This is a genomic window from Providencia sp. NPDC089933 (assembly GCF_049545585.1).
Lineage (GTDB): Bacteria > Pseudomonadota > Gammaproteobacteria > Enterobacterales > Enterobacteriaceae > Providencia > Providencia huashanensis.
Genome location: NZ_JBMWDT010000023.1, coordinates 1 through 45,627, shown reverse-complemented (window position 1 = coordinate 45,627; position 45,627 = coordinate 1). Strand labels below are relative to the sequence as shown.

At 40.3% G+C, this 45,627-nt stretch carries 48 protein-coding genes; 22 read left to right on the top strand and 26 right to left on the bottom strand.

Annotation, left to right across the window (positions count from 1 at the left end; translation table 11 throughout):
• The 9 genes from ACPEH5_RS21700 to ACPEH5_RS21660 all read left to right on the top strand — a co-directional run.
• A partial coding sequence (locus tag ACPEH5_RS21700) for a hypothetical protein (RefSeq protein WP_240133609.1) occupies positions 1–91 on the top strand: 91 nt, incomplete at its 5' end.
• A 30-nt stretch (positions 92–121) separates the two neighbouring features.
• Positions 122–946, top strand: coding sequence for a glycosyltransferase (locus ACPEH5_RS21695; protein ID WP_144140370.1), 825 nt, complete (start codon positions 122–124; stop codon positions 944–946).
• A 29-nt stretch (positions 947–975) separates the two neighbouring features.
• Positions 976–2,121 carry a polysaccharide export protein gene (locus ACPEH5_RS21690; RefSeq protein ID WP_144140368.1) on the top strand — a complete coding sequence of 382 codons (1,146 nt, stop codon included), beginning with the start codon at positions 976–978 and terminating at the stop codon, positions 2,119–2,121.
• 5 nt (positions 2,122–2,126) lie between these two features.
• Positions 2,127–2,555: a protein-tyrosine-phosphatase gene (locus ACPEH5_RS21685; RefSeq protein WP_048605720.1), complete on the top strand. Its 429-nt coding sequence runs from the start codon at positions 2,127–2,129 to the stop codon at positions 2,553–2,555.
• A gap of 35 nt (positions 2,556–2,590) precedes the next feature.
• A complete protein-coding gene (locus ACPEH5_RS21680) occupies positions 2,591–4,669 on the top strand; it encodes a polysaccharide biosynthesis tyrosine autokinase (RefSeq protein ID WP_240133608.1) in 2,079 nt (692 codons plus the stop codon).
• 52 nt (positions 4,670–4,721) lie between these two features.
• Positions 4,722–6,002 carry an oligosaccharide flippase family protein gene (locus ACPEH5_RS21675; RefSeq protein ID WP_240133607.1) on the top strand — a complete coding sequence of 427 codons (1,281 nt, stop codon included), beginning with the start codon at positions 4,722–4,724 and terminating at the stop codon, positions 6,000–6,002.
• A gap of 29 nt (positions 6,003–6,031) precedes the next feature.
• Positions 6,032–7,060 carry a UDP-glucose 4-epimerase GalE gene (gene galE, locus ACPEH5_RS21670; protein ID WP_240133606.1) on the top strand — a complete coding sequence of 343 codons (1,029 nt, stop codon included), beginning with the start codon at positions 6,032–6,034 and terminating at the stop codon, positions 7,058–7,060.
• 164 nt (positions 7,061–7,224) lie between these two features.
• Positions 7,225–7,728: a tRNA (uridine(34)/cytosine(34)/5-carboxymethylaminomethyluridine(34)-2'-O)-methyltransferase TrmL gene (trmL, locus tag ACPEH5_RS21665; protein ID WP_042846710.1), complete on the top strand. Its 504-nt coding sequence runs from the start codon at positions 7,225–7,227 to the stop codon at positions 7,726–7,728.
• A 119-nt stretch (positions 7,729–7,847) separates the two neighbouring features.
• Positions 7,848–8,018 carry a hypothetical protein gene (locus ACPEH5_RS21660; RefSeq protein ID WP_166686663.1) on the top strand — a complete coding sequence of 57 codons (171 nt, stop codon included), beginning with the start codon at positions 7,848–7,850 and terminating at the stop codon, positions 8,016–8,018.
• A 44-nt stretch (positions 8,019–8,062) separates the two neighbouring features.
• On the opposite strand, the gene cysE is transcribed toward ACPEH5_RS21660, so the two are convergent.
• The 4 genes from cysE to ACPEH5_RS21640 form a co-directional block, all read right to left on the bottom strand.
• Positions 8,063–8,884 (bottom strand): serine O-acetyltransferase, encoded by an 822-nt coding sequence (gene cysE, locus ACPEH5_RS21655; RefSeq protein WP_042846713.1) that lies wholly within the window; start codon positions 8,882–8,884, stop codon positions 8,063–8,065.
• A 65-nt stretch (positions 8,885–8,949) separates the two neighbouring features.
• Entirely contained in the window at positions 8,950–9,978 is a 1,029-nt protein-coding gene (gene gpsA, locus ACPEH5_RS21650; protein WP_042846714.1) for an NAD(P)H-dependent glycerol-3-phosphate dehydrogenase, read from the bottom strand.
• Complete coding sequence (gene secB, locus ACPEH5_RS21645; RefSeq protein WP_042846715.1) at positions 9,978–10,454, bottom strand: protein-export chaperone SecB; 477 nt, start codon at positions 10,452–10,454, stop codon at positions 9,978–9,980. Before secB ends, gpsA begins: the two co-directional genes overlap by 1 nt.
• A gap of 358 nt (positions 10,455–10,812) precedes the next feature.
• Positions 10,813–11,250 carry a rhodanese-like domain-containing protein gene (locus ACPEH5_RS21640; protein WP_042846716.1) on the bottom strand — a complete coding sequence of 146 codons (438 nt, stop codon included), beginning with the start codon at positions 11,248–11,250 and terminating at the stop codon, positions 10,813–10,815.
• A gap of 436 nt (positions 11,251–11,686) precedes the next feature.
• Between ACPEH5_RS21640 and envC the strand changes: the two genes are divergently transcribed.
• Positions 11,687–12,976: a murein hydrolase activator EnvC gene (envC, locus tag ACPEH5_RS21635; RefSeq protein ID WP_042846717.1), complete on the top strand. Its 1,290-nt coding sequence runs from the start codon at positions 11,687–11,689 to the stop codon at positions 12,974–12,976.
• An 82-nt stretch (positions 12,977–13,058) separates the two neighbouring features.
• The gene (locus ACPEH5_RS21630) at positions 13,059–14,024 is read left to right on the top strand and encodes a divergent polysaccharide deacetylase family protein (protein WP_281111347.1); all 966 of its coding nucleotides are present in this window, start codon (positions 13,059–13,061) and stop codon (positions 14,022–14,024) included.
• A gap of 92 nt (positions 14,025–14,116) precedes the next feature.
• Here ACPEH5_RS21630 and tdh read toward each other — a convergent pair whose 3' ends face one another.
• Positions 14,117–15,142 (bottom strand): L-threonine 3-dehydrogenase, encoded by a 1,026-nt coding sequence (tdh, locus tag ACPEH5_RS21625; RefSeq protein ID WP_281111346.1) that lies wholly within the window; start codon positions 15,140–15,142, stop codon positions 14,117–14,119.
• An 11-nt stretch (positions 15,143–15,153) separates the two neighbouring features.
• Positions 15,154–16,350, bottom strand: a complete 1,197-nt coding sequence (locus ACPEH5_RS21620; RefSeq protein WP_042846721.1) for a glycine C-acetyltransferase — start codon at positions 16,348–16,350, stop codon at positions 15,154–15,156.
• Between the two features lie 229 nt (positions 16,351–16,579).
• Between ACPEH5_RS21620 and rfaD the strand changes: the two genes are divergently transcribed.
• The 4 genes from rfaD to yibB all read left to right on the top strand — a co-directional run bounded on the left by rfaD (position 16,580) and on the right by yibB (position 20,493).
• Positions 16,580–17,518 (top strand): ADP-glyceromanno-heptose 6-epimerase, encoded by a 939-nt coding sequence (gene rfaD / locus ACPEH5_RS21615; RefSeq protein WP_042846722.1) that lies wholly within the window; start codon positions 16,580–16,582, stop codon positions 17,516–17,518.
• Positions 17,519–17,527: 9 nt separating this feature from the next.
• A complete protein-coding gene (gene rfaF, locus ACPEH5_RS21610) occupies positions 17,528–18,574 on the top strand; it encodes an ADP-heptose--LPS heptosyltransferase RfaF (RefSeq protein ID WP_166686666.1) in 1,047 nt (348 codons plus the stop codon).
• Positions 18,574–19,536: a lipopolysaccharide heptosyltransferase RfaC gene (rfaC, locus tag ACPEH5_RS21605; RefSeq protein ID WP_166686667.1), complete on the top strand. Its 963-nt coding sequence runs from the start codon at positions 18,574–18,576 to the stop codon at positions 19,534–19,536. Before rfaF ends, rfaC begins: the two co-directional genes overlap by 1 nt.
• Before the next feature lie 96 nt (positions 19,537–19,632).
• The gene (gene yibB / locus ACPEH5_RS21600) at positions 19,633–20,493 is read left to right on the top strand and encodes a protein YibB (protein WP_166686668.1); all 861 of its coding nucleotides are present in this window, start codon (positions 19,633–19,635) and stop codon (positions 20,491–20,493) included.
• Between the two features lie 50 nt (positions 20,494–20,543).
• On the opposite strand, the gene ACPEH5_RS21595 is transcribed toward yibB, so the two are convergent.
• The gene (locus ACPEH5_RS21595; RefSeq protein ID WP_129467275.1) at positions 20,544–22,004 is read right to left on the bottom strand and encodes a glycosyltransferase family 39 protein; all 1,461 of its coding nucleotides are present in this window, start codon (positions 22,002–22,004) and stop codon (positions 20,544–20,546) included.
• Positions 22,005–22,203: 199 nt separating this feature from the next.
• On the bottom strand, positions 22,204–23,484 hold the full coding sequence (gene waaA, locus ACPEH5_RS21590) for a lipid IV(A) 3-deoxy-D-manno-octulosonic acid transferase (protein ID WP_042846726.1): 1,281 nt from the start codon (positions 23,482–23,484) through the stop codon (positions 22,204–22,206).
• 202 nt (positions 23,485–23,686) lie between these two features.
• Here waaA and coaD point away from each other — a divergent pair, with 202 nt between their 5' ends.
• Complete coding sequence (gene coaD, locus ACPEH5_RS21585) at positions 23,687–24,172, top strand: pantetheine-phosphate adenylyltransferase (protein WP_042846826.1); 486 nt, start codon at positions 23,687–23,689, stop codon at positions 24,170–24,172.
• 10 nt (positions 24,173–24,182) lie between these two features.
• On the opposite strand, the gene mutM is transcribed toward coaD, so the two are convergent.
• The 11 genes from mutM to radC form a co-directional block, all read right to left on the bottom strand.
• On the bottom strand, positions 24,183–24,992 hold the full coding sequence (mutM, locus tag ACPEH5_RS21580; protein ID WP_042846728.1) for a bifunctional DNA-formamidopyrimidine glycosylase/DNA-(apurinic or apyrimidinic site) lyase: 810 nt from the start codon (positions 24,990–24,992) through the stop codon (positions 24,183–24,185).
• Positions 24,993–25,013: 21 nt separating this feature from the next.
• Complete coding sequence (locus ACPEH5_RS21575) at positions 25,014–26,159, bottom strand: glycosyltransferase (RefSeq protein ID WP_226619026.1); 1,146 nt, start codon at positions 26,157–26,159, stop codon at positions 25,014–25,016.
• Between the two features lies 1 nt (position 26,160).
• Positions 26,161–27,177, bottom strand: coding sequence for a glycosyltransferase family 8 protein (locus ACPEH5_RS21570; protein WP_166686670.1), 1,017 nt, complete (start codon positions 27,175–27,177; stop codon positions 26,161–26,163).
• Positions 27,170–28,408, bottom strand: coding sequence for an O-antigen ligase RfaL (gene rfaL / locus ACPEH5_RS21565; RefSeq protein ID WP_166686671.1), 1,239 nt, complete (start codon positions 28,406–28,408; stop codon positions 27,170–27,172). Before rfaL ends, ACPEH5_RS21570 begins: the two co-directional genes overlap by 8 nt.
• A gap of 14 nt (positions 28,409–28,422) precedes the next feature.
• Positions 28,423–29,436 carry a lipopolysaccharide 3-alpha-galactosyltransferase gene (gene waaO / locus ACPEH5_RS21560; RefSeq protein WP_166686672.1) on the bottom strand — a complete coding sequence of 338 codons (1,014 nt, stop codon included), beginning with the start codon at positions 29,434–29,436 and terminating at the stop codon, positions 28,423–28,425.
• A 29-nt stretch (positions 29,437–29,465) separates the two neighbouring features.
• A complete protein-coding gene (rfaP, locus tag ACPEH5_RS21555) occupies positions 29,466–30,263 on the bottom strand; it encodes a lipopolysaccharide core heptose(I) kinase RfaP (RefSeq protein ID WP_166685536.1) in 798 nt (265 codons plus the stop codon).
• The gene (locus ACPEH5_RS21550; RefSeq protein ID WP_042846736.1) at positions 30,256–31,380 is read right to left on the bottom strand and encodes a glycosyltransferase family 4 protein; all 1,125 of its coding nucleotides are present in this window, start codon (positions 31,378–31,380) and stop codon (positions 30,256–30,258) included. The genes rfaP and ACPEH5_RS21550 overlap by 8 nt, the downstream gene beginning before the upstream one ends.
• 1 nt (position 31,381) lies before the next feature.
• Positions 31,382–32,446: a lipopolysaccharide core heptosyltransferase RfaQ gene (rfaQ, locus tag ACPEH5_RS21545; RefSeq protein ID WP_042846737.1), complete on the bottom strand. Its 1,065-nt coding sequence runs from the start codon at positions 32,444–32,446 to the stop codon at positions 31,382–31,384.
• 203 nt (positions 32,447–32,649) lie between these two features.
• A complete protein-coding gene (gene rpmG, locus ACPEH5_RS21540) occupies positions 32,650–32,817 on the bottom strand; it encodes a 50S ribosomal protein L33 (protein ID WP_004924244.1) in 168 nt (55 codons plus the stop codon).
• Between the two features lie 11 nt (positions 32,818–32,828).
• Positions 32,829–33,065, bottom strand: a complete 237-nt coding sequence (rpmB, locus tag ACPEH5_RS21535; protein ID WP_042846738.1) for a 50S ribosomal protein L28 — start codon at positions 33,063–33,065, stop codon at positions 32,829–32,831.
• 252 nt (positions 33,066–33,317) lie between these two features.
• On the bottom strand, positions 33,318–33,983 hold the full coding sequence (radC, locus tag ACPEH5_RS21530) for a RadC family protein (protein WP_042846739.1): 666 nt from the start codon (positions 33,981–33,983) through the stop codon (positions 33,318–33,320).
• 188 nt (positions 33,984–34,171) lie between these two features.
• Between radC and coaBC the strand changes: the two genes are divergently transcribed.
• The 3 genes from coaBC to slmA all read left to right on the top strand — a co-directional run bounded on the left by coaBC (position 34,172) and on the right by slmA (position 36,641).
• A complete protein-coding gene (gene coaBC, locus ACPEH5_RS21525; RefSeq protein WP_048605688.1) occupies positions 34,172–35,383 on the top strand; it encodes a bifunctional phosphopantothenoylcysteine decarboxylase/phosphopantothenate--cysteine ligase CoaBC in 1,212 nt (403 codons plus the stop codon).
• Positions 35,370–35,825 carry a dUTP diphosphatase gene (gene dut, locus ACPEH5_RS21520; RefSeq protein ID WP_042846741.1) on the top strand — a complete coding sequence of 152 codons (456 nt, stop codon included), beginning with the start codon at positions 35,370–35,372 and terminating at the stop codon, positions 35,823–35,825. The genes coaBC and dut overlap by 14 nt, the downstream gene beginning before the upstream one ends.
• Positions 35,826–36,041: 216 nt before the next feature.
• Positions 36,042–36,641: a nucleoid occlusion factor SlmA gene (slmA, locus tag ACPEH5_RS21515; protein WP_042846742.1), complete on the top strand. Its 600-nt coding sequence runs from the start codon at positions 36,042–36,044 to the stop codon at positions 36,639–36,641.
• A 50-nt stretch (positions 36,642–36,691) separates the two neighbouring features.
• On the opposite strand, the gene pyrE is transcribed toward slmA, so the two are convergent.
• On the bottom strand, positions 36,692–37,336 hold the full coding sequence (pyrE, locus tag ACPEH5_RS21510; RefSeq protein WP_042846743.1) for an orotate phosphoribosyltransferase: 645 nt from the start codon (positions 37,334–37,336) through the stop codon (positions 36,692–36,694).
• 142 nt (positions 37,337–37,478) lie between these two features.
• Complete coding sequence (gene rph, locus ACPEH5_RS21505) at positions 37,479–38,192, bottom strand: ribonuclease PH (protein WP_042846744.1); 714 nt, start codon at positions 38,190–38,192, stop codon at positions 37,479–37,481.
• Between the two features lie 122 nt (positions 38,193–38,314).
• Here rph and ACPEH5_RS21500 point away from each other — a divergent pair, with 122 nt between their 5' ends.
• On the top strand, positions 38,315–39,178 hold the full coding sequence (locus tag ACPEH5_RS21500) for a YicC/YloC family endoribonuclease (RefSeq protein ID WP_042846745.1): 864 nt from the start codon (positions 38,315–38,317) through the stop codon (positions 39,176–39,178).
• A 115-nt stretch (positions 39,179–39,293) separates the two neighbouring features.
• Here the strand turns inward: ACPEH5_RS21500 and ACPEH5_RS21495 are convergent, their stop codons facing one another.
• The 3 genes from ACPEH5_RS21495 to ACPEH5_RS21485 form a co-directional block, all read right to left on the bottom strand.
• Entirely contained in the window at positions 39,294–40,550 is a 1,257-nt protein-coding gene (locus ACPEH5_RS21495; protein ID WP_048605687.1) for a nucleoside permease, read from the bottom strand.
• Positions 40,547–41,464: a DMT family transporter gene (locus ACPEH5_RS21490; protein WP_048605754.1), complete on the bottom strand. Its 918-nt coding sequence runs from the start codon at positions 41,462–41,464 to the stop codon at positions 40,547–40,549. The genes ACPEH5_RS21495 and ACPEH5_RS21490 overlap by 4 nt, the downstream gene beginning before the upstream one ends.
• 68 nt (positions 41,465–41,532) lie before the next feature.
• Positions 41,533–42,351 carry a purine-nucleoside phosphorylase gene (locus tag ACPEH5_RS21485; protein ID WP_048605686.1) on the bottom strand — a complete coding sequence of 273 codons (819 nt, stop codon included), beginning with the start codon at positions 42,349–42,351 and terminating at the stop codon, positions 41,533–41,535.
• Positions 42,352–42,541: 190 nt separating this feature from the next.
• Between ACPEH5_RS21485 and ACPEH5_RS21480 the strand changes: the two genes are divergently transcribed.
• Positions 42,542–43,747 carry an ROK family protein gene (locus ACPEH5_RS21480; RefSeq protein WP_048605685.1) on the top strand — a complete coding sequence of 402 codons (1,206 nt, stop codon included), beginning with the start codon at positions 42,542–42,544 and terminating at the stop codon, positions 43,745–43,747.
• Positions 43,748–43,820: 73 nt separating this feature from the next.
• On the top strand, positions 43,821–44,597 hold the full coding sequence (gene thiM / locus ACPEH5_RS21475) for a hydroxyethylthiazole kinase (protein WP_080972684.1): 777 nt from the start codon (positions 43,821–43,823) through the stop codon (positions 44,595–44,597).
• A 33-nt stretch (positions 44,598–44,630) separates the two neighbouring features.
• Here thiM and ACPEH5_RS21470 read toward each other — a convergent pair whose 3' ends face one another.
• Positions 44,631–45,335, bottom strand: a complete 705-nt coding sequence (locus ACPEH5_RS21470) for a lipopolysaccharide core heptose(II) kinase RfaY (RefSeq protein ID WP_129467284.1) — start codon at positions 45,333–45,335, stop codon at positions 44,631–44,633.
• A 201-nt stretch (positions 45,336–45,536) separates the two neighbouring features.
• On the bottom strand, positions 45,537–45,627 hold a 91-nt coding region (locus ACPEH5_RS21465), incomplete at its 5' end, for a hypothetical protein (protein WP_272663829.1).

Below are 45,627 nucleotides of genomic sequence, written 5' to 3'. Positions count from 1 at the left end.
ATGCGACATTATTTTAGCCAACCGTATGGTGCCTGAGCTGGAAGATGTCGCGAGTAAAGTCTATACCCGCGACTTGTTTGGTAATGATTAGATATTTTTAGATACCATAGAGTAAGAGTTTATGTCTTTAAACGATAATATCGCCATAATTATGAGCGTTTATAAAAACGATAAACTAGAGTATATTCAGGAAGCTATTGATAGTATTTCCGCACAGGAGGGTATTACTCCCCTAATACTAGTATATATAGATGGAGAAATCCCTCAGCAAGAATTTGATTATCTTCAGTCTCTATATAAACAAAACATTATAAATTTAACATATTCGGTTAATAATAAAGGATTATCGTTTGCTCTTAACTCCTTGATTGAAAAAACTCTTACTTATCCACATATTAAATATATAGCTCGTATGGATAGTGACGATATTTCATTACCCTCGCGCCTTAAAAAACAGAGGGATTTCATGGAGTCAAATCCTACAATAGATATTGTAGGTACTGCATGTGAGGAATTTGGCACAGCTTATGCCCTTACAGAAAAAAGGTTACCATCGCATCACTCTGAGTTAGAGAACTTTAGTATAACTCGTTGTCCATTCATTCACCCTTCTGTGATGTTTAGAAAAAAAATATTTGAACAAGGTAATCGCTACCCTACCCATACTTGCTTCACGGAAGACATGGCCTTCTGGCTAGAGCTACTTTATAAAAACTATAAATTTCATAATCTACCTGATGTTTTGTTACGCTATCGGCTTGAACAAAATACAATGAATCGACGTTCTGGTCTTTCTAAAGCTAAAAGTGAAGTTTCATTGCGGCTGGGTTATATGTTTCTTCTCAACAAGTTTAGTTTTAAAAATATGTTTTTAATATACAGTCGTTACTTCTTCCATCTACTCCCCCCAAAAATAATGGCATTAGCATATAAACATTTGAGATAATCACTTACGAAAAGGGATCTAAAAAATTTATGAAGCGCCTTTCTGTTACTGTACTGATGCTAACAGCATTAACGGGCTGCACCATCACCCCCGGTGCCTATATGTCGACCTCAGGCAAAAATGTGGTTGATACCGGTGACCGTGATATTACCAAATTGGTGGATATCTACCCCATTTCACCAAAACTCTTGGATGATATGTACACCGCTCCAATTATTGCTAAACCAAATTCTCAGTTAGAAAAGCAAATCACTAACTATGAATACCGTGTGGGAGCGGGTGATGTATTAACCATTACGGTTTGGGACCACCCTGAACTGACCATCCCTGCGGGTTCTTACCGTAGTGCGCAAGACTCGGGTAACTGGGTACATTCAGATGGCACCATCTACTACCCATATATTGGTAAAGTGAAGGTCATCGGTAAAACCGTAACAGAAATCCGTACCTTAATTAGTAGCCGTTTGGCCACCTATATTGAATCCCCACAAGTGGATGTCAGCATTGCTGCCTTCCGCTCGCAGAAAATGTATGTATCAGGCGAAGTGGCAAAACCAGGTACTTTGCCAATTACTAACGTACCGCTGACTATTTTAGAAGCCTTTAATAATGCGGGTGGTTTAACCGAAAAAGCCGATTGGGATAATGTAGTTTTAACGCGTAATGGCAAAGAAACTCGAATTTCACTTCAATCCCTTGTGCAATATGGGGATTTAACCCAAAACCATTTAATGTTATCAGGTGATGTACTGTATGTGCCGCGTAATGATAGCCAGAAAGTGTTTGTAATGGGTGAAGTCGGCCAACCAACTACCCTTACCATCGACCGCGCAGGTATGAGTATTACTGAAGCCTTAAGCAAAGCGAGTGGTATTGACCAAAATACCGCTAATGCAACAGGTGTATTTGTTATCCGCCCAATCAAAAAGCAGCCAGCAGAAGATAAAGAACTCGAAGCGTTATTACCGAAAAAAATGGCGGCGGTATATCAGTTAGATTTATCCGATGCCACCTCACTCGTAATGGGTACCGAATTTAAATTACAACCTTATGATTTAGTGTATGTCACTGCGGCACCTGTAGTACGTTGGAACCGTCTAATCACCCAGTTATTACCAACTATTGCCTCTTATAATCAATTAACAGAAGGCACTAAACGTATTCACGATTGGTAATAGCTATGTTTAACCATATCCTAGTTGTTTGTATGGGAAATATTTGTCGCTCTCCTACGGGAGAGCGTTTATTACAACAGTATTTTCCCGAAAAAACCGTCCATTCCGCGGGCATTATCGCTAAAAATGATAGACCCGCGTATGACAGTGCCATCCGCATTGCACAGCAACATAGCCTTTCTTTGGAAAACCATCAGTCCCGTCGTTTAACTAGCGAATTATGTAAAAAAACCGACTTAATCCTAGTGATGGAAAATGACCATATTGCTAAAATCCACCAACTGTTTCCTGAAACCCGTGGCAAAGTGATGTTGTTTGGCCAGTGGATTAATAAAACCGAGATCCCTGACCCCCATAAACGCAGTGATGAAATGTTTGAACATGTTTATCAGTTAATGGAAAAAGCCGCGATTGCTTGGCAAGGAAAAATTTAATTTTATTTATTGGATGACTAAACATTTAACCTATTATGAACACAACAAAAAATAGCTCACCTGCCTCAGATGAAATCGATCTGCTCGCTCTGTTTAAAGTTTTGAAATCCAATACCATTAAAATTGGGTTTTTTACTGTTATTTTTGCAGCCATTGCCATAGCCTATAGCCTACTAGCCACCCCGATATATCAGGCTAATGCTACGCTACAATACGATAAACTAGGCCAAGTATCATTACTTGACCAAATGAGTGATGTTATGCCATTTGGAAACAGCAACAACCAAGTGGATTCAGAGATTGAAGTGATTAAATCACGCATGGTGTTGGGTAAAACCGTTTCAGACCTAAACTTAGATACTCAAGCCGCCCCTGAAGGCTTCCTCAATAAGTTGCTGGGTGAAGTTGCACCTGTTGATATTGCCCTATTTCAGTTACCTGAAAACCTGATTGATCAGCCATTTACATTAACCTATTTGGGGGATGGCCAATACTCCTTAAATATTGATGGGCAAGTATTGCAAGGCAAAGTGGGGGAAGTGCTACAACAAGGTGAGATTAGCTTATTGATCTCAAGCTTTACTGCAGAAACTGGCGAGGAATTTACTTTAGTTAAAAATGCCCGCTACTCGACGATTGAAGACTTACGTAATACCTTAACCATTGCTGAAGTGGGAAAAGGGACAGGGATTATCAGCTTAGCGATTAAAGGGGCAGATAAAACCGAAAATGTTAAAATCCTCAATAGTGTTATCCAAAACTATGTCGACCAGAATACTGAACGTAAAAAAGAAGTCACTAATAACACCTTAGTGTTCTTAGAAGGCTACTTACCGACCATTAAAAAGAAATTAGATAACTACGAAAACCAGCTTAATACATTTCGCAAAAAGAATGAGTCTATTGACCTCTCCTTAGAGGCTAAATCTGCCCTAGATAGCGCATTGCAGGTAGAAGAAAAACTCAATGAACTAACCTTTAAAGAAGTTGAGATCCAGCAACTGTATACCCGTAACCACCCCGCTTATCAGTCATTACTTGATAAACGCCAACAACTGTTACGGGAAAAAGAAAAGATCAGTAAAAACATTCAAAAATTGCCGAATACCCAACAAGAAATAGTGCGTTTAACCCGTGATGTTGAGTCTGAGCAAGCTATTTACACTCAGTTGGTGGCTAAACAACAAGAACTCAGCGTATTAAACTCCGGTATCACTGCGGATGTGCGTATTATCGACTCCGCTGAATCACAACCAAAACCTATAGCTCCGAAAAAATCACTGATTGTTGCCCTAGCCACTATCCTTGGCTTTATTATCGGTTGTGCATATGTGATAGCCCGCGAGTTCTTTAATAACAAAATTAAAAGCACCGAAGATATCGATGCGCTTGGGATTAATGTCTATGCCACCATTCCTTTCTCTACTCATGAGAAAAAACTGATTGAGGCTGGCAACAAGAGCCCATTGGCAATAGAAAACCCAGCAGATACCGCAGTAGAAGCAATCCGTTCCTTACGCACCAGTGTGTATTTTTCGGTGATGAACCAAGGTAACAACCTAGTTATGGTCACCAGTGCCTCACCCGGTGTCGGGAAAAGTTTTGTTACCTCCAATATGGCGGTGGTACTGGCTAACGCAGGTAAGAAAGTGTTATTAATGGATACCGACTTACGCAAAGGCCGTTTACACAAAGCCTTTGGGTTAAATAATAAAGCCGGGTTATCTGAGTATTTATCTCAGTCAAACCTAGAGTCACCCACCATTCACTCTAATGTAATTGAAAATTTAGATGTAATTTGCCGTGGTAAAAACGTCACTCACTCCTCTGAGTTATTAATGGGCGAGCGCTTTAAACAGTTGCTCGATAAAGTAAAAAACCAATACGATATTGTGGTGATCGATACCGCCCCAATCTTGGCGATCACCGACTCTGCCATTATTGGTAAATATGTTGGCACCTCATTATTGATTGCTTTCTACGGGGTAAATACCGTAAAAGATGTTGATTTATCACTGAAACGCTTTAAGCAAAATGATATCGAAATCACCGGTGTGATCCTTAACGGTATTGATGCAAGGTCTGACGATTATAACTACCATTACGAATATTAATATAATAAAAAAACCAACGTATTAAACGTTGGTTTTTTATTGGATGATACCTTTGAATACTCAAATTTTAAAAAATGCAGCATGGATGATTTCAGAAAAGTCTATTGCTATCATTGGGTTATTTTTTGTCACATCATATGTCGCGAAGTATGTTGGACCATCCGTCTTTGGAATAATAGCTCTAGCTACTGCAACATTTCAGATCATACAAATTATAGCCCAGCTAGGTAACGATAATATAATCTTCAAACGAGTATCTAAGAAGGAAGAGTCTGGAATAAGATTAATTAAGTCCACATTTTTAATAAGAACTATAATTTACTTTTCAATATCTATACCAACATTATACTACTTCTATTCATATAAAAATAGCATAACACTTATATTTTCTATAGCCATTTGTATTGCTTGTTATTTTTCTTCCATTGATGTTTATTCAATCTATAACAATGCGATATTAAAATCAAAAATAAATACTATTGCAAATATAATTGGATTAAGTATAGGCCTCACACTTCAGTTTATTATTGCACATAATAAACTTGACCCAATATACTTAACTATCCCAATAATAGTTGTTACACTCATACCACTATCTATCCGATTTTATTTATTCCCTAAAATAGGTAAGGTAAAAAGAAAAGACAAATCAAAATATAATAAATATATTTTCCTATCAGGGATTAGTATTGTCTTTTCAACTTTATCTATTGCTATTTATACACGAATAAACCAATTTATGATTTCTTATCTTGAAAGTGACTATAGCCTAGGAGTCTACTCTGTTGCTGTGACTTTATCTACTGCCTGGGTTTTTATACTAACCGCAATAATTAACTCAACACTTCCATCTATATTTGGTGAAGAAAAAGAATCTAAAGCAGTGAATACTGCTGCTAACTTAAACGTTATAGTTTTGAGTATATCTATTACTGTTCTCATTTTTATTTACTTTTTTGGTAGCTATTTTATTCAATTTTTATTTGGTAATTCATATGCTATGGCTAGTGAACTTTTAGTGATTTTATGTTTTTCTACTATATTTGCAAATTTAGGGACTGTTTCCGCACGATTTATTGTTCGTCATTCAGGGTACTCATTTTTATCTAAAAAAATGTTTATTATGGTTTTACTAAGTGTTCCTATCTCATATACCATGATTAGCTTTTTTGGGTTAAAAGGTGCGTCCTATAGTGTATTAATTATTGAAATATTATCATTGACTATAATGAATTATTTTTTCAAAAAAGGCCTTATATTTAATTTACACAAAGAAACCTTAAGGCTTCCCACAAGATTCTTTGACATCATCTCTTACGTACGCTACAAATAGTCACAATAAATTATACTATGAATAATATTATGCTAAATAACATTGAAGTCCTAGTCACTGGTGGTCTTGGCTATATTGGTAGCCATACCTGTGTACAAATGATCCAGCAGGGAATGCAGCCGCTTATTTTAGATAACCTGCATAATGCTAACCTTGAAGTGCTTAACCGCATTGAAGCTATCACAGGTGTTAAACCAACCTTTTACCAAGGTGATGTGCGTGATAGCCAAGTATTAGATACCATTTTTGCTAATCACAAAATTCATTCTGTCATTCACTTTGCTGGGTTAAAAGCGGTTGGTGAGTCAGTACAGAAACCGATTGAATACTATGATGTTAACGTCAATGGCACATTGGTATTAGTGGAAAGCATGAAAAAAGCCGGTGTTAAAAGCCTGATTTTTAGTTCATCTGCAACCGTATATGGTGACCCTGAAGAAGTGCCATTAACAGAAAATTCCAAAGTCGGTGGCACCACCAACCCATATGGAACCAGTAAGTATATGGTTGAGCGTATCCTTTCGGATTTATATACTGCGGAAGATGATTGGTCACTGACATTACTGCGCTACTTTAACCCAGTAGGCGCACACCCATCCGGAACAATGGGTGAGGACCCGCAAGGCATTCCAAATAACTTAGCACCGTTTGTTTCCCAAGTCGCTGTAGGTCGCCGCCCACAAGTCATGGTATTTGGTAATGATTACCCAACGCCAGATGGTACTGGTGTACGTGACTATATTCATGTAATGGATTTGGCTGATGGCCATATTGCCGCACTGAATAAAGTTAGCCAGCAAGCAGGCTTACATGTCTACAATCTTGGTACAGGAACTGGCACAAGTGTGCTGGAGATTATTACTGCTTTTGAAAAAGCGGCTGGTAACCCCATTAAATATGAGATTGTAGCAAGGCGCCCCGGTGATATTGCGGAATGTTGGTCTAGCCCAGAAAAGGCATTCAAAGATTTAGGCTGGAAAGCACAATATTCTATTCAAGATATGGTGAATGATAGCTGGCGTTGGCAATCTATGAACCCTAACGGTTATAACAGCTAACCTCAACGAGTTAATTCAGAAACGAGCCTTTATGGCTCGTTTCTTGTTTTTAGAGTGTAAATAATTTTTAGCCCGCAAATAAAAGTTCCACATGAAAACAAACCCATTTGCGCGTAAACTCTACCCATCATTTATTTCATCATTACAAACATCAGCTTAACGTTATGCCACACATCGTCTTATTCGAACCAGAAATACCACCAAATACCGGCAACATCATTCGCCTTTGCGCTAATACCGGCTTTGATTTACACCTTATTCACCCATTAGGCTTTACTTGGGATGATAAGCGCCTACGCCGTGCAGGGTTGGATTACAGCGAGTTTGCTGATATCAAACATCACCATGATTATTACGCATTCTTAAAAAGTGAGGGGCTAAACCCCGATAATAACCAGTCAGAAAGTGGTGCTCGCGTCTTCGCCTTAACCACCAAAGGTAAACCCAGCCACAGTAATGTCAGTTACCAACAAAATGACTATTTGATGTTTGGCCCGGAAACACGCGGGTTGCCACCCTATGTTCTCGATAACATGCCAATGGAGCAAAAAATTCGTATTCCAATGCTAGCCGATAGCCGCAGTATGAATTTATCCAACTCCGTGGCGGTTGTGGTGTTTGAAGCATGGAGACAGCTGGGGTATGCAGGGGCGTTGCTAAAAGACTAGCCCCCCTAGCCATACTTCAAGCAGTATGGGTGTTGGCTTGACACCAATACCCAAGCAATGTACCGCTCGAATTATTTAGAGGGATAGGTGACTTTTCTGAACATAAGCGAGATATTTTAATGAAAGAGCCTTTTACTAAACAAACTGAGCAATCCACGAATACCCCATTAGGTCGTATCGATGAAACCACTTATTTATTACGTTCACCCGCTAATGTCGAACATTTAAATAAATCGATTACTCAGTTTAAAATGGGAAATGTATTTAAAAAATACACTGTTGAAGAATGACAACGATAGTGAGCAACTCACTACCTATTACGCCTTCCCGCAACTCAAATCCCATCACCATCTTCAAAACCATAAATACTGCCGTTAAAGTTTTGGTCCATTTCTAAGGACGGCATTTCGCTACTTGGCTTACCAACAACCTTCGCAGGGACCCCTGCAACGGTAGTATGTGGCGGAACAGGATGAAGAACAACCGAACCCGCACCAATTTTTGCGCCGCGACCAATTTCAATATTACCTAAAATTTTTGCCCCCGCGCCAATCATCACCCCTTCTCTGACTTTAGGATGACGGTCGCCACAGGTTTTCCCAGTACCGCCGAGGGTAACCGATTGCAAGATAGATACATCGTTTTCCACAATAGCCGTTTCACCAATTACAATGCCTGTTGCGTGGTCAAGCATAATACCGCAACCAATACGAGCTGCGGGATGAATATCGACACCAAATGAAACAGAAATTTGATTTTGCAGGTAAACCGCCAGCGCTTGGCGGCCTTCTTTCCACAACCAATTCCCGATGCGATAGGCTTGCAAGGCGTGGAAGCCTTTCAGGTACAATAATGGAGTGGAATATTTATCAACGGCAGGGTCACGTAGGCGAACCGCAGCTAAGTCCATTGCTGCGGAGAAAATCATGCCTTCGTCATTGCGATATGCTTCTTCAACGATTTCGCGGACTTCAAGAGCAGGCATGATAGGTGAACTGAGTTTATTCGCTAACATATAGCTAAGTGCGCTACCCAAGTTATCATGCTTTAATAATGTCGCGTTAAAAAAACTGGCTAAGAGTGGTTCGCAGTCAGCAAGCGACTTCGCTTCTTCTTTAATGAAGCCCCAAATTCTATCCAATTCTTCACGCGACATAATCACTCACCTATCTATTTTTATAATTACCCTATTATGTAACTTCTTAATGCGGTTAATTTTTATTAATCATGCAGTTTTGGCATATCAGCAATTTCATCTTTGGTCGCTCGCCCCAGTAATGCTTGCGCCGCCTCTAGTACATTTTTATGGCAATAGAGGATTTGATAGATTTGCTCTGTAATTGGCATTTCCACCCCTGCACGTTCAGCAAGAGCACGGACTTCTTTAGTATTCCGATAACCTTCAACCACTTGGCCAATCTCTTTTTCTGCCTGTTCAACCGTTATGCCATCGCCTAACATCATACCAAAACGGCGGTTACGAGACTGGTTATCAGTACAAGTTAACACTAAATCGCCAAGCCCTGCCATCCCCATAAAGGTTGAAGGGTCAGCACCGAGTGCTGCACCTAAGCGGCTCATTTCAGCAAGGCCACGGGTGATCAAAGCAGTCCGTGCATTGGCACCAAAGCCCATGCCATCTGAAATACCCGCCCCGATAGCAATCACATTTTTGACTGCGCCACCAAGTTGCACCCCAACCATATCTGGGTTTTTATAAACCCGAAAGCTTTTACCACAATGGAAAAGTTGTTGTAGGTCATCACCAAATTGGCTATCACTTGCCGCCACCGATATTGCTGTTGGCAAGCCTGCTGCTAGCTCTTTTGCAAAGGTAGGCCCAGACAAAACTGCTAGAGGAATTTCATTGCCTAATACCTCACGTGCCACATCTTGTAACAAACGACCGGTATCCCTTTCTAAGCCTTTCGTCGCCCAAATAATACGCGAATCTGCTCGTAAATAAGGTTGGATTTGTTTTAGTACATCACCAAAAACATGGCTAGGGACGACTATCAAGATATTCGAGCTCGCCTCAACGGCACGTTTTAAGTCCGTTTCGAGAGATAAACTATCAGGGAAAGAAACGCCAGGCAAAAAAGCCTGATTGCTACGATCTTGTTCTAATTGACGAATGTGTTTTGGGTCATGACCCCATAACACGACCTGATGTGCATTACGCGCCAACGTAATGGCTAAAGCGGTGCCGTACGAGCCGGCACCGATCACTGTCATTGAAGCAGTATCCATTAAGCGTCCTGTTGAGCTTCTGAGTTCTGCGCTTGTTCACCTTGTTGCTGCTGTAAGTAGTTCATGAACAGTGCATCAAAGTTAACTGGCGCTAAGTTCAATTGTGGGAATGTACCACGACCCACTAAGCTAGTAATCGCTTCACGTGCATATGGGAACAGGATATTCGGGCAGTATGCACCTAAGCAATGCGCCATTTGAGTCCCATCAATACCTTCGATAGAGAAAACGCCTGCTTGTTGAACTTCACACAGGAATGCGGTTTCTTCACCTAACGTTGCCGTGGTCGTGACACGTAAAACAACTTCATAAACGCCTTCTGACAGCTGATTTGAAGATGTATCTAAATCCAATTTAATTTCTGGCTGCCACTCTTGTTGAAAAATATGAGGCGCGTTAGGTGCTTCAAATGAAACGTCTTTTGCATAAATACGTTGAATTTGAAATACCATTTCTGAGTTGTTTTGTTCTGACATAGTTTAGTACCTTTTAACTTCCATATGAGTTTTCCCTGTTATTCTTCGAGTTACAGGGGTGTTCGCTGCATTGCGCTACCCAAGTCACATACTGATGTAGGCTGCTTGGATACCTTCATTTGCTGCCTGCCTGTAGCCCAAAATAACCCAAGGAAAGCCTTGTTTCTTAAGCCACAGAAGGTGTTCGCTGCATCGCGCTACCCAAGTCACATACTGATGTAGGCTCCTTGGATACCTTCACTTGCGCCTAACTGTAACCCAAATAATTGCATTTTGAGTTACAGAAGACTCTCTGCATTGCACTACCCAAGTTACATATTAATACATGCAACTCAAGATTAACTATTATATATGGTAACTACTTCTTACCACGAGCTAATGGAAGGTTTTCACCTGCCCAGCCAGCAATCCCTTCTTTTAGGACAAAAACTTTTTCAAAACCGTATTGCGCAAGTTGCTCAGCAGGTTTAGCTGATTCCATACCACTCGCAGAAACAATAATGACGGGTTTCTGTTTATGTTTTTCTAATTCGCCTAAATTGTTATCTTTAATTTCAGACGGTGTTAAGTTAATAGAATCAATTATATGCCCTTTGCGGAAATCGTCACGAGTACGCAAATCCACAACAACTGCCTCTTCTTTATTAATCAGTGTAATCGCCTGTGAACGAGCAATCACTTTCGTTTTAGAGAAAAGACCTTTAAAGGTCATTACGACCACAGCAACTAATAACGCTATCCAAACCAGACTCAATAACATGTTCCGGCTTACAAATTGCATGATTTCTTGGATCATGAGGGGCAATCACTCCCGTTAGTTAAAAACGAATATCAAAGGGTTCAGAGTATACCTTTGTGTTGAGCTAATTACAGCCAATTCATACAAACTACGGTGTTTTTTTTGCGGTAAAGCACGCAAAATTAATACCGAACCACTGGAAAATAACATTTGTATCGCGAAACTGTACGCTGACATTTTAACATAAACATGGCTAAACGGGTCTAAGTGATGGATTAAATAGGGGTTCAATAATAAAAAAATGATTGAATACTAGCTATACAAAATAAATCAGTGATAATAAAACTATATAATTTAACTTAATTAACCTTTATCTCAGGGCAAAAATCCGAATTTGTAAATGTTTTCAATACTATTTGTTAGAGAGTGCTGGAAACCATAACTTGCAGATGAAATAATCAGTTATCGTACTTAATTGAGGTGAACTATCACAATGGCCAATATACATCATCGAATGAAAGCATCATTTCTTCGTCAGGCTATTACTGCTCTATTGGGTTTAGGGCTGTTTACTCTCATCCCTACCCACACCGTATTTGCCAATCAGATCACCGAAAATAAAGGGCAATTACACGATTTACTGAAAAATATTGCCGAAAAAGAAAAAAGTGTTAAAGAACAGCAAGCTAAGCGCTCGGCACTGCTTAATCAACTCAAGCAGCAAGAACAAAGTATTTCGGCTGCTGGCCGTAGTTTGCATGAAACACAAAACCAATTAAAACAATTAGATAAAGAAATAGTTTCATTAAATAATAATATAAAACAACTCCAAATAAAGAAACAACAGCAAGAAAAACTGCTGGCGGACCAACTTGATGCAGCCTTTCGCTTAGGGAAGCATCAAGGGCTTACCTTAATGTTTAAAGGTGAAGAAGGTCAGCGTGAAGAGCGCATTTTAGCCTATTACAGTTATTTAAATCAGGCTCGTGAAAAAAACATTGCCGCACTGGAAGAAACAACTCAAACGCTACAAGAACAAAAGCAACTGGAACAGAAAAAACAAGCGGAACAAAAAACAACTCTTGCGCGTCAACAGCAAGAAAAGCGCAAACTCGATAATGCCCGAGCTTCGCGCCAAAAAACATTAAATGCGCTCGAAAGCACATTAAAAGAGGACCAAAAGAACCTTGCGGTCCTAAAACAAAACGAAGCAAGGCTACGAGACAAAATTGCACGTGCTGAGCGGGAAGCAAAAGCAAGAGCTGAGCGAGAAGCCCGTGAAGCTGCTCGTATCCGTGCACAAGTAGCAGAAAAAGAACGCCAAGCAAAACAAAAAGGTTCAACTTATAAACCGTCAGAAAGTGAACGCTCACTTATGTCTCGAACAGGTGGATTAGGGCGCCCTGCTGGGCAAGCAATTTGGCCAGTTCGCGGTTCATTACTGCATAACTATGGTGATGTTATCTCTAGTGAATTACGCTGGAAAGGTATGGTTATTGCTGCAAATGAAGGCACGCAAGTAAAAGCCATTGCAGATGGCAGAGTGTTACTGGCCGACTGGCTACAAGGTTATGGGCTGGTTGTGGTCGTTGAACATGGTAAAGGTGATATGAGCCTTTATGGATATAACCAAAGCGCATTAGTGAATGTTGGCCAAGAAGTTCGAGCGGGTCAGCCTATTGCCTTAGTCGGTAGTAGTGGTGGCCAAGAACGCCCTGCTTTGTACTTTGAAATCCGTAGACAAGGTAAAACCGTAAACCCTCGACCTTGGTTGGGCCGATAGCAAAACGTTAAATTTAAAAGATTAGGATAAAATTATGTTGAAGTACTTACCCTTTAGATTACTCATTGGATGTTCTTTGTTAATGGTGTGTCTACAGGTGAGTGCTGCAAAACTGGCTATCGTTATTGATGACTTTGGTTACCGAGTCAAAGAAGATAACCAAATTTTAGCGTTACCAGCCGCGGTCACTATTGCTATCTTACCAAGCTCTCCACACGGTCGTGAAGTGGCAGAAAAGGCCCATCAGCAAGGGCGGGATATTTTAATCCACATGCCAATGAAGCCATTGAGTAACCAGCCCTTAGAAAAAGATACATTATCCCCCTCAATGAGTGCAGAGGATATTGACCAACTCATTAAGAATGCGATTAAACGGGTACCCTATGCAAAAGGTATGAATAATCATATGGGTAGCGAGATGACATCGAGCTTACCGGGGATGCGTAATGTCATGCACAGCCTGTCACAATCGAATTTATTTTTCTTAGATAGTGTCACCATTGGTAATACACAAGTGAAACATGCGGCGAAAGAATACGGTGTGCCAACCTTACGCCGCCATATTTTTATCGATAACCACCAATCGGAAGAAGAAACCCGCAGTCAACTTAACAAAGCCGTTGCCTATGCACGTAAACATGGCAGTGCCGTTGCGATTGGCCACCCTCACCCATCCACAGTACGTGCTTTGCAAAAGTACCTTCCACAGCTCCCTGCGGATATTGAACTTGTTGCGGTTAGTTCGCTGCTTAGCCCACAACCAGCCGATAAACAACCTGCAAAATCACTCAGAATGCTATCGGAAGAAGCGAAGCAACCACAAAATAGTGAATCTTCCACTCCGCCATCCGCAACACCGGAAGAAGAAGTACAAGTACAACCCGAGCCCGAACAAGAGGTGACAACGGTTGAAGCTCCCCCCGCAGAATTAGGTCTTTGCGAGTTTGAAACACCAAAGAATAAACTACAAGGAATTGATTTTATTATGTTTGTAGTTGAAGGGATTTATCACGATAAGGCCTTACAACCTCTTTTATTAAAAGACTAAACAACCCAAGTCATAAGCTATTCAACAGGTGGTAGTCCCCTTCTGGCGTGGAAATAATGCAGAAGGGGAAAAGGGGCATTACGTTATAAAAGTTAATCCCAATTTAATATAACTTTACCAGACTGCCCTGAGCACATGATATCAAAGCCTTTTTGGAACTCATCAATCGGAAATTGGTGAGTAATAATCGGTGATAAGTCTAACCCTGATTGTACTAGGGTCACCATTTTGTACCATGTTTCGAACATTTCCCGGCCATAGATCCCTTTAATAAACAGCCCCTTGAATATGACTTGGCTCCAATCCGTCGCCATCGAAGCTGGGGGGATCCCTAATAATGCAATTCGCCCACCGTGGTTCATGGTATCTAACATGGTTTGAAAAGCGGCTGGGGCGCCTGAAACCTCTAATGCGACATCAAAGCCTTCTTTCATACCAAGTTCGTTCATTACATCTTTTAAATTTTCACGACTGACATTGACCGCTCGTGACACCCCCATTTTTTTCGCTAATTCAAGACGATAGTCATTAACATCTGTGATCACAACATGGCGGGCACCAACGTGTCGGCAAACTGCGGCAGCCATAATACCGATAGGGCCTGCGCCTGAAACCAGAACATCTTCCCCAACCAAATCAAAGGATAGTGCGGTATGAACTGCATTGCCAAAAGGGTCAAAAATAGCGGCAATTTCATCAGGGATATTATCGGGAATTTTAAAGGCATTGAATGCGGGGATGACTAGATATTCAGCAAAGCAGCCAGTACGGTTGACCCCCACGCCTATAGTATTACGGCAAAGATGGGTACGGCCACCACGACAGTTTCGGCAATGACCACAGGTAATATGCCCCTCACCAGAGACCCGGTCACCAATATTAAAACCTTTCACTTCCTGCCCAATGGCAACAATTTCCCCTATATATTCATGACCGACCACCATAGGGACAGGGATCGTTTTTTGCGACCATTCATCCCAGTTATAGATATGGACATCCGTACCACAAATAGCGGTTTTACGAATTTTTATCATCACATCATTGTGCCCGAGTTCCGGTTTAGGAACATCTGTCATCCATATACCTGGCTCTGCTTTTAATTTGGACAGTGCTTTCATAGACGGCCTTATTATTTGATTATGTTTAGTTTTTTACCTATGCGGGTGAATGCTTCAACGGCGTGTAAAATATCCTCCTTACTATGTGCTGCAGACATTTGGGTACGTATCCTAGCTTGGCCTTGCGGCACAACAGGATAGAAAAAGCCGGTAACATAAATACCTTCATTAAGAAGCTCTTTGGCGAATACTTGGGCTAACTTCGCATCCCCTAACATAACGGGGATAATTGCGTGATCAGCCCCCGCGAGCGTAAAACCAGCCAATGTCATTTTCTCCCTAAATAACATGGCGTTATTCCATAACTTCTCACGTAAATGTTGCCCTTCACTCATCATATCGATGACTTTAATGGATGCAGCAACAATGGCTGGCGCAAGGGAATTGGAAAATAAATACGGGCGAGAACGCTGACGTAACCATTCAACGACCTCTTTTCTCGCAGCGGTATACCCACCAGAGGCTCCCCCCAGTGCTTTTCCTAATGTTCCTGTAATAATATCGACGCGCCCCATGACATTGCAGTACTCATGGCTACCACGGCCATTTTCCCCCACAAAGCCGACTGCGTGAGAATCATCAACCATGACTAAAGCTTGATATTCATCAGCAAGGTCGCAAATTGACTGAAGGTCAGCGATGACACCGTCCATCGAAAATACGCCATCTGTGGCAATTAGAATATGCCGAGCCCCCGCGCTTTTCGCTTCTTCAAGACGTGTTTTTAACTCGGCCATGTTGTTATTACTATAACGGTAACGTTTTGCTTTACTTAGCCTGACACCATCAATAATTGAAGCATGATTTAATGCATCTGAAATAATTGCATCTTCAGGCCCTAGTAATGTTTCAAATAACCCACCGTTTGCGTCAAAACAAGAAGAATACAAAATAGCATCTTCCATACCAAGAAAGTCAGCGAGCTTGTGTTCGAGAACCTTATGGCTGTCTTGGGTACCACAAATAAACCGTACAGAAGCCATTCCAAAACCATGGCTATCCATTCCTTGCTTTGCCGCCTCAATCAATGCAGGATGGTTCGCCAGCCCAAGGTAGTTATTTGCGCAAAAGTTAATCACTCGCTGGCCGCCGATAATTTCAATGTCAGCATCTTGTGAAGTGGTAATGATGCGTTCATTTTTAAATAACCCATCCGCTTCAATTTGCACCAATTGGTCTTGGATCTGCTGGTAAAATTTATCTGACATGATTTGTTCCTGTATAATGACTATTAATAGAGTTTAATAATAGTCTCTGTTGGTAGCGACATTCACAGCACAAATAAGTGAAGTTTGTAGGCAAGATCACGATAATGGCCTTGTTCTGATTAACACATTAGTTCAAATCTCTATTAACAATACTGCTGTCGATGGAAAGAGGTGTTATTATAGTCACCCATTGTTATTCTATTTTTTTAACCCATTTGAGGTATATCCAATGATCATAGTCACTGGTGGAGCTGGCTTTATTGGCAGCAATATTATTAGAGCTCTAAACGCAATTGGCCGCACAGATATCCTAGTAGTCGATAATCTGAAAGATGGCACTAAATTTGCCAACCTTGTTGACCTTGATATTGCCGATTACGCAGACAAAGAAGATTTTATTGTTAGTATCATTGCCGGTGATGATTTCGGCGATGTGGACGCGGTATTCCATGAAGGTGCTTGCTCATCAACCACTGAGTGGGATGGCAAATATATGATGGATAATAACTATCAATATTCTAAAGAGTTACTACACTACTGTTTAGAGCGGGAAATTCCCTTCTTATACGCCTCATCAGCGGCGACATATGGCGGCCGTAGCGATAATTTTATCGAAGAGCGCCAATTTGAAAAACCGTTGAATGTATATGGCTATTCAAAATTCCAGTTTGACCAATACGTTCGCGAAATTTTGCCTGAAGCGGGTTCGCAAGTCTGTGGCTTCCGTTATTTCAACGTCTATGGGCCAAATGAAAACCATAAAGGCAGCATGGCAAGCGTTGCTTATCACCTAAATAAGCAAATTAATGAAGGGCAAAGTCCAAAACTGTTCGAAGGTAGCGATGGTTTCCGTCGTGACTTTATTTATGTCGGTGATGTAGCCGCGGTTAACTTGTGGTTCTGGGAAAATAATGTTTCAGGTATTTTTAACTGCGGTACAGGGCGAGCGGAATCTTTCCAAGCCGTTGCTGATGCAGTCACTGAATTCCACAAAGATAAAAATGTCGCTATCGAATATATTGAATTCCCTGAAAAATTAAAAGGCCGCTACCAAAGCTTCACACAAGCTGACCTCACTAAGCTACGTGCCGCCGGCTATACTGCACCATTTAAGACGGTTGCAGAAGGTGTTGCTGAATATATGCAATGGCTAAATAAAGACGCGTAATTATTATTTATGAAAATATTGGTGATCGGCCCTTCTTGGGTAGGGGATATGATGATGTCACAGAGCCTTTATCGCACAATAAAGGCGTTACAGCCCCATGCGCAGATTGATGTGATGGCGCCACAATGGTGTCGCCCTTTACTTGCCAAAATGCCCGAAGTCAGTAACGCAATTCCTATGCCGCTAGGCCATGGGGCACTTGAAATTGGTGAACGTCGTCGATTAGGCAAAAGTTTGCAAGCAAATGGCTATGATCAAGCTATTGTGTTACCCAATTCTTTGAAGTCTGCATTTGTGCCTTTCTTTGCAAGAATCCCCAAAAGAACCGGGTGGCGGGGAGAAATGCGCTATGGCCTACTCAATGATATTCGCCCACTAAATAAAGACGCTTTTCCTTTAATGGTGCAGCGATATGTTGCTCTAGCTTATGATAAGCAAACTATTCAATCAGCTTCCGATATTCCGGCACCAATTTTACCGCCTAAACTGGTGACTGTGCCGCAAGAAGTCACTGAAACCCTGCAAACTTTTGGGGTTGATGGTTCTCGCCCTATTATTGGTTTTTGCCCTGGTGCAGAGTTCGGGCCAGCCAAACGTTGGCCACACTATCACTACGCTTCTCTCGCTCAAACATTAATTAGCGAAAAAGGCTATCAGGTGCTGCTATTTGGTTCACAAAAAGACCACGAAGCCGGTGAAGCCATTCGTTTAGAGCTGACTGATGATGCGAAATTACATTGCCATAATTTTTCAGGAAAAACATCTTTAGAACAAGCTGTGAATCTGATCGATGCCTGTACTGCCGTTGTCAGTAATGACTCTGGTTTGATGCATGTCGCAGCAGCGCTAGGTAAACCTCTTGTCGCCTTATATGGCCCAAGTAGCCCTGATTTCACCCCGCCATTATCAGATAAAGCAGAAGTGATCCGCCTAATTACGGGGTATCACAAAGTGCGTAAAGGTGACGGTGAAAGTGGTTATCACCAAAGTTTGATTGATATCCAACCTCAATTAGTTATCGATGCGTTAGCTCGGTTAAATATAGGTATTGAATAATGAGAGTATTATTAGTCAAGACATCTTCAATGGGAGATGTTTTACACTCATTACCAGCACTGACCGATGCACAACAAGCCATACCCGGTATCCAATTTGATTGGGTCGTTGAGGAAGGCTTCGCGCAAATTCCGACATGGCACAGTGCCGTTAACCAAGTGATCCCTGTGGCCATTCGCCGCTGGCGAAAAAATTGGTTTTCTGCACCGATCAGGGCCGAACGCGCAGAATTTCGCAAGAAATTACAAGCAACACAGTATGACGCCATCATTGATGCTCAAGGGTTATTAAAGAGCGCTTTTCTTGTCACCCGTTTAGCAAAGGGTGACAAACATGGGTACGACCGCCATAGTATTCGCGAGCCGTTAGCCAGTTGGTTCTATGACCACCGTTATGCAATTAGTAAACAACAACATGCTGTCGAACGCATCCGCCAACTGTTTGCCAAAAGCCTTAATTATGATTGCCCAACACAGCAAGGGGATTACGCCATTGCACGCCATTTTTTACAATCATCTGAAGATGGGCAAAGCCCTTACGTCGTCTTTTTGCATTCAACAACCCGCGATGATAAACACTGGCCAGAAGAAAACTGGCGAGAACTCATTAGCTTAATGGCGAATAGTGGTATTCAAATTAAACTGCCGTGGGGTGCGCCTCATGAGCAACAACGTGCAGAGCGGTTAGCGAAAGGCTTTGATTTTGTCGAGGTATTGCCAAAACTGACTTTAGCTGAGGTTGCACAACAAATTGCTAATGCTAAAGCAGTGGTTTCTGTCGATACTGGGCTTAGCCATTTGACTGCTGCGCTTGATAAACCCAATTTCACCCTGTTTGGGCCCACTGACCCAGGGTTGATTGGGGGATATGGGCAAGGGCAGCATACGATTAAATCTCCGAATAACCATATTGAGGATATAAATGCTATCTACACTTATGAACAGTTGAAACATTTTCTATAGAAAGGTATCTTAGCTACTCAAGCCTTTTAATCTTTTTACCGCATCATTTACGTAGGCAATCTTTTTTCGTCTACTCAATACCAGACATTAATTATAATGAATAATTCAATTACAATCATAACGGCATTTTTTGACATCGGTAGAGGAAATTGGAATGCCAAGAGTGGTCGCTCCGATAGATTAGAAAGAACCGCAGATACTTACTTTGAACACTTTCAACGATTGGCTAAACTTGATAATAAAATCATTGTTTTTACCTCCCCAGATTTAAAAGATAAAGTCCTTAAACTTAGAGAGGGTAAACCTACTCATATAATTACTATTAATCTACATCAAAAATTTAAATATATAATAGAAAAAATATCTTCTATTCAGCACAGTTATTCATTTAAAAGTCTTATAAAGATAGAACAATTACAAAATCCTGAATATTGGTCTGCCGAATATGTATTAATTAACAATTTGAAACCTTATTTTATTCATAAAGCCATTAAGTCCGGACTCTCGGGCCAGGAACTCATTGCATGGGTCGATTTTGGTTACATCCGTAGAGAAAAAACACGATATGGATTAGTTAAGTGGGCTCATCCATTTGATCGTAGTAAAGTTCATCTTTTTTCTATAAAAAAAGATTTGGATTTGCAAAATGAACAAGCTGTAATGGACAAAGTCATCAACAATGAAACCTATATTATTGGTGGTGTGATTGTTGCCACCAAAGAAAAGTGGATTGAATTTTACCAGCTTGTTTTTCAAATACAGAAAAAATTAATACAATCTGGTGTTATTGATGATGACCAAGGCGTGTTTTTAATTTGTGCTAGTCAAAAACCTAGTTTATTTAAATTAAACTATCTCGGTCATATGGAGTGGTTTAAAGTATTTAGATTATTTAATAAAGGCTCAAAAGTTAATTACTTAACACGCCTAGAGATCTTACTAAGAAGAATTAAATAATATATTATTTAATTCAAAAAACCACCTTGTCTCTACAAGGCGGGTTTCATCTATTTCTCCGGCGCAATAAACCCAAAGCACATGGTTTCAGGTGCGGCATCCGGTTCAGAACGGTAAATCACATCTTCTTTTTCTATCGTAAATTGCGGCCAAAACTTACGTACTTTAGCAAAATTCTCATGGGCACAATCATCATATTTTTTGCCGAGTAGCAATGCACCATGCTGGCGAATTTCCGCTTCGGTAATATCACGATTATATACATTTGGTGGCATATGTTTTTCCATCGACCAAGGTTGGATCACATGCGGCCTATCTTTTGCGTAAATGATAAACCATTGATACTGGTTATCTTCCCCACCAACATATTTAACTGGCGTACCATATCGCTGATACCAACGTTGCTCACCTTCTGCAATCAGGTCTTTGACACCAATAAATTTTTGCCCTGCTCCACGGATGTTTGCCGCTTGCACCGTGATATACCCGACTAACACTAAAGCACCAAAAACGGCAAAGCCCACTAATGATTTTTTAAAGGGTTTTTTCGGCAGCACCGTGATCGAACCAACAAATAACGGTGCGCAAACGGCCATAAATGGTTGTAACCATTCGGTGATCCGACCGCCATCATGGAATGAAAACCAGCCATAAATCACAATAAGTGGAAATAAGATAATAAAATTAGCCATTCTATTGGCAATAGGTTTCGGCCAGCCTAACTTACCGCCACCACGATAAACGATCACAGCAGCAATGATTAGTGGGTAAAAAACACTAAGCGCAGCTTGAGTTGTATGCAAATTGAAACCAGGGTCAATTTGCGAATCAACCCATTTAAACGCAGAAAAATCACTCGCCATTAACCAAAAGAAATTCGGTAATACCAGCCCAAACCAAAGGGCAATTGCGAGATAAAAAACGGGGTGGCGATAACTTTGGCGAACCTGCTTTACAAATAGTGTTAACAAGAAAACAGAGCCAACTAAAGCTAAAGTTGAGTATTTCCCCATCGTGGCCAACCCTGCAAACAAGGCAAAAGGTAGCCACCATGCAGGGTTGTCATCTACAGCGCGTAGAAAGAAGTAAATAGTCCATGGCCATAAAGTCACTAAAATATAGTTATCATTATATGGAATGATATCGAAATTAATTACACCTGATAAATTTAACATCAGCATCGCAAACCAAGCTAGGTCACGACGCCCTGTTAAATGAAAAGCGAGTTTCCACACACCAAGCAAACCAAATGCAATACCCGCAAAATGGATAAAATACCAATAGAAGCTATATGATATCCCTAAATAAATTGCAGGCCACATCAATACCCCAACAAACCATGGGTTTTTAGGGGAGCCCCATTCGCCATTCATTCCCCAATTCACTGCTTCTACAGTGTCATAAGGTACCGTTGGGTCAAAATAGAAACTCGCTAAGATCCAAGCGATAGCGTAGCCTATAACCCATAGATAGACATATTTATTTGATATTGATTGATTGATAGCAGGCATATAGTCTTAAAAGATAAGAAAAAATTTCAACATTCCATTTGGGTGCGACTTCAAGTGCAATAAACCAAACTAGAACGGCTCAATAATAAACGGTGCAGTCTACTATAGTTTAGGAATAATACTAAGGTATGCCATGAAATATTCACAGTTTATTGCTGTAATGTTCAAGTTTCTACTCGAGAAAAGACTTTATTGACGACTATTGTTCTTTCGGAGGCAAATAAGGTTGCAGTAATTTCAAGAGGCGCTGTAAGGCCCCTTGATTTTCATGCAGCACTTCTGCAGCATGTCGACCATAATATAACCGGTAATCTTCATCAGAAAGCAAACTGGTCACTGCTTGAACCATCGATTCACTATCTGTTACCGTAATTAAACCATCTGCTTGTTTTAATTTCCCACAGATATCTTTGAAATTGAACGTATGAGGCCCCATTAAAACAGGTAAAGCATGAGCAGCGGCTTCAAGAGGGTTATGCCCCCCTGTTTCAACTAAACTTCCCCCGACAAATGCAATATCCGCAATACCGTATAGCAGCATTAACTCCCCCATCGTATCGCCAATAACCACTTGTATATCAGATGTTGGGACAGTATTGGCACTACGGCGAATAAATGTTAAACCTGCTTTTTGAGTGAGTTCCTCTGCTTTGGCAAAACGTTCAGGATGACGAGGAACCAGAATTAATAGTAAGTCAGGAAAGCGGGCTAACAATTTTTGATGTGTTTCTAATACAATTGCTTCTTCACCTTCGTGTGTACTCGTAGCAATCCAAACAGGGCGGTGAGCAGCCCATTGCCTACGCAATGTTATTGCCCTAACAGCCAATTCAGGTGTCACAGAAATATCGAACTTTAAGCTCCCCGTCACATTCAGTTGCATTCGCCTTAACCCAAGTTGAACAAAGCGCTCGCCATCCTCCTGGTGCTGGGCAGCAACTATCGTGACATTACGCAGCATCCGTTTTACAAAATTGCCGAGCTTTTGATACCCCCGAGCGGAACGCTCAGATAACCGTGCATTGGCAATAACCAAAGGAATTTTACGTTTATGGAGCTGATTTATCATGTTTGGCCATAACTCAGTTTCCATGATAATCACAAGTTTAGGGTCTACTTGTTTAAGAAAACGGCGCATTGAACCGGGAAGGTCATAAGGCAAGTAAACGTGGTCAACATCATCACCAAAAGCAGAAAGTACACGCTCAGAGCCAGTTGGCGTCATCGTCGTCACAGTAATTGGTAATGAGGGATAGTGATGGCGAAGTGCGCGAACGAGAGGAACCGCCGCGAGAGTCTCCCCAACAGAGACTGAATGGAGCAAAATACCTTGAGGCCTTACTTTCCCCGCGCAAAAACCATAGCGCTCGCCCCACCGTTTACGATACGCAGGCGCTTTACGGCTGCGCAGCAATAGGCGAACCCATATAAATGGCTGGATAAGATAAAGAAGTACCTGATATAAACGCAGCAATAACATTCGTTCTGATTCACTTACCAAAATTGGCGCTATCTTAGCATAAAGCTCAAATAAAAGTGTGCAGAATATGCACCTAAAAATGATAACAGACCACTATCTACAGTTGCAACCATGCCAGATAGCCGATAATGTTAATTACTATCAACGCTTATTCATGCTGTTTTTTAGAATAAGTAATAGCAAACAAAGAGATACTATCGCCATGAAACACAAGGCTATTTACCCTGGTACGTTTGACCCGGTTACATCTGGACATGTTGATATTGTTACTCGTGCAGCAGCAATGTTTGACCATGTCCTACTCGCTATTGCTAATAGCCAACGAAAGAACCCAATGTTCTCACTTGATGAACGTGTTGCTCTTGCTAAAGAAGTCACTTCTCATCTTAATAATGTAGAAGTCGTTGGTTTTTCTGAACTAATGGCAAATTTTGCACAAAAGAATGGGGCCAATATTCTTATTCGAGGTGTTCGCTCGGTCGCCGATTTTGAGTATGAGTGGCAACTGGCAAATATGAACCGCCACTTTGTGCCGGATTTAGAAACCGTATTTTTATTACCATCACAAAGTTTATCCTTTGTTTCTTCATCTTTAATAAAGGATGTTGCACTTCATGATGGTGATATTTCTTCTTTCTTGCCCCCAGTCGTTGCTGAGGCAATGTTAAAGAAGCTCAATAAAAAATAGTAAGTACCTACTACTTTTGGCATTGCGGGCAAAAAAAGGTGCTACGTTGGCCCTGTTTAATACTTTCAATTGGTGTTCCACACATTGAACAGGGTTCGCCTTTTTTGCCATACACGAACAGCTCTTGAGCAAAGTAGCCCGGCTTACCATCCGATTGCAAAAAATCTTTCAACGTTGTGCCACCTTGTTCGATAGAGCGCTGTAAAACTTTTTTAATTTGTTGAACTAATTCAGCAACCTCTTCCAAAGTTAGTGTATTGGTAATTTTTTCGGGTGAAATTTTTGCCGCAAATAAGGCTTCATTAGCATAAATATTACCAACACCAACTACAACTTTGTTATCCATTAACCAAGGCTTGATAGCAACTTTCTTTTTTTGAGCTAATTCATAAAGATAGTGAGGATTAAAAGCATCAGATAGCGGTTCAGGGCCTAAATGCGCAAGTACAGAGCTGGTTTCTAAGTCATCACACCAAAGCCAAGCGCCGAAACGCCGAGGGTCGGTATAGCGAAGTACTTTGCCATCACGCATAATGAGGTCTACATGGTCATGTTTTTCTTCAGGTAATTCTTCCGTTAAAATTCGGACACTACCAGACATACCAAGATGTACAATAATCCACCCTGTTTGCAATTCAATCAGCAAATATTTTGCACGGCGTTGAACACTCAAAACCGCTTCATCTGATAAACTTTTAATTTGTTCACTAACTGGCCAACGTAAACGACCGTTACGTACAATGGCATAAGATATTGTATTACCAACCAAATGGGGTTCGATACCACGACGGCTTGTTTCGACTTCTGGTAGTTCTGGCATATATAAACTCGCATTTCTCGATTAGGGATACCATTTCGCAATTACCCTCATGAACTCATCTCTAACAATTTCCCAAGTGAAATTATCATAAGCATATTTTTTAGCATGATAGGCTATTTCTTGGCTATTTGGGTGATTTAACGCGCTAATAATATCCTCCGCCATACTCAAAGGCGAAAGCGGCTCCCTGAAAATAAACCCAGTTTCATTATGGGAAATAAACTCTACCATTGCTCCTCGCTGGCTCGCTATCACAGGGCGACCCGAAGCCATCGCCTCTAATGCAACCATACAAAATGGCTCTGGAGCGATGGAGGGTACAGCAATCAAATCTGCAAGAGAATAATAGTGCCGAATTTTTTCAGGATGAACACCACCTAAGAAAATGCACTGCTCACCCAAATTTTTTGCATAATCTTTTACTTCGTCTTGATATTGCGCTAGTTCACCTTTTAATGCAGCATTTGGGTCACCTACAATGACGAGCTTATGACGAGGGTCTTCTTTAAAGAAAGTCTCGCACGCCTGCATTAATTCAAGTAACCCTTTATCTCTAGCGATCCGGCCAGCGAATAAAACTATTTTATCTTCTGCTGTTAGCCCAAAATCCTCACGCTTGACCTCAGGTGGCTGAGCATAAATTTCACCATCAAACCCATTACGAACAACTTCAATAAGCGCATTTGGTAAACGTTCTCTGTACCAATTTTTCATAAAATGGCTTGGCACAATGATTTTTATATCTTCAGGGACATCTTTAGGCTCGTACAAATTATGCATGTGTAACACAACATTATTATGTCCTTCTTTCTTAATTATTTTTTTGAAGGATTTAATATGATTGTGAACAAAAATAACACTTTCATTTGGATTTGGCGAAAATTGATGTTTAATTTTGACTATCCTATCGGCATAAGAATATGGGTCTAACCTTGTCCATTTCTTAAATAGTCTTGTATACACTTTTCCAAACCTAATACGCTCAATTTCACAATACTCATTAACAACAGAATGAGCGGTATAACCATCATTTCGTATACAAACGATTCGGTTTTCAATGTCTAATCGTTTAGCGACATTGTACATCCACGATTCAATTGCAGCCGCACTTTTAGGGGGTATAGAAAATATAGGTGAAACTGTTAAGACAATCTTATTAACCATCATATTATTTTCTTTTTTTTGTGTGTTTTTCAAACAAGTAATATATGCCTGACAAAATACCTGATAAATAAGAGCCTTGCTTTAATAAGTGCTTGTACTCTTTTTTCCTTTCAGCAAATTTAGTGGCACACTTTAAATCATCCTTTGTCCAAGGTGATCGCGCTAATGCTTTATAAAAAGGCTGAGAAGAAGGATAGTCCGCCCATGTATGCCAAGGCTTGCTCACACCAGTGTAATGAATTAAAACTGTTTTAGGTGAAATAATAGTCTGATATTTTTGATGGGTTCGGTCATACAGTTCATTTTTTAGTGTATAAACCGTATTATACTTCTGTTCAAGTAGTATCAGGTCATTCCTTAAAATAAGGTTTAATACATCTTGATCTGGGTATTTAAATCGTTGTTTCGCATTTTCTGCAGATAACAATTCGAAAGATTGCTGAGTGACTCGTTTATCGTGCCATTCTTTTAAGTTCACAAACATAACACCCGAGTTAAAATAGGTCTCAGCTAACTTTGGAGTGTGAAGCCGTGTTTCACTTTTTGTTCTTACACCGATGTCGTCGGCAATAACACCACAAACTTTATTTTTAATTAAATCAGCCGACAAATTCAATTGGCCATTACAGATAACATCTGCATCCAAATATAAAGCAAAATCATAATCTTTTGAGAGATAATCTAAAGCAACTAATCGAAAATACATTGCTGAAGACCAAATATCAGAAGCTGGCAATGTTTTGAGTAATTGATTATCCAATTCATAAATATAAAATTCAGCTGGAAACTGATGAGAAATAACCTTCAACTTCTCTAAAAAGCTAGCACTGACTTTATCTAAAAAATAATGAAATCTGAAGAACGTATTTGGGTTATTAATAAGTAAAGAGACCGCTGAAACACCCGCACCAAACTGATAGTTTTCATCCGAACCATAAATAACATCAAGACATGGTAATGAAGCATTACTAGTATTAGCTCCATCATTTAGCAGATATTTATTTGTTATCAGGTTATTCATGGCACACTCTCTTCTGCTTAGTTGAACTATGTCCCATCATGGCGATTAAAAAACCTAAAAGAACGCCTAAAGGTTTAAGGTCCACTTGTTCAAACATCCCACGAACGAGATAAAAACTAATAAGACTTAACAGCAATGCAATGAAGGCAAAGTAAACTTCTGGTTCATCAGAACTATTTTTTATCCCTTTCATTGAGGAATAGCACATTGATAAAAATACCGCACTAAATATCGCTAGCCCAGAAATACCCGCACCAAACCAAATATAAAGCCAAATATTATGGGGTCCAATAGACCGCTTAAATTTCCATTCCGGATGAGTTTTTACAACACTATTGTACTTTTCATGGTAGATTTTATCACCAAAACCATATCCAATAATAGGATTTTCCAGTATAAGCTCAAAAGCGGTTCCTTGGGTTCCATTAGTATATCGGTAAGAACTATCTGTCTGCTCCAACTTATAAAATAGTTTTTTACTTGTATCGGGATAAAGTAATTTAATTGAAACAAGCGAAATTACCGAAAGGCATAATACAACCCCAATTAGCTTCCAAGGACGTTTAAAACACAAGAATAATAACCCAGCGACTGCAACTGCAATCCATGCCCCTCGAGCTAGCGTTCCAAGTAAAACAAACAGAAATACAATACTTAAAATATAGAAATAAATAAGTTTAGATTTAGGCAATAAATACCAAAGAATAGGAAGTATTGGAAAGAAGAAAACTAACGCATCTGAAACATTCCTAAAATCGTAGGTAGTAAACGGTAAAATACCCTGCTGATAAGCTATGTAGTAGCGGTATAACTCAACAAGTAAAACAAAGCCTAACGATGAAGTAAAACTCGTTAATAGTAATTTTGAAATATCTTTTAGGCTTTCTCTATATAAAATAATCGGCAATAAAAGTGATAAACTTAGTATTCCATAATTCAATAAATTATTGTTAATAGTTTTAATGGACACACTTAATATATTCGAGTAAGATATTGATACATAAAGAAAAAAAGAAAAAGCGACAACTAAATATAAAAGTTTGTTGCTTAATCTTTTTAGCACTTTTTTTGTATCTAAAGATAGATAAACCAAAGATGTAGCTATCATCAAATAAAATAGTATGTGCTTATATCTGGTTACATTCTCCACAAAAAAAAGGACAACAAAGATTAGCACCAAAGCCTTATTATACTTTGAGAGAATATTTTGATTTCTTTCTAAAAACGACATAACTTACCCAATTATTATTTACTTAATTTAACCCAAAAATACTGAAGATTATTTTTTATACCAAGGAGAATTTTCCCCTGGTTAAACATATGCTTCGCACAGTAACGCAAATGATTACTGCTTTTAGCCTTCAGTAACGGAATGTCTTTCCATGGTGACGCGTTTTTTGCATTAATAAAGGGCTGAGCTGTTGAGTAATTCGCCCATTCATGCCAAGGCTTAGTTGGGCCAATATAATGAATTAATACCGTTTCTGAAGTGATTGGGTTCTCTTTTTTACCCTTTTGAAGCTCGTAGTTTATACTATATTGGGTATTATATTTTCCATCTAAATAAATAACTTTACACGTCAGTAGCATATTTAAAATATCTTGATCAAGATACGATATTTTCGCTTTGACTTCTTCTTGAGAAAGTAACTCCATTGCTTTCTCTGATATATTGTACTTAGCCCAATTAACTAAATTAATGACTAAAAAGCCAGCATTAAAATACCCAGATGTAATGCTAGGTACCCCTAAGGCTGTTGCCCTTTTTTCCCACCAAGCCATATCCCTTTCAGGTACCACCGCTGCGATCTCATCACCAGTAAATTGAATACTCAATAATGGTTGCAATGAACCCTGGCACATAATATCCGCATCCATATAGATTATTCTTTCTAGCTGATTTGCAAAATAATCAGCAATAATAAATCTAAAATACGTAGCATATGACCAATTTTTGGTACTTGGCAGTGTTTTTAGTTGTTCGCAATCAACTAAATAAACCTGAATACTGGTTTTATATTGTTCAGCTAGTTGTTGAAAAAGGCGGCTTTGCTCATCGTCAAAATAATCAGTAAAAATATGAAATGAAAAAGAAATATCTCTATTTGTTTTTAATAAAGATGCAATTGAAATTCCACAGCCATATAGAAAATTACGGTCAATCCCATATGAAATATGCAAGCTATCATCACTAACGACCGCGCCAGTTGAGGATAAATCAATTTGCTTTGTTATCGCATTGTCCTTATTGAAAAACATTTAGTTTATCTCTCTTATCTCAATTTCATTTACAATGACTTTCTTATTGTACGTTCTTTAATTTGCTCTGCTTTACTTTCAGCTTTGGCTATTAAGTGCCTTTCCCGCTGCAAAATTGTTCTTAGCGGCAACTCAAAGTATACCTTCATAAACCGAAAAATATCACGCTGAGTTAGCCCAATGTTCAATGAAGAATAATATAACCCAATTAAATCTTTATTGCGCCAACGAATGGGAACCGAATTTCTAAGTTGTGCACGATGTAAGTCAATAACGGATATTTTTAAATCGTCTTCATTGCCCGTAAAAGGTAAATGAAGTAAAAAATGGCAAATATAGCAATCTCGGTGGTTAATACCTGTCGCGTGCATCTTACGTACCATGTCCGCAACCCGACGAATAATCATTTGCTTGGTACGAAATGCCGGAGGCTCATCTAGCCAATTTGCACAATAATCCTCTAAACTCACCGTCGGGGTCAAATCTTCAGTGATAATAAATGAATGTCGGCGAAGAGGGTTAAGCCCTTTTTGCCCGAATGCCCGCCCATTCATAGTATCAACGCCCACTTTAGTAAGTTGATGGATAGCATTCCATTCTCTATCAGCCCCTAAAACAGGTAAACGGAAAGAAAATAGATTTTTTAAAACTTCTTTTAGTGTTGTGCCATAGTGGATCTTTATAAAATAGCTTCGCCCTTCAATTTCAAAACGTAATGTTTTACGCGACTCTAATGCACGGAAGACTTCACCATGTAATTTATCGCTTTCAACAAATGGATCTTTATTTTTCCATAATTCACTGAAAGGCGTTTTCAATTCAATCATTTGAGCACCCTAAAATAATATCCGCAGCCTTTTCTGGTAGGCTATACAAATCTTCTGTATCTGCAAAATACTGTGCATTTCGAGCCCATTGTACAAGCTGAACAGAATTTTTTAGGCTATTTTCTAATGCTAAGTTTAAAGCTGATTGCTCAAATGGTTCTTTGATAACCATACCGCATTGGGCTTGCTCAATAAATGAAGCGTAGCCACATACTTCCGTCACTATAATAGGTAATCCTGCAGTAATAGCTTCTAATAACACAATACCTGCTGCTTCTTGATAAGCTGGATGCATTAATATATCGGCAGCTGCCATTAATTCGGCAATATCATTACGACCACTAAAGAAAGAAACTTGCTGCCCAATCCCAAGTGTTTCAGCTAAACGTTGGTATTTTGCTGGTTTATCTTGCCCAACCACCATCAGCAGCGTATTTTTTTTAATATCTTCAGGGAGCGCAGCAACCGCTTTTAATGTTCTATCAACACCTTTACGCCTAAAATCAGAACCCACTTGCAACAATAAAAATGCAGATTCTGGTATTTGATTTTTTTGGCGATAGACCTGTTTCGCATTCGGTATTTGCTGGTCGTATTTTATACTTTTAGCAATACCTGGAGGAAGCATATGGAAACGTTGGTTCTCTGTCCCATAATGCGTTTTAAAATGGCTAATTTGATGTGGCGTTAACATCAATAATTGGGTGGGCTTACCCACTGCAAAAACAGCTTTTTCAAATGCTGCGTAATGCTTATAACGCGGGGTTAGCTTATAAAAGAAACCTTTTTCTTCCGCAACTTTTTGGGCATAGCACACATCAGCAGCGTAATAGATATCTAAGCCGGGCATTTTATTAAAACCGACAATACGGTCTACTGGGTGATGCTGCAAATGGTCTAAAACCCAATGGCAATATTGAGTATTACGGCCATGATTCGTGTTTGATGTCACCGGTACAATGATAATTTCAAAGCCATCAGGCTGATCACCGTCCCATGATTGGGTATACACTCGAACATGGTGACCACGTGACTGGCATTCAGTAGCAATACGCAGAAAATCCCGCTGTAGACCACCATACGGGAAATATTTATATAAGCAGAATGCCACATTCATATTAATACCTTTTCATCATGGAGCGGATATTCATGGGTAACATTTTTTCTGTTGCGTTAATTACATCTAACGCTGGAATAATGGATAAATACTTTTTATTGCGGTCTAGCTCATCTCTGGGTGGCATCGATTCATAGTCACCAGCCCAGAATTGAACAACATTATCACTCCAAGGGCGCCAAAAAATATGATTTGTCGCGCCAAAAAGGCACACGATAGGTGTGTTTACCGCTGCAGCAATATGCATTGGCGCAGAATCCACACCAATAAATAAAGCGGCATGAGCAATAAGAGCCCCTAACTCAGGGAACGTTGTTTTCCCCGCAAGCTCAGTAACAGGTTTTGTATTACAGCCATCTGCAATCTGATTAATACATTCAAGGTCTTCTTTACTCGGCCCTGAAGTCAAAACAACTTGGTAACCACGAGACTGCAGTGCATCAATGACCGCTGAGAACTTTTCATTATCCCAACACTTAAAAAGTTGACGGGCTGTTGGTTGGATAACCACATAGCTACTATGGACGCCTAAGCTTAATAACTTTTCGTCAATATTTTTCCAATCTTGCGCCGAGTATGACATCGTTAGATGCGTTTTTAATTCTTTTATTTCTAACGGCTTAAGTACGGATAAATTATTTACAACAACATGTTCCCCTTCAGGTGGGGTCAAATGAGTAAAACTGTTACGCCAATATTGAGAATCTCGATGAGTAAATTGATGAGAGATTTTCATTTCAGCAGGGATAGCCCTAACCAATAAGCTAACCAACCACTGATCAGCTAAATTAACAACTAAATCGTATTTATTTTTACGTAGCTTTAGCATTAGCTTGATAAAATTACAGGCTTTACTCAATCCAGAACTTTTTTTACTCGCCATGCCATATAAGGCATTGATTTCAGAGTTTTCAGAGAGGATGGGAATGGTCTCCTGATAAAGCAAAACATCAATTTCTGCATCAGGATATTGGTGTTTTAATGAGCTGATAACAGGTGTAGTCAGCAGCATGTCCCCATGAAACCTCATCTTGATCACAAGAATTTTTTTAAACTGTTTTTTCACCAGGCACTCTTAATCAGGTCTATATTATGTGTAAAAGACGATAGATATTTGACAACGAATATCATTATTAATTCAATAATTACTAGCTATGTTACTACTTTCAGAATAATGGTCATAGCCTCGAATGCGCATATCCGTAACTAACCAATTTTTAAGCAAAAAAAAACTCAGCCGAAGCTGAGTTTTTAACGCAGATAGCAAAATTACTTGATTTTTGCTTCTTTGTAGATCACATGCTTACGAACAACTGGATCGAATTTTTTCATTTCCAGTTTTTCTGGCATTGTGCGCTTGTTCTTCGTAGTGGTATAGAAATGACCTGTACCTTCAGAAGAGACCAGCTTGATTTTCTCGCGAATACCTTTAGCCATTTTTTAGCTCCTTAGTACTTCTCACCACGGGCACGCAGTTCAGCAAGAACCGCATCAATTCCCTTTTTATCGATCACACGCATACCTTTAGCAGATACACGCAGTGTTACGAAACGTTTCTCAGACTCAACCCAGAAACGGTGAGAGTGCAGGTTTGGCAAAAAACGACGTTTGGTCGCGTTTAATGCGTGTGAACGGTTGTTACCGCTCATTGGACGCTTGCCAGTAACTTGGCAGACTCGTGACATGTCTATTCTCCAAAAATCTAATCAGCTCGAGCTTTTTTGTTCTGGGTATGGCCGCCTCGTCAGGCTTAGGAGCCCATCTCAGCAAACTTTCATTGACTGAAAAAACCGTTTATACCTGAGTAAAAAATTTACTGAGATAGGCCCTTCTCGCCAAACCCAAGATCCTTAAAGGTGGCGTAGTATACGCTTTCAATCGATTTCACTCAAGCCCAACACAACGAAAGTTGTCATTTTTTAGGCAAAAAAATAATTTTATAGCCATCCCCGCTCTACAAATGAGACGCATTGTTTGTGCCCGACTACAAAATGGTCAAGTAATTTCACGCCCATAAGAGAGCAAGCTTGTTGAATTTGTTCAGTAACTTGTTTATCAGCCATACTCGGTTCAGGATTACCCGAAGGATGGTTATGAGCCAGTATAATTGCGCTAGCATTCATTTTAATAGCAAAGCGAATAATTTCCCTCGGATGTACCTCAACTCTATTTAATGTGCCTTTAAACATTTCTTCATGGCAAATAATTTGATTTTGATTATTTAAAAACAAAACAATAAAAACCTCACGCTCCCGGCCCGCAAACAAATCTAACAACTTTGACTTCAATAATTCAGGCCCGCTCATTACATCTTCATGTAAAAATTGCTCAGAAAAAAAACGACGAGCCAATTCACTTATGGCTTGTAACTGTGTAAATTTACAGTTCCCCATACCTTTACACTGCATCAACTTTTCGTAATCAGCTTGGATGAGTAAATATAAGGAACCAAATTCTTTGATCATACGTTTGGCTAACTGTAAAACGGGTTCCCCTTGGCTTCCTGTTCGCAAGAAAATCGCTAATAGTTCCGCATCCGATAATGAGGCGGCCCCGTATGCAAGTAGTTTTTCCCTCGGTGGTAACTCCTGATGTTCTCTCATCCCTTTATTCCTTCGCCCCAAAACCCTTTTCGAACCTTTTTATATAGCTTAGAAAACGTTAACAAGCCTGCCTATCCGTGTTTGAGTAACGCTTCGCAAAAATAACAATCTGATGTCAAATCGAGCGCGCCACCTAAACTGATGATGTGGTAATATGCCTTCCACATTGAGCGAATCGGATAAAAATAATGAATCAGCTATCACTATTAGGTAAGCAGGTAGTTATTGGGATCAGCGGGGGCATCGCTGCCTATAAAATCCCTGAGCTGACACGTCGCTTGCGTGATCAAGGTGCAGTAGTGCGAGTCGTCATGACTCAGGGCGCAAAGGCCTTTATTACCCCTTTAACTTTGCAAGCTGTTTCAGGGCATCCTGTTTCTGATGACCTGTTAGACCCAGCAGCAGAGGCCGCAATGGGTCACATTGAATTGGCTAAATGGGCTGATATAATTATTTTAGCACCAGCAACTGCGGATTTAATTGCTAAACTTAGTGCTGGAATGGCAAATGACTTACTAACGACGGTCTGTCTCGCCTCTTCAGCTCCTATTGCCGTTGTGCCAGCCATGAATCAACAAATGTATCGGGCGAGCGCCACACAAGACAATTTAATCAGATTGCAACAACGCCAATGTATGATTTGGGGGCCGGATGACGGTAACCAAGCTTGTGGTGATATTGGCCCAGGCCGTATGCTTGACCCATTAGCAATCGTTCGTCTCGCAGCTGAACATTTCAACCCTAAGCTTGACTTACAAGGCATTAAATTGATGATTACCGCGGGCCCAACACGTGAAGCATTGGACCCTGTTCGTTTTATCAGTAATCACAGTTCAGGGAAAATGGGGTTTGCTATTGCACAAGCAGCTAGTCAACGTGGTGCCGAAGTGACATTAATTGCAGGCCCTGTAAACCTTGAAACTCCAACAGGGGTTAATCGAATCGACGTCATTAGTGGTTTAGATATGTATGATAAAGTGCATCAAACCATTGCTGAACAAAATATTTTTATTGGGTGTGCTGCCGTTGCAGATTATCGCGCCAAAACGATCGCCGAAAATAAAATAAAAAAACAAGGCGATGAAGTTATGATTACACTGGTCAAAAACCCAGATATCGTAGCGAGTGTGGGCAACCTGAAACAAAACAGGCCCTATGTTGTTGGGTTTGCAGCAGAAACCCAAAATGTGGAAGAATATGCACGCCAAAAACGGCAACAAAAACAATTAGATTTAATTTGTGCCAATGATGTATCCCTTGCGGATAACGGGTTTAATAGCGATAACAATGCATTACACCTTTTTGATAGCAATGGTGATACTCGTTTGCCTCATTGCAGTAAAACTGAATTAAGCCACTACTTACTTGACGAGATACTTCAACGTTATGAAAAAAATTGACCTAAAAATTCTTGATAGCCGTATCGGTACTGAATTTCCTCTGCCGACCTATGCAACTACAGGCTCTGCCGGTTTAGATTTACGTGCATGCCTTGACGCACCGATCGACTTAGCACCGGGTCAAACAGAATTGATTCCAACAGGTTTAGCTATTCATATAGCAGATGAAAACCTTGCTGCTGTGATTTTACCTCGTTCAGGCTTAGGTCATAAACACGGGGTGGTACTTGGTAATCTAGTTGGGTTGATTGACTCCGATTACCAAGGGCAGCTTATGGTCTCTGTATGGAACCGTAGCGATAAATCTTTTACAGTTGAACCTGGTGAGCGTATGGCACAAATGGTGTTTGTTCCCGTTGTTCAAGCTGAATTTAATATTGTTGATGATTTTGATGCAACTGAGCGCGGTGCAGGTGGCTTTGGTCATTCTGGCCGTCAATAAATAAAACCCCCTGATGTTTAATATGCTATATAGAACCGACACTAGGTTCTATATTTATCAATAAAAACAATCAGTCATATAATCAACAACAGGGAAAAGCTCAAAATTGCTTATAAACTCTACATTTTTAAAACCTATTTTGCTGCGTAAGTCTCTTTACTAAAAGCAAAATTTTGGATAGTTTGTTTTGCTGTTTTAGCAGGGGTCTTATTAGACATGGCAGAAAAAGCGACAACAAAAAAACGTAACAGGCGTGATGAGATCTTACAAGCTCTTGCGTTAATGTTAGAAAGTAGTGATGGTAGCCAGCGTATTACAACGGCAAAACTTGCGGCCACCGTTGGTGTGTCAGAAGCTGCGCTATATCGTCATTTTCCAAGTAAAATGAAAATGTTCGATAGCCTCATTGGGTTTATAGAAGACTCACTGGTTTCGCGCATCAATCTGATTTTAAATGATGAAAAAGATACTATTATCAGAATCAAGTTAATATTAGCGCTAGTTCTAGGCTTTTCAGAGAAAAACCCAGGGCTAACGCGTATAATGACTGGTCATGCGTTAATGTTTGAGCAAGATAGGCTACAAGACCGTATTAACCAATTGTTTGAACGTATTGAATCGCAATTACGGCAGGTGTTGAAAGAGAAAAAAATACGTGATGGTCATGGGTTTATCCATGATGAGTCATTACTTGCCTCTCAACTATTAGCCTTTTGTGAAGGTATGCTCTCACGTTTTGTACGCTCTGAATTTCGTTATCGGCCAACGGTGGAGTTCGAAGCACGCTGGCCTTTAATTCTAGCTCAGTTACAATAACCGATTATTTATACTACTCACCCCGCCCGTTATTGGGCGCGGGGATTTTTTTATTCAATTCCGTATTGTTCTCGGTAAGCCTTCATTGCCACTAAATGTTCCTGCATTCCCTCTTTTTCAGAAAGATAGGTAATTAAATCACTCATCGTAATGATTGAATAAACCTTGCAGTGATAATCGCGTTCAACTTCCTGTACCGCTGAAATTTCACTTTTGCCTTTTTCTTGACGGTCAAGGGACAATAAAACACCATTCAACGTCGCTTTATGCTGTTTAATAATTTCCATAGACTCACGGATAGCGGTCCCCGCGGTAATCACATCATCAACGACCACGACTTTTCCCTGTAATGGGCTCCCCACGAGTATGCCCCCTTCGCCATGATCTTTTGCTTCTTTACGATTAAAGCAATATGGCATATCAATATCATGGTGTTCTGCTAGTGCGACTGCGGTTGTCGTTGCGATTGGGATACCTTTATACGCTGGCCCAAAAATGACATCACATTCTATTGCGCTATCTTGTAGCGCTTGCGCATAAAAACGACCGACAAGTGCCAAATCACGTCCCGTATTAAATAGCCCTGCATTAAAAAAATAAGGGCTTTTGCGACCTGATTTCAGCGTAAACTCACCAAATTTAAGCACCTGTTTTTTCATGGCAAGTTCAATAAAATCGCGCTGATAGGCTTTCATTGGTCATTCTCCTCATGGATTACTGTTTAATATCTGACAAAACGAATTAGAGACTATTTGTTATAAGTACCGTACTTAAAAACAAGGGTCGATCTCTAAGCATAAAAAAGGCGACTATTTAGCCGCCTAACGAATCATTAACTTATTTCAGCGCTTCTCGCTGAGCTTCAAAAATCGTTTCTAAGCCCGTTTTAGCAAGTGCTAATAATGCGAGTAACTCCTCATGGCTGAACGGTTCACCTTCTGCGGTGCCTTGTACTTCAATCATACGGCCGTCATCCATCATAACAACATTCATATCGGTTTCTGCGGCAGAGTCTTCAACATATTCAAGATCACACAGTGCTTCTTGATTAACAATTCCAACAGAAACTGCTGCAACCATCGATTTTAATGGGCTCTTAGCTAGCTTACCTTGCTCTACCATTTTGTTCAGAGCATCAACTAAAGCAACGCAAGCGCCTGAAATCGCAGCGGTACGAGTACCCCCATCGGCTTGGATCACATCACAATCTAGCGTTATGGTGTATTCGCCTAATTTTTTCAAGTCAACCGCAGCTCGTAAAGAGCGGGCAATTAACCGCTGAATTTCCATCGTGCGGCCTGTTTGTTTTCCTCTCGCCGCTTCTCGTTGATTACGTGAATTAGTGGCTCGCGGTAACATGCCATATTCAGCGGTTACCCAGCCTTGCCCCTGCCCTTTTAAAAAGCGTGGAACGCCTTCTTCAACAGTTGCATTACATAACACCTTAGTGTCGCCAAACTCAATAAGAACAGAGCCTTCTGCATGCTTGGTATAGTTGCGCGTGATATTAATCGGGCGCATTTGGTCTGCTTGTCTATCTGCTGGGCGCATGGTGTTATCTCCATTATCAACTCAAATTGGGACGCATTATACGTCCTTAAAGCGATAATGCCTATCCTGTCATCCCTCATAGCGTTATAATCCCCCTAATTTGATGATGATAGGAACGAATTATGATCCGAAGTATGACCGCTTTTGCCCGCCGTGATATCAAGGGTGAATGGGGGAGTGCGGCCTGGGAGCTGCGTTCCGTAAACCAACGCTATTTAGAAACCTATATTCGCTTACCTGAGCAATTTAGAAGCCTTGAACCGGTTATACGTGAGCGTTTACGTTCTCGCCTAACTCGAGGAAAAGTAGAATGTAACCTGCGTTTTGAGCTAGATGGGGCAAATCGTGGTGAATTAATTCTTAATGAGGGGCTTGCTCGCCAATTAATTAGTGCCGCTAATTGGGTAAAAAATTATAGCCATGAAGGTGAAATTAACCCATTGGAAATTTTACGTTGGCCTGGGGTGATGTCAGCAGGTGAGCAAGATTTAGACGCCATTAGCGAACAATTAATGGCAGGCTTAGATGAAACCATTGATGCTTTCATTCAAAGCCGTGAAGCTGAAGGCGCGTCACTGCATGCATTAATCGAACAACGCCTCGATGGTGTACTGGTTGAAGTAGCTAAAGTCCGCCAACATATGCCTGAAATTTTACAATGGCAACGTGACCGCTTGCACAGCAAGCTTGAAGAAGCGGAAATCCAAGTGGATAACAACCGTTTAGAGCAAGAGCTTATTTTGTTAGCCCAGCGTATTGATGTTTCTGAAGAATTAGATCGCCTAGAAGCACATGTTAAAGAAACACGTAATATTCTGAAGAAAAAAGAGGCAACAGGTCGTCGCCTTGATTTTATGATGCAAGAATTTAACCGTGAATCAAATACATTAGCGTCGAAGTCAATCAATAGCGAAGTCACTAACTCTGCCGTCGAGCTAAAAGTATTGATTGAGCAAATGAGAGAACAAATTCAGAATATTGAATAACCCTCTTCAATAACTAAAAAATTAAGCCAATTGGTACTTGTATTGATTGGCTTAATTTTTAACAGCTTATCCGGGTATCCCCGCTCGTATTGAACGGGGTTTACGCCACTTTTGACTAATTGGCTTTGGCTTCTTTGAAGCCAGTGTTTTTATCGTGATGATAATGGAACGTAAATTGGAATATTATCGCTAATACTACGGTATAAGATGCAAAGACCAACCAAATCATTTGCCAATCTTTAACCCCATCTACCGTATAATAATCGACAACTAACCCACTTAAAATAGCGCCAAAATACGCACCAACGCCATTCACCATCGTCATAAATAAACCTTGAGCACTTGCCCGCATTCTTGTGTCGACTTCTCTTTCGATAAAGATAGACCCTGAAATATTGAAGAAATCAAACGCACAGCCATAAACAATCATTGACATGATTAAGAACATTAAGCCAATCGCAGATGGGTCACCAAACGCAAAGAAACCAAACCTTAATGTCCAAGCAAACATACTCAATAACATGACTGTTTTAATGCCATAGCGTTTTAAGAAGAAGGGAATTGCTAAGATAAAACCCACTTCAGCCATCTGAGAAATCGACAATAATATCGATGGGTACTGAACAACTAAGCTATCTTGGTATAGCGGGTTCAGGCCGAAATCATGCAAGAATGGGTTACCAAACGTATTGGTGATTTGTAAAACAGCACCAAGTAACATAGCGAATAAGAAAAACACCGCCATAATCGGTTTTTTAAATAAAACGAGCGCATCTAAACCTAGCTTACTGATCCAGCTACTTGAAATGGCTTTTTTATTGACATCAATTTTTGGCAAGGTTAGTGAATAAAGCGCTAAAAGTAATGAACAACCACCTGCAATATAAAGTTGCATACTACTTAGCTCAAATTTCAATAAGCTAATACTCCACATCGCCACAATAAAACCAATGGTACCAAATACACGAATAGGCGGGAAATTACTGACCGAGTCTAACTGATATTGGCTTAATGATGAGTAGCTAATACTGTTCGAAAGCGCAATGGTTGGCATGAAAGCCATCGCATTAATCAGCATCACCCAAAACATCACTGTCGAGTTGGTTACTGTAGCTGCATAAAATAAAGCCGCAGCGCCAATCAAATGACAAATCATATATAGCCGATTTGCTGGAATATATTTATCTGCAATTATCCCGATAATACCGGGCATTAAAATAGCGGCTACACCTTTCGAACTATAAACCATACCGACTTCTGCACCTGAGAAACTCAATGTTTTCATCATGTAAGAGCCGAGTGTAATCAACCAACTTCCCCAGACAAAATATTGTAGAAAAAGCATGATTTTTAAGCGGGATTTAATATTCATACGAAGCTCCGTTTGGAGTTACATTTATTCGTTTTTATTTTCAACTCAGCAATGGCGACACCCATAAGAATGACGACAACACCAACAAACTGAATGAATTCAAGAGGTAAATGCAATACCGTTACAGACAATAAAATAGTAACGGGAAGTTGCATTGAGCTAACAATGGTCGCTAGGCTGGTGCCAATAAGTGGAGTGCCCTTGGCAAACATCCACATACCAAAAAAGGAACCAAAAAAAGCGAGAGGTAATCCATAAGAGAAAAATAACGATTGAAACGTTGAAGCACTTAGCAAAAAGGTGGGTGGTACAACGATTGATGTCAAAATAGCTCCGCCTGTTACCATAATTGCAGAACGCATCATTGGGTCAGTTTTTATTGCTAAGGCCCCACTGACATACACGCGGATAGCATTTGATAATGCGGCTAATAGCCCTAATAACACACCAAGCCAATGAAACACCACCGTTTCACTATTCAGTAACCCTGTCGCCAGTACTGTTCCGATTAATATGACGACAACAGAAATTACCGTCATGAAAGGCGGTATTTGGCGCGTCACTACCGTATTAATTACTACCCCCATCCAGGTAAATTGCAAAAATAACACAACACCAAGAGCAGGCGATAAATACTGTAGCGATGCATAATACAGTAGCCCCGTTAAGCCTGTTGTTGTCCCCGTGAGTAACATCAACAACCCCTGCTGACCCGTTGGCCAGACTAAACGAACTCTTTTTACCCATGCGGCAACGACGACAAAAAACCAAAGTAATATCGCACCAAGTACCGTTTGGCTACCGATGACATCATTAAGGGAATACCCAGCACGATAAGCTAGAATGACTAACGTCGAAAGAATGCCATAACTACAAGCGCCTAAAGAAACTAGAATTAAACCTTTGAGTTTCATTTCAATATTCATCCTGCCTATACTTACAACATTCTTTATATTATTTTGAGAAAAAGAAGCTTAAAAAATTAGAAGCGTTCAATCACACCTGTCACTAACTTCAAGAAAGTTGCTTTGACTTTTTCTGCCGTTTCAATCACTTCGTCATGGCTGAGAGGTTGTTCTAAAATACCGCACGCCATATTGGTTAAGCAGGAAATCCCGACTGTTTTAATTTGTGAATGGTGAGCAACCAAGGCTTCAGGTACAGTAGACATCCCAACGGCGTCAGCGCCTAACGTTCTGATCATGCGAATTTCGGCAGGTGTTTCATAAGTTGGCCCTGTCCACCATGCATATACGCCCTCACGCACACTGACCCCTTGCTCTGTGGCAACATCTTTAATCGTTTGACGTAACTCTTTGTTATAGACTTCGCTAACATCCAAGAAGCGCACACCTAATTCAGGGTTATTTGGCCCAATTAATGGGTTGTTCGCCGTCAAATTAATATGGTCTGTGATAATCATCAGATCGCCTGGGTTAAACTCAGTATTCACTGCACCGCAAGCATTAGTAATAATCAGTTTTTCGACCCCCAGAGCTTTCATTAAACGCACAGGGAAAGTGACTTGATCAAGGGAAAAGCCTTCGTAATAATGAAAACGCCCTTTCATAGCAACAACATTTTTACCTGCGATAGTCCCTATGACTAACTCGTTGGCATGACCAACCGCCTCTGATTTCGCAAAATGGGGAATTTCACTATAAGGAATATGTACCGCATTTTCTAATGTGTCGGCGAATGGCCCTAATCCTGACCCTAAAATAATGCCAACAGTAGGTTTCATATCTGTGCGAGACTGAATAAAACTCAAGCTTTCTAAAATATCTTTTGTATGATGCATGGCGGTCTCCAAATTGACATCGACTAAAAATTGTTAAAATCGATCATAAAGCAATTTAAAAACAGAACAGCGATCTTAATCTCATTTTAAGAAAAAGTATTTCGGTATGATGTGTCGGACGAAACAGTATTTTATGCGTAGATTTGCTAATCTCTAGCGCAAGAGTTGGCAATAGAAAGGAGCGGGGCGCTTGTTACATACACTATTAAATGAATTTCGCACCTCAAAAAATTCAAAAACACAAAAACTCAAAGTCCTCTATCGGTTGATTCTTAACCATGGTCCAATTAGAGCTGAAACCTTGGCATCATTGGCCAGTATGAAGCCTGCCACCTGTGCAAGGCTGCTTGATGAGCTGAGTAAATGCCAATTAATTTCGACCTCAGAACTCGGAGAATCAACTGGTGGGCGTAAACCCATTCTGTATAGCATCAACCCTGCTGATGGTTATTTAGTTGGGATTGAAATGAGTGATATCTACTCGACCATTGTTTTACAAAACCTAAAGCTGGATATTTTAGGCATGGTCAAAGTGAAATATGAACACTTAGAAACAGCAGAAAACATGCTAGATCATCTGCTAAATAAGGTTAACACCCTGCTTGAGGAACACCATCTCAAGCTTGAAAGCTTGCTTGGCATAGGGATTGCTATCGACCATATTTTAGAGCGCGATAAACTACCTTATCACCAATATAGCGCCCGGATACAAGAGCTATATCGTTATATTACTGACAAAGTACCTTGCTTTGTATTACTTGGGAGTGGGATCAGCTTTGCGGCTTTTGCTGAATATCGCTTACGCTATACCTCTGATAGCCAAAGGTTTTTATTCACTACTTGTGATACTGACATCCGCAGCTGCACCATAATTAATAATCACTACGCCCCTGCGCCTATCAGTACCGCCCAAGCATTTGGTCACACCACGATTGATATCAATGGCCAACGCTGTGAATGTGGGTCATTTGGTTGTTTAAAGCAGTATAGCTCACTATCTGCGATTAAAACCCGAATAATAAAACAACTTCGCTTAGGAAAGCCCTCAGTTATCAATGAATTAGTTAATCATGAATCTGAGATTAATTACCATATTATTTTCAAAGCGTTAACCTTGAATGATGCATTGTGTCTTGAGGCACTTGAAGAAGCTGCCTATTATTATGGTATTGCGATTGCTAATGCCGTTTTGATCACGCAAGCGGATGTCGTTGTATGCGGGGGCACATTAACACCTAAAAACCACTTTTTTGCGGTGACTAAAAAATCCATTGAAGACAAACTGTCTATTTTCCCGCATATTAAAACACGTATTTACCCAGCAAATGACTCTTATGAAATTGTCGCTCAAGGGGCTGGGGGGATGGTGATACAAAACTATCTTTCTGATTATTAAGCTATTTCATTAATGATTATAACCTGTAAACTGCATGAGTTATTCTACAGTTTCCATTATGCGAGAGGGGCACATGGCTGAATTTGAAAGTATCGACAACGTAACAAAATCAAATATATTACAGCAACTTAAGTCTGCCTCTCCCCTTGTCCACTGCATGACCAATGATGTCGTTCAAACCTTTACAGCCAATGTACTTCTTGCCTTGGGTTGTTCCCCCGCCATGGTCATTGAGCCCGAAGAAGCGGAGCAATTTGCTGCCATAGCCAGTGGGTTATTAATCAATGTAGGCACGCTAACTGCACCGCGGCAGCATGCTATGCGTTTAGCGGTACAGAGTGCTAATGCTGCCAATAAGCCATGGGTGTTAGACCCTGTTGCCGTGGGGGCGCTGAGTTTTCGGACACAATTTTGTCAAGAGCTACTCACACTAAAACCCGCCGCTATTCGTGGCAATGCATCCGAAATCATGGCATTAGCCGGTGAAAGCCTTGGTGGGAGGGGGGTTGATTCCCTGAATACCACGAGTGATGCGCTACCGGCAGCTCAGTTATTAGCGCGAAAAACGGCTACAATCGTGGCAATTAGCGGCGAAGTTGACTACATCACCGATGGGGCGCGAACGATTGCCGTCATAGGGGGTCATCCATTAATGACTCGAGTGGTTGGCACTGGGTGTGCGCTTTCTGCTGTTGTTGGCGCATTTTGTACCTTAACTGGCGACCGTTTACAGCATGTTGCAACAGCATGCGCATTAATGAAACAAGCAGGAGAAACAGCGACACGACGGTGCCACGGTACAGGCAGTTTTATCCCTGAATTTTTAGATGCCATTTACCAGCTAAATTAATCACTTATTGATAAAGAAAATAAAGTCGCTAAGTTATAACCGCGTTTTCTTTCCTCTAAGTTTTCTCGACCAATGGCGAAAGTTATCCCTGAAACGAATAAATCGATAGATAAGGTTTTTGTGATCAGGTTCGATACCGTAAAAACGTTGTAAAGCAATTAAGTCATTAGCTTTGCAAATAGACAAATTACCATAATCTGATAAATCAATGACTTTCAATCCATTGTCCGTTAAAACAAAATTCCCCGTATGGACATCATTAGAAGATAACCCGTATTGATGTAACTGATGAATGACCGATTTCATCTCCTCATAGTAAGGCGTGATATCGTCAAGCTCAGAGAGTACTGTCCCTTCTACATACTCAGCAATAATCCACGTTTCGATTGATTCACGGCATTTTATTTTTTCAGCCACAAAGTAAATATCATTTGTAACAGTACAGCCTTTATTTTGAGCGACAACTAAGCGTTTTAATAAGGTTGAATAAAAAGGCCCAGAGATAATGCGCATTATTCTCTTTTCAAGGCGTTTATCACGCTCTTTTTCACACTTAATAATAAAATTCCGACCATCAATATTAATACGTGCAACACTTCTATCGATATTGCCACTACCTAAATTTTTGCCATCAATTTTCCCTTGAATAAAATCATTAATAACCTGCCAAAAATCGATTGTTCCCTCTTTTTGATAAGTCACAAAACTATCCATTTGTTTTTTTATTATTTTTTGCATGACAAAAAGCCAGTTTATTTAAGTAGATCAGCTGATGCTAGCAAAGGGGAAAAGGCATTTCTTAGCGATTCTTGCAAAATCAGCGAATAAAATGAGTAATTGTGGCATTTAGCACAAAATAGATAGGGTTTTAGCGACAATACGGGGACTTGACGCATAGATTGGCCAATTCGATGACCAATCTATTTCAGGTTGATAAGCTTAGTCGTTACCAAACAAGTCACGGGTATAGACTTTACTCGCGACATCTTCCAGCTCAGGCACCATACGGTTGGCTAAAATAACGTCGCAC

Bases quoted from the DNA above. Each gene is read 5' to 3' on its own strand.
- ACPEH5_RS21695 (WP_144140370.1), top strand. From the start codon at position 122: ATGTCTTTAAACGATAATATCGCCATAATTATGAGCGTTTATAAAAAC.
- ACPEH5_RS21690 (WP_144140368.1), top strand. From the start codon at position 976: ATGAAGCGCCTTTCTGTTACTGTACTGATGCTAACAGCATTAACGGGC.
- ACPEH5_RS21685 (WP_048605720.1), top strand. From the start codon at position 2,127: ATGTTTAACCATATCCTAGTTGTTTGTATGGGAAATATTTGTCGCTCT.
- ACPEH5_RS21680 (WP_240133608.1), top strand. From the start codon at position 2,591: ATGAACACAACAAAAAATAGCTCACCTGCCTCAGATGAAATCGATCTG.
- galE (WP_240133606.1), top strand. From the start codon at position 6,032: ATGCTAAATAACATTGAAGTCCTAGTCACTGGTGGTCTTGGCTATATT.
- trmL (WP_042846710.1), top strand. From the start codon at position 7,225: ATGCCACACATCGTCTTATTCGAACCAGAAATACCACCAAATACCGGC.
- ACPEH5_RS21660 (WP_166686663.1), top strand. From the start codon at position 7,848: ATGAAAGAGCCTTTTACTAAACAAACTGAGCAATCCACGAATACCCCA.
- cysE (WP_042846713.1), bottom strand. From the start codon at position 8,884: ATGTCGCGTGAAGAATTGGATAGAATTTGGGGCTTCATTAAAGAAGAA.
- gpsA (WP_042846714.1), bottom strand. From the start codon at position 9,978: ATGGATACTGCTTCAATGACAGTGATCGGTGCCGGCTCGTACGGCACC.
- secB (WP_042846715.1), bottom strand. From the start codon at position 10,454: ATGTCAGAACAAAACAACTCAGAAATGGTATTTCAAATTCAACGTATT.
- ACPEH5_RS21640 (WP_042846716.1), bottom strand. From the start codon at position 11,250: ATGATCCAAGAAATCATGCAATTTGTAAGCCGGAACATGTTATTGAGT.
- envC (WP_042846717.1), top strand. From the start codon at position 11,687: ATGGCCAATATACATCATCGAATGAAAGCATCATTTCTTCGTCAGGCT.
- ACPEH5_RS21630 (WP_281111347.1), top strand. From the start codon at position 13,059: ATGGTGTGTCTACAGGTGAGTGCTGCAAAACTGGCTATCGTTATTGAT.
- tdh (WP_281111346.1), bottom strand. From the start codon at position 15,142: ATGAAAGCACTGTCCAAATTAAAAGCAGAGCCAGGTATATGGATGACA.
- ACPEH5_RS21620 (WP_042846721.1), bottom strand. From the start codon at position 16,350: ATGTCAGATAAATTTTACCAGCAGATCCAAGACCAATTGGTGCAAATT.
- rfaD (WP_042846722.1), top strand. From the start codon at position 16,580: ATGATCATAGTCACTGGTGGAGCTGGCTTTATTGGCAGCAATATTATT.
- rfaF (WP_166686666.1), top strand. From the start codon at position 17,528: ATGAAAATATTGGTGATCGGCCCTTCTTGGGTAGGGGATATGATGATG.
- rfaC (WP_166686667.1), top strand. From the start codon at position 18,574: ATGAGAGTATTATTAGTCAAGACATCTTCAATGGGAGATGTTTTACAC.
- yibB (WP_166686668.1), top strand. From the start codon at position 19,633: ATGAATAATTCAATTACAATCATAACGGCATTTTTTGACATCGGTAGA.
- ACPEH5_RS21595 (WP_129467275.1), bottom strand. From the start codon at position 22,004: ATGCCTGCTATCAATCAATCAATATCAAATAAATATGTCTATCTATGG.
- waaA (WP_042846726.1), bottom strand. From the start codon at position 23,484: ATGTTATTGCTGCGTTTATATCAGGTACTTCTTTATCTTATCCAGCCA.
- coaD (WP_042846826.1), top strand. From the start codon at position 23,687: ATGAAACACAAGGCTATTTACCCTGGTACGTTTGACCCGGTTACATCT.
- mutM (WP_042846728.1), bottom strand. From the start codon at position 24,992: ATGCCAGAACTACCAGAAGTCGAAACAAGCCGTCGTGGTATCGAACCC.
- ACPEH5_RS21575 (WP_226619026.1), bottom strand. From the start codon at position 26,159: ATGATGGTTAATAAGATTGTCTTAACAGTTTCACCTATATTTTCTATA.
- ACPEH5_RS21570 (WP_166686670.1), bottom strand. From the start codon at position 27,177: ATGAATAACCTGATAACAAATAAATATCTGCTAAATGATGGAGCTAAT.
- rfaL (WP_166686671.1), bottom strand. From the start codon at position 28,408: ATGTCGTTTTTAGAAAGAAATCAAAATATTCTCTCAAAGTATAATAAG.
- waaO (WP_166686672.1), bottom strand. From the start codon at position 29,436: ATGTTTTTCAATAAGGACAATGCGATAACAAAGCAAATTGATTTATCC.
- rfaP (WP_166685536.1), bottom strand. From the start codon at position 30,263: ATGATTGAATTGAAAACGCCTTTCAGTGAATTATGGAAAAATAAAGAT.
- ACPEH5_RS21550 (WP_042846736.1), bottom strand. From the start codon at position 31,380: ATGAATGTGGCATTCTGCTTATATAAATATTTCCCGTATGGTGGTCTA.
- rpmG (WP_004924244.1), bottom strand. From the start codon at position 32,817: ATGGCTAAAGGTATTCGCGAGAAAATCAAGCTGGTCTCTTCTGAAGGT.
- rpmB (WP_042846738.1), bottom strand. From the start codon at position 33,065: ATGTCACGAGTCTGCCAAGTTACTGGCAAGCGTCCAATGAGCGGTAAC.
- radC (WP_042846739.1), bottom strand. From the start codon at position 33,983: ATGAGAGAACATCAGGAGTTACCACCGAGGGAAAAACTACTTGCATAC.
- coaBC (WP_048605688.1), top strand. From the start codon at position 34,172: ATGAATCAGCTATCACTATTAGGTAAGCAGGTAGTTATTGGGATCAGC.
- dut (WP_042846741.1), top strand. From the start codon at position 35,370: ATGAAAAAAATTGACCTAAAAATTCTTGATAGCCGTATCGGTACTGAA.
- slmA (WP_042846742.1), top strand. From the start codon at position 36,042: ATGGCAGAAAAAGCGACAACAAAAAAACGTAACAGGCGTGATGAGATC.
- pyrE (WP_042846743.1), bottom strand. From the start codon at position 37,336: ATGAAAGCCTATCAGCGCGATTTTATTGAACTTGCCATGAAAAAACAG.
- rph (WP_042846744.1), bottom strand. From the start codon at position 38,192: ATGCGCCCAGCAGATAGACAAGCAGACCAAATGCGCCCGATTAATATC.
- ACPEH5_RS21500 (WP_042846745.1), top strand. From the start codon at position 38,315: ATGATCCGAAGTATGACCGCTTTTGCCCGCCGTGATATCAAGGGTGAA.
- ACPEH5_RS21495 (WP_048605687.1), bottom strand. From the start codon at position 40,550: ATGAATATTAAATCCCGCTTAAAAATCATGCTTTTTCTACAATATTTT.
- ACPEH5_RS21490 (WP_048605754.1), bottom strand. From the start codon at position 41,464: ATGAAACTCAAAGGTTTAATTCTAGTTTCTTTAGGCGCTTGTAGTTAT.
- ACPEH5_RS21485 (WP_048605686.1), bottom strand. From the start codon at position 42,351: ATGCATCATACAAAAGATATTTTAGAAAGCTTGAGTTTTATTCAGTCT.
- thiM (WP_080972684.1), top strand. From the start codon at position 43,821: ATGGCTGAATTTGAAAGTATCGACAACGTAACAAAATCAAATATATTA.
- ACPEH5_RS21470 (WP_129467284.1), bottom strand. From the start codon at position 45,335: ATGCAAAAAATAATAAAAAAACAAATGGATAGTTTTGTGACTTATCAA.